Here is a 56,838-nt window from a genome sequence, read left to right as displayed (position 1 = left end):
TATACAATGAGGCCTTCATTTCCTGGGATCTCGGCTATTCCAGCATGATCGCGCTCGTCCTGTTTTTCCTGGTCCTTGTCGTCACCATCGTCCAGTTCAAACGGCAGCGGGAGGATTGATCCATGCGCATCATGGGCCGTAAAATCCCCACCGCGACGATCGGCATCTATCTGACCGTCATCGTCGTCACCATCGTCATGCTTTTGCCCTTCGCATGGATGCTGTCGGCATCGCTGAAGCTCAGCCGTGATGTCTTCGCCTTCCCGATCGAATGGATACCCTCTCAGCCGCGCTGGGAGAACTACATGGAAATCTGGACGAAGATCCCGCTGGCGCTGTTCATCTACAACACGTCGAAGCTGACGATCATCGTCACGCTGCTGCAATTGCTGACATCGAGCTTTGCGGCCTATGCCTTTGCCAAGCTGCATTTTCCCTACAAGAACACGTTGTTTCTCGGCTATATCGCCACCATCGCCATGCCCTGGCAGGTCTATATGGTGCCGCAATTCCTGCTGATGCGAGAATTCGGGCTCAACAACACCCATCTCGCCCTGATTTTCCTGCAAGCCTTCACCGCCTTCGGCGTTTTCCTGATGCGGCAGTTCTACATGTCGATCCCGAACGAGCTATGCGAAGCGGCCCGCATCGACGGCATGAACGAGTACCAGATCTGGGCGAAGATCATGCTGCCGCTTTCCAAACCGGCGCTTTCCACATTGACGATCTTCACCTTCGTCACAACCTGGAACGATTTTCTCGGGCCGATGATCTATCTCACCAAGACCGAGCTGAAGACCATTCAGATCGGTCTTCGCATGTTCATTTCGCAATATTCGGCCGAATACGGGTTGATCATGGCCGCGTCGGTCGTGGCGCTTATCCCGGTTCTCGTCGTTTTCCTGGCATTGCAGCGCTTCTTCGTCGAAGGCGTCGCTTCCACTGGCCTCAAGGGTTGATTTCATGCTCGATTTGACCACGTCCCTTCCAACCCCGATCACCACAGCTGAAATCGATACTGCGCTGACGGCCGCCATCGCGCAGGTCAGGCGCAATCTGCCGCAATTCACCTACGCGGCGCAGAACCATTCGAGCGTGAAGAATTTTTACCCGGCAGTCGCCAACGACCAATGGACCGCCGGTTTCTGGCCGGGCCAGATATGGCTCGCCTTCGAACATACCGGCGACAGGACCTTTCAGCATGCGGCGCAAATACAGGTGCAGAGCTTCCTGCACCGTATCGAAAACCGCATCGAGACCGACCATCACGATATGGGTTTTCTCTATTCGCCCTCCTGCATCGCCGCATGGAAACTGGTGGGAGACGAAGACGGCAGGCGCGCGGCGCTTATGGCGGCCGGTCAGCTGATGGAGCGGTTCCAGCCCGTCGGGCAATTCATTCAGGCCTGGGGCCGCAGGGACAACCCCAACGAATATCGCTACATCATCGACTGCCTTTTGAACCTGCCGCTGCTTTATTGGGCTAGCCGCGAAACGGGCCGGGAAGACTACCGGACCGTCGCACTCGCCCATGCCCGCACCACACTTGCCCATTCCATCCGGCCTGACGATTCCACCTATCATACATTCTACATGGACCCGGAAACCGGCGCGCCGGTGCGCGGCGTCACGAAGCAGGGTTATAGCGACGAGAGCTACTGGGCCCGTGGACAGGCCTGGGGCATCGCCGGCATGGCCATCTCCTATCGTTACGAGCGGCTGCCCGCGTATCGCGACACGTTCGAGCGGCTTCTCGCTTTCTATCTCAAACGCCTGCCCGACGATCTCGTGCCCTATTGGGACCTGATCTTTGCCGATGGCGATGGAGAGCCGCGCGACAGTTCGGCAGCGGCCATCGTCGCCTGCGGCCTCCTGGAAATGGCGGAGCTGGAGACGCCGGAAAAGGCGGGAGAATACCGCGATCTGGCGAGGCGCATGGTGAAAAGCCTTGCCGATATCTATTCGGTTCGCGATCCCGCGATCTCCAACGGGCAGCTTCTGCACGGCACCTATTCCAAGAAGACGCCCCATAACACCTGCCGGGGCGAAGGCGTCGATGAGTGCGTCTCATGGGGCGATTATTATTATCTGGAAGCGCTGATCCGGCTTTCGCGCAACTGGTCTTCCTATTGGTGAGCGCGAGGAACAGATGGCTAGCATTTCCCTGAAAAAACTCAACAAAACCTTCGGCGCACTCAAGGTCGTTCACGATATCGATCTGGATATTGCCGACAAGGAATTCATTATTCTGGTCGGCCCTTCCGGATGTGGAAAATCCACCACGCTCAGGATGATCGCCGGGCTGGAGGAAATTTCCGGCGGCGAGTTGCGCATCGGCGAAGACGTGATGAATGACGTGCCATCCAAGGATCGCGATATCGCCATGGTGTTCCAGAATTATGCGCTTTATCCGCATATGACCGTCTACAAGAACATGGCCTTCGGCCTGGAACTCAGGAAAGCGCCGCGCGAGATCATCGATACCAAGGTCAAGGAAGCGGCGAAAATTCTCGACATCACCCATCTGCTGAACCGCAAGCCCAAGGCGCTGTCCGGCGGCCAGCGCCAGCGTGTCGCTCTCGGCCGGGCGATGGTGCGCAATCCGGAAGTTTTCCTGCTCGACGAACCGCTTTCCAATCTGGACGCCAAGCTGCGCGGCACCATGCGGTCGGAAATTTCCAAGCTGCACAAGCGGCTGGACGCCACCTTCATTTACGTGACCCATGATCAGGTGGAAGCCATGACCATGGCGGATCGCATCGTGGTGATGAAGGACGGCCATATCCAGCAGGTGGATACGCCGCAAAACCTCTACGACCGGCCGATCAACATGTTCGTCGCAGGTTTCATCGGCGCACCACAGATGAATATGCTCCCCGTGACGCTACGCCGTGACGGGGACCGTTTCACCGCCCTGTTCGACGGCACTTCCCTGCCGCTGCCAACCGAAATCGATGCCGGGCGTCTGCGACCTTACGAGGAAAAGGACATCATTCTTGGCATCCGACCGGAAAATTTCCACGAATTCGCCCCCGCGGATATCGATGCCGGCAATGTCGCGCCCTTCAGTGCGACGGTGGAACTGGCGGAGCCGATGGGATCGGAAGTGCATCTCAACCTCGTCTCCGGCGGCAGAAACCTCGTTGCGCGCGTCTCACCACGTTTCAGGGCAAAGATCGGCGATCCCGTCGAACTGGTGGCCGATCTGACAAATGCGCAGCTTTTCGATCCTGTCACCGAACGATCGATCCTTTACTGACGCGGCCGGGAGAAACGCGATGCAATGGCTGGAAGGGTTATGGACGAAGGAAGGAGCCGGGATCGACAAGAACGCCCCGCCGCTGACCGGCCTTGCGCTCTTCCTGGATATCCTCAAACGCGAATGGTGGGAGATGGGGAAGCTCAACATCCTCTTCATCATCGCCAGTCTGCCGGTGGTGACGATGCCGGCGGCGATGTTCGCCATGGCCCGCATCTGTGTGTCCTTCGCGGACGATAAAAATACCTATCTGCTACGTGACTTTCTCGAAGCCCTGCGAAAACTCGCCCTGCGCGGCACCGCGCTTGTGGTGTTAAGCGCATTGCTGGTGAGCGCCGGTACTTATGCGACTGTCAGTTATGCCGGGGCCGCCCGGCTTCAGCTCGCTTACAGCCTGCCTTTTGCGATCAGCCTGGCGGTAACGCTATTCCTCATCCTCCTCAGTGCCTATGCCAGTGTTGTTCTGGCCAGGCAGCAGGACCTGCCGCTTTCGGAAACCCTGCGGCAGGCGGCATTTCTTGCACTCACGAAACCGTTGCCGATGTTGGCGGCGCTCGGGTTCGTCGCAGCGCTCTGGCTCGCACATATCCTTTTTTATCCGGTGTCCGTGTTCATGCCGGCAACCATCAATTTTTCGCTCGGCATGTTCGCCCTGTGTTTCGCGGCGAGAAACGCCGCCGCGAAAACGCGTGTGCGGATGCCCGAACCGGCGGGGAGCGGCACTTAAGGCAGACCAAAATCAAAACGACATCAGTCAGGGAAGGAAACGGGCTATGGAGTTTACGACAACCAGACGTGCATTTGCTCTCGCAACCGCCGGTCTCGGCATTGCGATCGGCATGGGAGGAACCGCGCTTGCTGCGGGTGATGCACCCGTCACGCTTAAATGGGCGTTGTGGGATCTGGATAAGGGCGCTTATTTCAAGCCCTTGATGGAGGCCTACAAGCAGAAGCATCCGAATGTGACGTTCGAGGTGGTGGACCTCGGCTCGCAGGACTATACGCAGATGATATCCACGCAGCTGACCGGCGGCTCCAAGGATATTGATGTCGTCACCATCAAGGATGTGCCCGGCTACGCCAATCTGGTGCGCGCCGGCAACATCACCGATCTCAGCGGTTTCATCAAGGACCAGAAGATCGAGACGGCCCCCTATGGCGGCCTGATCGAGGAACTGACCATCGACGGCAAGATTTATGCTTTGCCATTCCGCTCGGATTTCTGGGTGGTCTATTACAACAAGGATATTTTCGACAAGGCGGGCGTGCCTTACCCCACCAATGACATGAGCTGGGCGCAATTCGATGAAATCGCGGGCAAGCTGAAAGGCGGCATGGGCGCCAACCGCGTTTATGGCGCGCTGCTGCACACCTGGCGTTCGACGGTGCAACTGCCCGGCATTCAGGATGGCAAGCACACGCTGGTGGACGGCAATTATGAATTCCTGAAACCCTGGTATGAGCGGGCACTTGCCCTGCAAAAGAGCGGCGCGATACCGTCCTATGCCTCGCTGAAAACATCCAACACCCACTATTCCGCCCTGTTCTTCAACGGAACGATCGGGATGTTGCCCATGGGCACCTGGTTCGTCGGAACCCAGATCGCCAAGGTAAAATCGGGCGAGTCGAAAAGCGTCAATTGGGGCATCGTGAAATTCCCCCATCCGGATGGGGTCGCGGCAGGCGCGACGGCTGCGCAGATTGCCGGATTGTCGGTGAATGCCAACTCCGGCCACAAGGAAGCAGCGCTGGATTTCATCCACTTCGTCACCGGACCTGAGGGTGCGGCGATCATCGCCTCCACCGGCACTTTCCCTGCGCTCAGAACCGACGATGTGGCTCAGAAGATCGCAGCGCTGCCGGGCTTTCCGCAGGATCAGAACAGCAAGGACGCGCTGCAGGCGGGCAAGGCCTATCTGGAAATGGCGGTCAATCCAAATGCAGCCAAGATCGAGGTCGTTCTGAACCGCGTGCATGACGCGCTGATGACCGACAATATCTCCATCGATGACGGCATCAAGGACATGAATGACGGCGTCAAAGCCATCAAATAATTATCGCGGGGGCCGCGGGCGATAAGCCCGCGGCCCTTTCCTTTGATCATGAATTCCGGACATTCGTAACCGTGCCTCACGAGACCGCCAAAGCCAATCCACTCTTTCACAACCCGCTTCGCAGCAGGGACGATCTCGCAAAGGCGGTGATCGATCTCTTCAACCCGCTGCTTGCCTGTTTTTCGCCCGGCGGCGCGCGTGTACGGCTCGGTGCAACCGGGGCGATTTTCGATTTTCCTGCGGCGGAACTGGAGGGTTTTGCCCGCCCACTGTGGGGCATCGTCCCGCTTGCCGCCGGTGGTTATGACTTTCCGCACTGGGATCTCTATCGGCGTGGACTGGCCAATGGCGCCAACCCGGCTCACCCCGAATATTGGGGCGATACCGCCGACCGTCATCAGCGGCTGGTCGAACTGGCGGCCATAGGATTTGCGCTCACCATGGTTCCCGAGCATATGTGGGAGCCACTCGCCGAAACGGACAAACAGGCTGTCGCCGCCTATCTGCTGGCCGCCCGCGAGCGGGAATTCGTCGACAATAACTGGAAATTCTTCCGCGTCCTGATCGATCTCGGACTGGAAAAGGTGGGTGTGGAATTCGACCGCGCTAAGACCCAGACCTATCTCGATGAGCTCGAGGCTTTCGATATCGGCAATGGCTGGTATCGAGACGGGCCGGTGCGCCGGGTCGATCATTATATTCCCTTCGCCATGCATTTTTACGGTCTGATCTATACCGTGCTGGCGAAAGGGGACGACGCGCGAAAAACACGGTTGCTGGAACGCTCGCACATCTTCGCCCGCGACATGCGCCACTGGTTCGGGCCGGACGGAGCCTCGCTCGCCTTCGGGCGCAGCCAGACCTACCGGTTTGCGGCGGGCGGCTTCTGGGGCGCTCTTGCCTTTTCCGGTCTCAAGGCCCTGCCGTGGCCGGAAATCAAGGGTTATTACATGCGCCATATCCGCTGGTGGTCGAAGCGGCCTATCGCCGATCGCGATGGCGTCCTGTCAGTTGGATACGCCTATCCGAACCTTCTGATGAGCGAGAGCTATAATTCTCCCTGTTCGCCCTATTGGGCGCTTAAATTTTTCCTGCCGCTGGCGCTGCCCGCCGATCACCCCTTCTGGGCCGCGGAAGAGGCCGAACCGCAGGAGTTTGCCGAACCGGTTCCCCTAGCAGAGCCCGGCATGGTGGCCTTTCATACGCCGGGCAACATCGTGGTCCTGTCCTCCGGGCAACAGCACGAGAGGATGCGCGGCGCGCAGGAAAAATACTCGAAATTCGTCTATTCCACCCGTTATGCCTTCAATATCGAAGCGGATGACCGGCATTTTGCCGCCGCGAGTTTCGACGGCATGCTCGGCCTTTCCGACGATGGGGTGCACTTCCGCACCCGCGAGACGATGGAAGAGGCGTTGATTGCCAAAGACTGCCTCTATTCCCGCTGGCGGCCATGGGCGGATGTCGAGATCGAGACCTGGCTCGTGCCGCAAAACCCCTGGCACATAAGGCTGCACCGCATCCGCACCCCACGCCCCTTGCAAACATCAGAAGGCGGATTTGCCATAGAGCGGGCCGATTTCAATAGCGACCGCACCGAGGCGGGTGAAGGTCGCGCTGTCTGTTACGGACAGACTGACACCAGCCTCATCGCCGATCTTTCCGCTGGCATTCGGCGCGAAGGCCTATGCCATCAGGCAATCGCCAATACCAACCTTATCCACGCCAGAACCCTTGTTCCGCAATTGCGCGGCACCGTCGCCTCCGGCGAAACGCTGCTGGTGACGGCGGCCATGGCACTGCCGGTCGGCAAAGAGGCAGAGGCTGCATTGGCTGCCCTTCCCGATATTCCTGATCTCGCAGGGCTGGAAAAGATGTTCAAGCGGGAAGGACGGCGCGTTCCCGCCCATGCTCTCGATGAAACCCGCGCAGGCTGACGGAGATGACCGACGACACACCGGGTGTTTCCCAAAGGCCGGATCGGCTGAACATCCTGACCTGGGAGCGGAAGCAGGAGGATATCGACAGCCCCGACCATCAGGCGCGGCTGCGCGGCCTTGAGCGCTCTGCCAACGCCGTTTTCGGGCAGGGCGTTTACATTGCCGACAAGGCCGAGGTGCATACGGACAGGCTATTGATGGGCGCGCAGTCGTGGGTCGCCGGTTATGCAATCGTGCGCGGCAATGTCGAACTGGGTGAAAATGTCTCGATCAATCCCTATGCCTGTCTTTCCGGCAAGGTGACGATCGGCAACGGCGTGCGTATCGCCTCACATGTCAGCATCGTCGGCTTCAACCATGGTTTCGACGACATTGAAACTCCGATCTATCGCCAACCGCTGACCTCGCTCGGGATAGAGATTGGTGACGACGTCTGGATCGGCGCCAATGCGGTTGTGCTTGATGGAGTGAAGATAGGACGCGGCGCTGTTATCGCCGCAGGCGCGGTGGTGGCGAAAAACATTCCCGCCATGGCCATTGCAGGCGGCGTTCCCGCCCGGGTTCTGCGATACCGCGGAGGAAAAGCGGCCGCACCGAAGCTGCCCGATCATCTGCTGCAAGAACTCGGCAAGGAGATTGCCGGCGACTGGCTTGCCGCCATCCGCTCCTATGGCGAAGATGGCATCTATCGTTCCGCCGATGCATCCGGACATGAGGTCGAAAGCGTCAGGCATCTGTGCGATGCGATCGAGATCGCGGCGGCCTTCGGACAGGAGGATATCGCTTTCGATGCCGGAAAAACCGTGGCCAGCCTTCAGGCCCTGCAGGATCAGGAAACCGGACTGTTTTTCGCCGGTGACCACCGCCCGTTAACGCCGCCCGAGAAGGACCCTGCCGTCCTCTACAATATTCTGGCAGTCGGATATGCGCTTGAATGTTTCGGCGCGACGCCGAAACAGCCGATCGCTTTCGTCGAGCATCTCCGCGCCGACGAACTCATCCTGTTGCTGGAAAAACTGCCGTGGCAAAGCCGGGCATGGCATTGCGGCGCCACCATAGACGCCATCGCCACCGCGCTTTATGTCAACAGGCGCTATTTCACATCCGGCGACAATCTCACCGTTCTCTTCGGCTGGCTGGCCATGAACGTGGAGAAAACCACCGGGCTTTGGGGTGAGCCGACCTCCACACAGGGCCTGCTGCAACCAGTCAACGGCTTTTACCGGCTTACCCGCGGCTCCCATGCCCAGTTCGGCCTGCCCGTTCCCTATCCGGCAGCAGTAATAGACTCCGTCATCGCCAATTATCATGCCTATGGCGGTTTTCATGGCGGGAATTTTAATGCCTGCAACCTGCTCGATACGATCCATCCCCTTCTTCTCTGCCTGAAACAGACGGATCACCGGCAGGACGAAGCAAAGGAGATCGCCCGCGAAATTCTGAGCCGAAATGAGGGGCGCTGGCAAAGAGGCAAGGGCTTTGCCTTCGCAGAGGGGCACCCGGCCGGGCTGCAGGGCACGGAAATGTGGATGTCGGTTCTCTGGCTTTCAGCGAAGCTTCTCGCTGCAGAACAGCTCTTGCCGTTCCGACCTCGCGGCATCCATCGCTTTGAGCCTGCGGAAATCGTCCACGGCACGATTGCCCGCCCTAAATCTCCGGTATAGGTTTCCGATACTCTTTTGAAAGCTTTCAAACCGGACCGGTCGGGTAACAGATGCAACTCAAAGACTGCTATAATTTCCACGATTTTCGCCGCATGGCCAAACAGCGTCTTCCCGGACCGATCTTCAATTACATAGACGGCGCTGCCGATGACGAGGTGACGTATCGGAGAAACACGGCCGCCTTCGAAAAATGCGATCTCGTTCCCGATGTGCTGCGGGGCGTGGCAGATGTGGATATGTCGGTCACCGTCATGGGGCAGAAGCTCTCCATGCCGGTCTATTGTTCCCCGACGGCGCTGCAACGCCTTTTCCATCATCAAGGGGAACGGGCGGTTGCGGCAGCGGCAGGGAAATACGGCACGATGTTCGGCGTCTCTTCGCTCGGCACCACGAGCCTGGAAGAAGCGCGCCGGATCAGCGGCGGCCCGCAGGTCTATCAGTTCTATTTCCACAAGGACCGCGGCCTCAACCGCGATATGATGGCGCGCGCCAAGAGCGCCGGCGTTGAGACGATGATGCTGACCGTGGACAGCATCACCGGCGGCAACCGCGAGCGCGACAAACGCACCGGCTTTGCCATTCCGTTCAAGCTCAATCTTTCCGGCATCGCGCAATTCGCCATCAAGCCGGCCTGGGGCATCAATTACCTTACACATGAGCGCTTCAGCCTGCCGCAGCTCGATGACCACATCAAAATGGACGGCGGCGCTCTTTCCATCAGCCGCTATTTCACCGACATGCTCGACCCTTCGATGAACTGGGACGATGTGGCGCAGATGGTGCGCGAATGGGGCGGGCCGTTCTGCCTTAAAGGCATCATGTCGGTGGATGACGCCAGACGCGCCGTGGAAATCGGCTGCAGCGGCATTGTGCTTTCCAATCACGGCGGGCGCCAGCTCGATGGCTCCCGCAGCGCCTTCGATCAACTGGCCGAGATCGTCGATGCGGTCGGCGACCGGATCGACGTGATGATGGATGGCGGCGTGCAGCGCGGCACCCATGTTCTGAAAGCACTGTCTCTCGGCGCGAAAGCCGTGGGGCTCGGCCGCTATTACCTTTTCCCCCTTGCCGCCGCCGGGCAACCGGGCGTGGAACGGGCGCTTGAGCTGATGCGTATCGAAATCGAGCGCGGCATGAAGCTGATGGGCTGCACCTCCGTCGATCAGCTTACACGCCGAAACCTTCGGTTCCGTTGAGCAGGCAGGACGGTTACAGAAGGACTTGAGCGGAGCGCGGTCACAATCGACCACTGAAACCGCATGCCATTTCAGCCGCGTTTCGTCGCTGCTCCTGAAGCGCCATGCCGATATTCCAGACGAGCGCCAGGCACACAAGTCCACAAAAACAGGCTGAAATCAGCGCCCGATGGCGTTTGGCTCCGGAGAGAAACATCCAGCCGATAATTGCATAGACCGCAAGCGCCGGCACGGCGGCAATCAGAACGGATATGGGGCCGTCGCAATCGACAGCCTCCATGCCGATGGCGCGATATTCGTTCGGAGTCGCCACCAGGCCGAGGACGGCCACGGGAAACATGGCGGCTAAAACCGCATAGCGGAAAAATCGGGGCGTGTCGGGCATGCCTGCTCCATAGCCGGATAATCAACTGCCGCGAACGCGGCCAGGAAATTCCACCGTACGGTCTCAGCGACCATCCATCTTGCCGATGATATCGGTTTAGCCACCATTGTCGGCGACCGGGAGAGCAGATTGCCCGCTTTTGCAGAGAAAGCCAGCCTTTTACGTTGGCAGCAATCTTGGCAAGCGAAGCAGAATGTGATTACGGTTGCATGATGCAACCATAATGGATCAACCGTGTCCCAGCAACCTTTCCCCGTAAGCGATATCCGCTCCACCTCGCGCCGGCTCGTCCGCGAACTCGGCTTCATGGGCGGAGATTTTGCCGGCACCGATCTGCCGCCCTCCGCCGTGCATGCACTGATCGAGATCGAGACATGCCCCAACATCACGGCGCGGGATCTGGGAAAGCTGCTGCGGCTTGAAAAATCGAGTGTCAGCCGCATGCTGCGCAAGCTCGTGCTTTCCGGCGATGTTCGCGAAGAAACGGATGAGGAGGATAGCCGTATCAAGCGGTTGCGTCTGACGGGGAAAGGGCAGGAGAAGGTGGGCGCCATTCACGGCTTTGCGAACCGGCAGGTCTCCGACGCCCTGACGCAGCTTACGTCGGCGGATGCCCACACGATCCTCCAAGGGCTCCGTCTTTACGCCGATGCGCTGGGAGACCGGACCGATACCGTTGCTCCCTCCATAGAGATCCAGGAGGGGTACAGGCCGGGTATCATTGCCCGTATCACGCAGATGCATGCGCTTTATTACGCCCGGACATCCGGTTTCGGCCAGCGTTTCGAATCCGTCGTGGCCGAAGGCCTCGCGGCTTTCTGCAACCGGCTCGAAAGCCCGAAGAATGCGATCTGGGTCGCAATGCGCGGACAGGAGATCATCGGCTCCGTCGCTATCGATGGTGAAGATCTCGGAGCGGATATTGCGCATCTGCGCTGGTTCATCGTTGATGACGGCGTACGCGGTGGCGGTGTGGGACGCAGGCTGCTGGAGACTGCGTTGGCCTTCGTTGATGAAAGAGGGTTTGCCGAGACCCACCTCTGGACATTCAACGGCCTTTTGGCCGCGCGACACCTTTACGAAGCCCATGGTTTCGCATGTGTCGAGGAACATCCGGGCAGCCAATGGGGAAGCGAGGTGCTGGAACAGCGCTTCGTCCGGCCACGGCCCGAATGATCTTTCAACCGCGCGTAAACGGCCGCAATCGAAATCTTCCTGCGGCCGTTTCGACAGCGGGGAACGGCGCCTGTTAAAAGGCGAGTTGAACCTTCATCGACCTGCTTCTGTCACCCGCGGCCTCAAATGCCGCAACCGCTTCTTCCAATGGAAAGGTTCCGGTCAGCAGGGGCTTCAGGTCGACACGGCGCTGGTTGATGAAATCGACGGCAAGTCCGAATTCCTCATGGAACCGGAACGTGCCCTTCATCTCGATTTCCTTGGCAACCACCATATTCTGCGGAATGGACACATCGCCGCCGAGGCCAAGCTGAACCACGGTAGAGCGGGGTTTCAGCGCTTCGAGACCCGAACGGACGGCTCTTTCATTTCCGGACGCCTCGAACTGAACGTCGAAATAACCCTTGTTTGCCGAATAGGCGGAGAGCGCATCCGGGTCGCTCGCCACATTGATGACGCGGTCGGCGCCGATGGCGAGCGCCTTTTGCAGAACCGCATCCATGATGTCGGTCGCGACGATTTCCCGAGCCCCATGAGCACGGGCGGCAATGATCGCCAACGCACCGATCGGCCCACAGCCGGTGACCAGAACACGTTTGTCGGTCAATGCGCCAGCGCGGTTGACACCATGCAGCGTTACCGCGAAGGGTTCGGCCATGGCCGCTTCATGGATGGAGATGCCATCCCGCACCTTGTGGCACTGGTATGCTTCGGCGACGAGGCGCTGGCGGAATGCACCCTGAATATGCGGCATGGGCATGGCGGAGCCATAAAAGCGCATGTTCAGGCACTGGTTCTGCTGACCCTTCAGGCAGAATTCGCAATGGTTGCAGGGCCGGCTCGGCGATACGGCAACACGGTCGCCAACAGCCAGACCGGAAACCCCCTCTCCCAAAGCCTTGATGGTACCGGCCACCTCATGGCCAAGGATCATCGGCTCACGCACGCGCACGGTGCCGAAACCGCCGTGATTGTAATAATGCAGGTCGGAGCCGCAGATGCCGCCCGCCTCGATGGCGACCTCGACCTGTCCCGGGCCGGGCTGTTCGTCCGGCCGTTCCTCGATCCGCAGATCCTTCGCCGCGTGGATGACAACCGCTTTCATAGTCTCTCCTCCCATGAGGGTTCGGCATGGCGGCTAATGCCGCCAGGCCATTCCCCGGATTTCTCAGATATCGACCACGAGGCCCTTGGCTTTCAGCACGGCCTCGAGCTTGCTGACCTCGATCACTGACTTGCCCTGCTTGTAGGCTTCGATGTAGCCCGCCTCGGCATCTTCGCGGGCCTGCGAAAGCTTGGCCGCTTCCTGCGCTTCATCGCGTCTGACGACCACCAGCCCGTCGGCATCACCGACGATAATATCGCCCGGATTGATGATCTCGCCACCAACGATCACCTGATCATTGACCGCGGCAATGGTCTCCTTGACCGTGCCCTTGATGCAGACGCTGAGCGAGAAGACCGGGAAACCGAGGTCTCGTAGCTGCAGCGTGTCGCGCACGCCGGTATCGGTCACCAGGCCGCCAATACCCTTTGCGAGGCAGGCATTGGCGAGGACGTCGCCGAACGAACCGGCTTCTTCATATTCGCCGGCGGAAACGACGATGATGTCGCCCGGCTTGGCATAGTTGATGGCAAGCTGCAGCATGATGTTGTCGCGCGGCGCACATTTAACCGTGAAGGCCGGACCGCAGAGCTTCATGCGATAATCGACCGGCTTCAGCCGGGATGACAATGCGCCGCGACGTCCCTGCGCCTCATGAATCGTGGCGGGAGAGAATTTGGCTAGGGCTTCGACATCCGCCTTGGCCGGACGCTGCGCGATATCTTTAATGTGGATCATGAAAACCTCCCACGTTGAAACCGTCGGCGAGAACGTCTCGCCGACCGATGATGGTGTTGAATGGATGGAATGATGGCCGAGGCTGAGCCGAAGCTCAGGGGATCGGATCGAACTTCAATTCGGAAAGAGGCACGACCTTGTCGGTGCGCGTCATCTTGTATTCGGTGTTCGGGCCAAGCCACTTGTCCCAGATGCGGTTGATCTCGCCATCCGCATCGAGCTTGCGGAGAATCTCGTTGATCTTGGCCGTCAGCGCGGGATTGTCCTTGGCCATGCCAATGCCGATCGGCTGGAAGAGCATCGGCTCTTCGATCATGCGCATCTGCTTGCCCTTGGTCTTGGATTCGTTGACGAACTTGGTCATCGTCATGGTGTTGCCAACGATGCCGCGCGCCTTGCCCTGCTGCACGGCGAGATAGGCGGACGCCGTATCCTGGAACGTCAGCGGCTCGGACTTGTTGAGCTTGACGGAGAGTTCCGACGTCGAGCCCTTGCTGGAAGCGATGCGCTGGCCGACGAAATCGGACTTCTTGGTGCCGGGGTCGTCGACCGGAACGATCAGCATTTCCTTAGCCAGATAATAGGGATCGCTGAACTGGATCTGTTCGGCGCGGCTCTGGGTATAGGCAAGGTTCGCCACCGAGAGATCGACGCGGCCGAGCTTGACTTCTGGAACGCGCGCTTCGACCGACACCGGCTTGATCTCGGCCTTGACGCCCAGTTCCTTGGCGATAGCGCCGCACAGATCGACGTCGAAGCCGGCCATTTCGCGTGTCTTCGGATCCGGCGAGGCGAAAGGCGGGACGTCGGCGAATGTCGCGCAACGCAGCGTCTTGTTCGCAATGATCGTATCGAGTTGATCCGCCTTGGCCGGAATGACCGCAGCCGAGGTCGCCAATACGGCGGTAAGAGTAATGCACTTCCAGTTCATTTCAGTTCTCCCTGTTATTATAGAGGTTGGGTCCTAGTGTCTCAGATCGGCAAGAAACCGCTGGGCACGCGGATGTTGCGGATTTTTGAAAAACTCGTCCGGTTTCGCGGTTTCGAGAATGCGCCCGGCATCGATGAACCAGATGCGGTCGGCCACTTCACGGGCAAAGCCCATTTCATGGGTGACGCAGAGCATGGTCATGCCTTCGGCAGCGAGGCTCTTCATGACGGCGAGCACCTCACCGACCATTTCCGGATCGAGCGCTGAGGTCGGCTCGTCGAACAGCATGACCGGCGGCTCCATGGCGAGCGCCCGCGCAATGGCGACGCGCTGCTGCTGGCCGCCGGAAAGCTGGGCGGGATAGGAACCGGCCTTGTCGGCAAGGCCGACGCGATCGAGAAGCTTCAGCGCCTTTTCATGCGCAACCGCCGGGGAAACACCCTTCACCCGGATCGGTGACATGGAGACATTTTCCACCACCGAAAGATGCGGGAAGAGGTTGAAGCTCTGGAAGACGAAGCCCACCCGGCTGCGCAGCCCATTCAGCTCCTTGGCGCGCATCTGGGCATGGATGTTCCTGCCATCCAGCATGATCGAGCCGCTGCTGATCTCCTCCAGACGGTTGATCGTGCGGATAAGGGTGGACTTGCCGGAACCCGACGGCCCACAGATGACCACGACCTCGCCACGGGTGACGTTTTCGTTGACATCCTTGAGCACCTGATAATCGCCATAGCTTTTGCAGACTTGCGAAAGCGTGATGGTGTAGTCCTGAGTGGCGGAAACTGGCGCGGTCATAGCTGCTCCGTAACGATATTGGCGGGGGCCGGTGCGGTGTCAACGGCAAGCTTGCCGCGCGGGCCGGCGCGCCGGCGGGCGATGCGGCGCTCGAGAAGATTGGCGACTTGGGTGAGCGACCAGCAGATGATGTAATAGACCAGCGCCAGAATGAGGAAGACCTGGAAGGGTTGGGTCAGGAGTTGGTTGTTCACCTGGTTCGCCGCAAAGGTCAGGTCAGGCACATTGATGACGTAGCCGAGGGTCGTGTCCTTGATGGTGGATACGAAGGTCGAGATCAGGCTCGGGATCATGTTGTAGAGCGCCTGCGGCAGGATGATGTAACGCATCGCGCTGAAATAGCCGTGGCCGAGCGCCCGCGCCGCATCCATCTGCCCCGTGCCCAGCGATACGATGCCGGCGCGCACGACTTCGCTCATGAAAGCGCCCTGATAGATGACGAGCGTGGTCAGCATGGTGACAAAGCTCGGCACGTCGGCGCCGGTCCAGAGCGGAACGAGAAAATAGCTCCAGAGAATGAGCATCAGCAGCGGCACGCCGCGGGTGAAATAGCCCACGGCAGTGACCGGCCAGCGCAGGGGCCGCCATTTCGACAGCCGTGCCAGCGCCATCAGGATGCTGACGGGAAAGGCGAGCGCGATGCTGAGCGCCGACAGGATAAGCGTGTTGGCAAGCCCGCCGAGCGGCCCGTTGGGATATTGGCCGATGAGGAGCAGCAGCCAGTAATCCTGGATGATTGCGATCATGTCGTGGATCATGCCCGTGCCCTCCGGAGAGGATCGGCGCGCATGGAGATATAGGCTCCAAGACCCATGATCAGCAGCGAGAAGAACAGATAAAGCACGGTGGCGACCAGATAGACCTCAAATGTCCGGAAACTCAGATTCTCGACTTCCTTGACGGCATGGGTCAGTTCCGGTGCACCGATCAGAACGCCGAGACTGCTGTTCTTGAAGAGGGACGTGCTGTGATTGATCAGCGGCGGCAGCGCATTGCGAACGCCCTGCGGCATGATGACGAAACGCATGGCCGAGACATAGCTATGCCCGAGCGCACGTGCGGCCTCCATCTGGCCGGGATTGATCGAACGAACGCCGGAGCGCAGATCCTCGCTGAAATATGCAGCCTGACAAAGACCGAGACCGATAATGGCGAAGATCGCTTCGGCATTATGGCTCGAAAGCCAGCTGGCCAGTCCGCTCGGCAGCAGCGTGAACACGCCGAAATACCACAGCATCAGCTGCACCAGCGTCGGCACGTTGCGGTGATAGGACACATAGGCCGCCACCAGCGGATCACCGAAGCGGAAAGGCGACAGGCGGATGGCAAGCAGCACGATGGCGAGCGACATGGCAAGCAGCCATGAGCCGGCATAGATGATGAACGTCATCTGGATGCCATGCAAAAACATCGAGACGTAGTCCGCATTGTTCAGAATTGCCCAGAGGTCAAAACCGCTCACGCGACTCTTCCTCCGGCTCCACCCGCCGCAGCCTTATTTTCAGTCGGTCGATTTTCAACCGTTTGGGGCTTGGCCGTCTGCAGACCGCCCATGACCTGAAGCGTCGGGGTAATTTCCATGTGGCCAATATTCATGGCCACGGGCGCTGCGATGGCAAACGCGATTGCATCGGCGATATCGGAGGCCTGCGGCAGCTCGAAACCATCGATAAAACGTTCGCGAATGCTCGGATCATCACCATGAACATGGTTGAAGATGTCGGTTGCGACGCGGCCGGGGCAGATTTCCGTTACCCGCACGCGTTTGCCGAAAGCATCGATGCGCAGCTGGTTGGACAGCATCGCCACGCCTGCCTTACTGGCGTGATAGGTGGAATTGCCACCGAAATTATAATTGCCGGCAATGGAGGAGATGTTGATGACATGGCCGCGATCGCGCGCCACCATGCCCGGCACCACCATGCGGCAGAGATGCAGCACGGCGCGCAGGTTGACGTCGATCAGGAGATCGATGTCACTCTCATCCGCTTCCAGAAATTTCTTCGGGCGGTCGACACCGGCATTGTTCACGAGGACATCGAACGCCACCTCACTGGTGAGCTTCGCGAGCGCCGCCCGGTCTGTCACATCTATGGCATGTGCGAAACAGCCCGTGCGCTTCGCCAGCTGATTGAGAGCGTCCACACTTCTGGCGACCGCATGCACTTCCAGCCCTTCACGGCAAAGTCGCTCGACGACAGCGGCGCCTATTCCGGAAGATGCGCCGGTTACGAGTGCGGTCTTGTAGTCTGAGAATGGCATGTTTGTCCCCTATCGTTGAGCAAACAGTAGTGAAGCTTTCATCGCTTGCCTAAGACCGATTTTTTTTGGAGTAATAAGCAACTTGTATGGATGGCGAATGCGCCACATTCGGCGATGCCGCAACCCGGCCGATGGGGCGTACGTTGCCGATGCCAGCCACCAGCACATTCTAGACCACTGCGGTCGGCAGGTCCCGTCCCGCGAAATGTGCATCCAGATTGGCGAGAACCAGAGCGCCCATCTCAAGCCGCGTCTCATGCGTCGCAGCGCCGATATGCGGAGCGAGAACGACATTGCACATGCCGATCAGCGCCTCGGGAACATGCGGTTCGTTCTCGAAGACATCGAGCGCTGCACCCTTCAGCCCGCCTGCCACAAGAACATCAACCAGCGCCTTTTCATCCACCAGAGACCCTCTGGCGACGTTGACGAGAACACCGTCCGGTCCCAGCGCCTCCAGCACCTCGCGGTTGATCGCGTGTTTTGTCTCCGGCGTTGCCGCCGCCGCGACAATCAGGACGTCGCAGTCCCTCGCGAGCGACATGGCCGTCGAATGATACTCATAGACCACGTCCTGTTTCTGCCGGCTGAAATAGGAAATCTCCGCATCGAAAGCTTCCAGCCGCACCGCAATGGCGCGGCCTATGCGGCCAAGCCCGTAAATGCCGTAACGCCGCCGCGAGGCCTTGTTACCCAGCGGCATTTCGCCCCTTTTCCACTCCCCGGAGCGGACATGATGATCGGCGCGCACAAGCTGGCGCAGCAGCATGACAGAGAGACCGATGGCAAGATCGGCCACATCCTCGGTCAGCACGTCAGGCGTGTTCGTCACCCTGAAACCGCGCGCGCGGGCCTGGTCGAGATCGACCTTGTCGAAGCCGACGCCATTGATGGCAACGATTTCGAGAGCGGGCAGACCGGCAGCGAGTTCAGGAGCAACCCCGATATGGCCGCCGGTGACGACAGCCTTTATCGACGCCGCCTCCGCCTGGAGAAACGCCTGCTTGTCGGATATTTCGTGCCAGCGATGGACCCTGAAGCGCTTTTGCAGTTCGGCTTCGATCTGCGGCTGAAGCGGATAGGTTTGCAGAAGATCGGGCTTCATGCGCGCTCCTTACCCGCGACCGACGAAAGGCATGCCGCTCGCCATCACCGTCATGGTCAGCACGTTCGCCTCGAGCGGCAGCGAGGCCATATGCACCACGGCCTTGGCAACGATGCCGGCATCGATGGTCGGTTCGATGGCGGTGCTGCCATCCGCCTGCAGCACGCCGGTTGCCATGGCGCGCGTCATTTCGGTGCTGGCATTGCCGATATCGATCTGTCCGCAGGCGATGTTGAACCGCCGGCCATCCAGCGCGGCCGATTTTGTAAGTCCGGTGATCGCATGTTTGGTCGCGGTATATGGCGCAGACCGCGGCCGCGGCGTGGTGGCGGAAATCGAGCCATTGTTGATGATGCGGCCACCCTGCGGCGACTGCGTCTTCATCTGGCGAAACGCCGCCTGGGTGCAGAGAAAAGCCCCTGTGAGGTTAGCCCCGACCACGGCATTCCAGGTTTCGAACGGCACATCTTCGATATGCACCGCCGGTGCGGACATGCCGGCATTATTGACCAGAAGATCGAGGCGACCGAAACGCCCGATGATTTCCGCAAACAGCCGCTCGACATCGGCCGGAGCGGAAATATCAGCCGCGACGGCCAGAACACAGTCTTTATGTTCGCTCCATTCGGCGGCGGCAGTGTCGAGAACCTCCCGCCGCCGGCCCGTTATCGCGACCTTGTAACCATCTTCCAGAAGCGCTTTGGCAATCGCCTTGCCGACCCCTGTTCCTCCACCCGTGACGAGCGCGATCTTTCCATCACTCATGCTGCTTTCCCCTCCAGCTCATCTTCCACATGCGCTTGAATGATTTCGGCAAAGGAGGTTTCCGCCCTGAAGCCGAGCGACAGCGCTAGTTGCGGATCGTAATCCTCGGCCCAGCCGTCGACGATCCGGATGATCCGCTCGTCGGGAACGCGTTTGATAAGCGCTACAGCCTTTTGCCCGGCAAAGGCGCGCAGCGCCTCGATTTCATCCGCAACCGTGGCCGACAGCCCCGGCATGATGAGATTGCGGCGAACGCCAAGCCCGGAGAGATCCACCGTCGCGGCGCGCAGCAGGAAGGCGACCGCCGAGCGCGGGCTGGCGAACCAGTGACGCACGGTATCGGCAACTGGCAGCACCGCTTCCTGACCCACCAGCGGTTCGCGCAGGATATTGGAGAAGAAGCCGGAGGCGGCCGCATTCGGTTTGCCGGGGCGGATGCAGATGGTGGGGAGACGGATGCTGACGCCATCAAAGAAACCGCGGCGACTATAGTCCGAAAGCAACAGCTCCACGATCGCCTTCTGCGTGCCATAGCTGGTCAATGGCGCCGTCAGGAACTCGTCGCCGATCACCTTGGGGAATGGCGAACCGAACACGGCAAGCGATGAGCAGAAGACCATGCGCGGCCGATATCCGTCCTTTTCGTGCTCCAGACGAATGGCTTCGAACAGCGAGCGCCCGCCATCGAGATTGATGCGATAACCTTTCTCGAAATCCGCTTCCGCCTCGCCCGAAACCACGGCGGCGAGGTTGAAGATCACATCCGGCCGTTTTGCGATCAGCTTTTCGGCCACGCCGGCATTCGACAGATCACTGCGCTCGATGGTCAGTGCACCGCCGAAGCCTTTCGGCGCGGCCGGTTCGAAAACATCCGTCAGCGTCATTTCGGTAATCTTCGCACCATCAAGCGTTCCGTCGGAAGCGAGACGTTGTGTCAATTTGCGGCCGATCATTCCGGCCGCGCCGATTATCAGAATATGCATTATTTCACCTTTGCTTGGCCGGTGAGACCGGCTCGATTGATTGTCAATCGTCATCACCCTGAAACACGACCTCGCGGCGGCGCATGATCGCCGGCATCGCCATCATGATGACGACCATGCCGGACAAAGCGAGCAGCGTGGCGCTGATCGGATGGGTGACGAATGTTGAGAAACTGCCCTGCGAAATCAGCAGCCCGAGGCGCATGTTCTGTTCCAGAAGCGGACCGAGAACGAAGCCCAAAACCAGAGGCGCCGGCTCGCAGCCGATCTTGCGCAGAAAGAAGCCGACGATGCCGAAGACCGCGCAGAACAGAACGTCCACAACGCTGTAGGAAAGCCCATAGGCCCCGATGGCGCAGAACATCAGAATGGCGGGGCACAAGAAGCGGTATGGAATGCCGAGAAGCCGAACCCAGATGCCGATCAGCGGCAGGTTCAGGACCAGGAGCAGCAGATTGCCCACCCACATGCTGGCGATCAGCCCCCAGAAGAGATCGGGCCGCGACTGCATGACCTCCGGTCCCGGGGTGATGCCCTGGATCATCATCGCCCCGACCATCAGCGCCATCAGGCCGTTGGCGGGAATGCCAAGCGTCAGGAGCGGAATGAAAGAGGTCTGCGCGCCGGCATTATTGGCGCTTTCCGGCCCCGCCAGCCCTTCGATCGCACCCTTGCCGAACCGGGATGGATCCTTGGCGATCTTGCGCTCCAGCGCGTAGCTGGCGAAAGAACTCATGATCGCACCGCCGCCGGGCAATACGCCGAGGAAGGAGCCGAGCGCCGTGCCGCGCAGGACGGCCGGAAATGCCTGTTTGAAATCCTGTCGGGTCGGCATCAGCGATCCGGTCTTTGTCGTTCCTGCATCACGCTCCACACCCTGCTGCAGGTTAAAAAGGATTTCGCTGACACCTAGCAGCCCGATGGCCAGCACGACGAAATCGATGCCGTCGAACAGTTCCGCCATGCCGAAGGTGAAACGCTGCTCACCCGATGTCGGATCGATGCCGACGAGGCTCAGTGCAATGCCGAAGGCGACCATGCCGATCGCCTTGACCGGCGATCCGCTGGACAGGAACACGGCAAACAGAAGCCCGAAGATCACCAGACTGAAATAGTCAGCCGGCCCGAAGGCAAGCGCAATGGCGGAGAGTGGCTTTGCGACCACGACGATCAGAATGGTCGCCACCGTGCCGGCAAAAAACGACCCGAGCGCCGCAGTGGCCAGCGCCACCCCCGCCCTGCCCTGCCGGGCCATGGCATAACCATCGATGCAGGTGACGACGGATGAGGATTCGCCCGGCAGATTGACGAGGATCGCCGTAGTCGAACCGCCATATTGTGCACCATAGAAAATGCCCGCAAGCATGATCAACGCCGCCGTGTCCGGCATCGTATAGGTGATGGGCAAAAGCAGCGCGACGGTCGCGGAAGGGCCGATGCCCGGCAGGATGCCGATCATCGTGCCGAGTGTGACACCCAGCAGGCAATAGAAAAGGTTGACCGGCGTGACAGCAACACCGAAACCGAGGGCGATATTGGCAAGAAGATCGGTCATGGCAGCAGGGGTATCCTCTGTCCGAGGCCGACGACGAAAATGAGGATGCAGGCGAGGATGAGCACCGCGGAAAGCAGCAGCACCTCAACCGGCCGGATTCTGCCATAGGCGATGCAGGCGAGCAGGATCAGCACAAAAGCGGCGGCGATGAAGCCCAATGGCTCGATCAGCAGCGCAAAACCGGCAATGCCGGCCACTGCCAGAAACGGACGCATCTTCGGGGTCACCCAGGCTTCGGACGGTGTCTTTCCCAACAGATCCTGCAAGAGCAGTGCGATACCGAGCGCGAACATCAATGCCGCGATGACCGTTGGCATGTAGCCCGGCCCGGGCTGGAAATTGGTGCCCATGCTCAGCGGCCGCGCGCCGTAATAAAGCCCGGCGGCGGCCACCAGAAAGAAGACCCCGGACAGAATATTCGCCGTCAGTTTCGAGCTATTTTTGTGTTCGGCCATGTTTTTCTCCCCTCCTCATTGAGGAATACGCCGTGCCTCCCGACACGGCGTATCCAAATATCGAATATCCGGCTCAATCCGCCCAGACGCACCCCTTCGAGCGCATCATGTCGTAACGATCCTCGATATCCATCTTGCCCTGACGGTGCAGTTCCATCATGTGGTTCTCGTGGTCGTCGCGCTCCTGGCAGGCCTTGACGAGTTTCGCGATATCCTTCTCACGCACGACGACAACGCCGTCATCGTCGCCGCAGACGATATCGCCGGGGCTGATCAGTTCACCGCCCACCACGACCGGATGGTTGATGGTGCCGAGCGTGTCCTTGGACGTGCCCTTCATGCAAAGCCCGAGCGAGAAAACCGGAAAACCGATTTCGCGCAGCCCCTTGCCGTCACGCACCGCGGCGCTGACCACGAAGCCGACAATGCCCTTGCCGATACAGGCGGCGGCCAGCACATCGCCAAAGCCGCCCTGATTTGGATTGTCACCGCCATCGATGACCAGCACGTCGCCGGGCTTTGCGAGATTAATGGCTTCGAAAATCATCAGATTATCGCCGATATGGCATTTTGCCGTGATTGCCGGGCCGCAGATTTTCAGGCCGGGCTTGATCGGCTTGATGCGATAATCGAGAGCGCCAAGCTTGCCCTGCGCCTCGTGAATGGTTGCGGGGCTGAATTTGCTGATCGCCTCAATATCAGCCCTTGAGGGGCGCTGGAAATTGCGGATGACATGGGCCATTGGCCGGATTCCTTTCAACAGTGGGTCATGCCCGGGCCACGCACAGGCCCAAGCGTCATTTCGGTTAGTGGTGAGAGAAGCGCCGCTTATTTCGTCCAGGGCTTGCTTTTCCAGAGCTCGGCCAGATTGGCGTTGCCCTTCTTGAGTGCCTCGGCAAATTCCGCCTGGGTCAGCGGCAGCATGGTCAGTTCGCGCTTTTTGGCCTCGGCAAGATAATCCGGGTCCTTCAGCGCCTTCTGGAATGCATCGACCAGCTTGGCCTCGACATCCGCCGGCAGGCCTTTCGGTGCACCAAAACCTGCAAGAAGGCTGAACTGAACGTCGTAACCGGCTTCCTTGAAGGTCGGCACATCTGGCGAGAGCGGCGAACGCTCAGTGCCTGATGTCGCCAGAACACGAAGTGCACCCGAACGATTGTCTGCAAAAACCTCGTTCAAGTTCATGAAACCGAGTGTGACGTGGTTACCGAGCATGGCGAGCCGTGCCGGTCCGCCCCCATTAAAGGGGACGAAATTGAGCTTCACGCCCGCCGCTTCCTCGAACAGCAGGGCGGTGATCTGGCTTGGATGACCGATACCCGTCACGCCAACGACGACCGGGTTCGCCTTGGCCGCTTCAACGAATTCCTTGGCTGTCTTGATCGGCGATACCTTGTTGACCGTCAACGCCAGATCGCCGCCGATCTGGTTGGCGAGCGGCGTGAAGGCGTCCTGCTTATAGCTGGCATTGCCCTGCACGATCGGCGAATACATGGAGGGGAAATTCAACGCCCCGATCGTGTATCCGTCAGGTTTCGCATTGGCGATATAGGTCGCGCCGATCAGCCCGCCAGCACCTTCGCGGTTTTCCACCACGACCGATGTGCCGAGATATTTTTCGAGATAGGGCACCAGCGCCCGCGACTGTATATCGGTGCCGCCGCCGGCCGGATAACCGATGACGAGCGTCACCGGCCGCTCCGGATATTCCGCCGCCGCCCCTCCGGCAGCCAGAACTCCCGCAGCCGCCAGCATGCCGAACAGAGATGTCTTCAAACGCATATCTTTTCCTCCCCGATATACTTTCACCGGGGAGGCTAGGAAGAAGCCATCAACAATACAAATACCGAGTTTTCAACTTACCCATACAAATCGTTTATGGGTTGAATGCCGACTCGCGTCTTGCGACGGCCCGCAACAGGTCTCGGAACAGCCTGAACGTCCGCTCGTCCACCTCCCTGTTCCTCAGCAAATGGATGGAGCGATAAATGACGGGATCGGTAATATGAGCGGCCTGAAGCTGACCGGCCTCCTGTTCCTGCTGCACCGAATTCCATGACAGAATCGTCGCGCCAATACCGGCGCTGACGGCGCGTTTGATTGTATCCTGCCCGTCGATCTCCGTGGTCACGTTCAGCGTGATGCCGGCGCGGGCGGCGGCCTCGTCGATCGATACGCGCAGCGGGTTGTCCTTCGGCGGCAGGATAAGGTTGAGCCCCGCCACAGCCTCGAGCGGCATCGACCGACCGATGGGTCGGGAAGACACCGCAAAAAGGCTCTCCTTGATGATAAGATCATCGGCCTTGTCCTCCGCGCCGACCAGCGCGACAGCCATATCCACCTTGCCGAGACGAATGAGGCGCAGAGATTCGTCATTGCGCGCCTCTATCAGCCGCAGCGAAACCTTTGGCATAGAAGCGGCAACCTCACTGATGATGTTCGGTGCAAAGGCCGTGGCCCAGGAAGGAATAAGGCTCAGCCGGATCACCCGCTCATCCAGATAGGCCATGGCCCGGATTTCCGCCTCCGCCTGCCGGACCTTCTCGGTAATCTCCCGGGCATGAATAAGGAGTATTTCACCCTTCTCCGTCGCCTTCACGCCGCGCGCCAGCCTGTGCAGCACGGGGAAACCCACCAACCGCTCCAGTTCCGTGATGTGGTGACTGAGCGCCGGCTGGGCGATCCCCAATTGCCGCGCCGCCGCCGACATGGAGCCGCAATCAGCAATCGCGACCAGATATCGCAGCCTGCGCAAATCCAACATGTCGGCTTAAACCTCCCACCGGTTCGAGATGCGATCATGACACCAAATCGCCGCCGGAGCCTAGGGCAAAAGCACCATCGAGTGGTTCCACCGCTTTTCAAAGGGGCAAGCTGCGCATGATGGGGTAAGACAAGATTCTTATGGCCAGCAACCATGGCTATTCTCCGCCTCTTCCCCATGACACGGTCTTTGCTGCGATGGGGAGCGGGATGGATCCTAAGACAGGTATTTTGCTCAAGCTGGTGGCCATGCTGGCATTCACAGTCATGTCCGCCTGCGTGAAGGGTTTGGGCGGAGCGATCCCGGTCGGCGAAGTCGTCTTCTGCCGGGGATTTTTTGCCCTCATTCCCCTCTGTCTCTGGTTCATCGCCTCATCCGAGCGGATAACCGTGCCGGCCGCCAAGAATATAGGCCGCCTGCTTGCGGGCAGCTCGGCTGGATTGGGCGGCATGTTCTTCGGCTTTCTGGCGCTCGCCTATCTGCCGCTGGTGAATGTCACGGTGCTGAGCTACACGACACCGCTTTTCACCATCATGCTGGCCGCGCTGCTTTTGCGCGAAAAAGTGCGGATATATCGCTGGTCCGCCGTGCTGACGGGCTTCATCGGCGTCTTCATCACGCTCTCACCCAACCCGGTGTTTGACGCCGTGTCAGGCCCTACCCAGATCGACAGCGTTGCGATGATCGGAACGGCGCTGGCGCTGACCGGTGCGCTTTGCGCGGCCTTTTCCTCCATCGCCGTCCGCCACCTGAACAGCATCGAAAAGCCGTCGCGCATCGTGCTCATCTATACGCTGACGGGTGTCGTCGCCGGCTTCGCCACGCTTGGATTTGGATGGAAGATGCCGGATTTCAACCAGTTTCTGCTGCTCGCCGGCGGCGGGCTTGCCGGCGGCATCGGCCAGATCACCATGACGCTCAGCCTGCGCCATGCCCAGGCCTCCCTGCTGGCGCCGTTCGATTACACGACGATGATCTGGGCGATCGCCCTCGGTTATCTGTTCATGGCCGAAGTGCCGACAGGTGCGACTATCATAGGCGCTTTGACGGTCATCGCCGCCGGGCTGTTCGCCATGTGGCGCGAAAACCGGCTGACGAAACAGGCCGTCAGGGAGCCGATAAGGTAAGCTCATCGGTAAGGCGCTTTTTGTGCAGCCGCCTTTCCCGCCACAACGTGAACAAGCCGGCGGCAACCACGATCGAGGCGCCGAGAATGGTCGTCAGGGCCGGAACCTGATCCATGAAGGTATATCCGATCAGCAGCGCCCAGATCATCGTCGTGTAATCGAACGGCGCCAGCAGTGAAGCCTCGGCATAACGCAGGCTCAGCGTCACCAGTATCTGCGCGATCCCGCCAATGAGACCGGTACCGATCAGCAGGGTCCATTGCCACGCGGTCGGCATTGTCCAGCCCATGCCGATACTGGCAAAACCGATGACCGTTGTGAGCAGTGTGAAATAGAAAATGATCGCACCGGTATTTTCCGTCTGCGTCAGATGCCGGATCTGGATCATCGATATCGCAGAGAAAAAAGCCGCTGCCAGACCGAACAGACCACCGAGCATGGCGACACCCGAACCGGAGGCGACATCCGAAACATCGAAGGAAAAATGCGGCGACAGGATAAGCACGATGCCGCACAGCCCGAAGACCACCGCCGTCCAGCGATAAATCCTCACGACCTCCTTCAGAAGAAAGACCGCCAGAATGACGGTAAAAAGCGGCGTGGCATAGCTGATGGCCGTCGCATCAGCGAGCGGAATGTAAGCCAGCGCCAGATAGCTGAAGACCATGCCGCCGGTTCCGGAAAAACTCCTCACCAGATGCCCGCCAATGTGGCTGGTCGCCACCTGTTTCCGAAATCCTCCCTGCACGGCCATCCACAGACAGAGCGGTAGCATGGCCACCGCCGACCTGAAAAAAACGACCTGCCCGATGGGTATTTCACCCCTGAGACCGCTGATGCAGGCGCCCATCAGCACAAGAGCGAGCGCTGCAGAGATTTTGAGGAGAATGCCTTTGCGGGAATCCATGGTTCGTTCCTTCGGACGTCTTCGAACCGTTTCACCACGCGGCGGCGGGATATCAAACCTCAAACCCGTGTCCATAGAAACTTCGTCTGACCCCATCAATCCCGCCTCCATGGTAGCTGTTGCTGATGGACAGGGTGCGGATTCCGCTCCGCTTGCCCGCCGCCGTGGGGACAAAAAAGACGTTGGAAACCAATATGGATCTGGAAAAGATCAAGAAACTGATCGAGTTTGTCGGCTCTTCGCGAGTGTCCGAATTGACCGTGAGCCAGGCGGGAACCACGGTCCGGATCATTCGCGAAAACAATGCCGTTTCACAGCACGCGACATCATCGCAGCCCCGCATCGTTCCGGTGGCGGAAGCGGCACCCGACGAGGCACCCCGCGCCGAAGAACAGGCACCTGAATCCGCCACAGCGGCACCGGCGCCCTCCGGCATCGTCGCGGCACCCTCATTCGGTCTTTTCCATCGCGCTCCGAGCCCGGGCTCGGCAGCTTTCGCTGAAGCCGGAGACGAGGTTAGGGAAGGGCAGGAACTCTTCATCATCGAAGCGATGAAAGTGTTCAACACCGTGAGAGCCGAACGAAGCGGCAGGATCGCCAGATTCATCGCCAATGACGGCGAAGACGTCGAACTTGGACAGCCAGTGCTGGAGTTCGAATGATGGATGCAACACTTCCAAAGGAAGCAGCCGGGCAAAGGGCATTCGACAGCGTCCTCATCGCCAATCGCGGCGAAATCGCACTCCGCGTGCAGCGCGCCTGCCGTGAACTCGGCCTGAAGACCATCATGGTCTATTCGGAAGCGGACAGGGATGCGGATTATCTGAAGGCGGCCGATACCGCCATCTGCATCGGCCCGGCTTCTCCCGGCCAGAGCTATCTCAACGTGCCGGCTATCCTGCTTGCCATGAAGCTGACGGGCGCCGGTGCAGTTCATCCCGGTTATGGTTTTCTCTCCGAAAGGGCATCGTTTTCGGAAGCGGTTGAGGAAGCGGGTGCGGTTTTCATCGGCCCACGTGCCGACGCCATCCGCACCATGGGCGACAAGATCGCGGCAAAACGGGCGATGATGGAGGCCGGCGTGCCCTGCGTTCCCGGCCCCGATTCCGCCCTGCCGGATGACATGGCGGAGGTTTCGAAAATCGCCACTGAGATCGGCTATCCCGTCATCGTCAAGGCAGCCGGCGGCGGCGGTGGACGTGGCATGCGCGTCGTTCATGATGCCTCCACCCTTCACGACGCCGTTCTCGTTACGCGCGAAGAGGCAAGCCGCGCCTTCGGAACGCCGGAACTCTATATCGAAAAATTCCTCGAACATCCTCGCCATGTCGAAATTCAGGTTCTCTGCGATGGTCAGGGCGGCGGCGTCTGGGTTGGCCTGCGCGATTGCTCGATGCAGCGCCGGCACCAGAAAGTCGTCGAGGAAGGTCCGGCCATCGGCATCCCGCCTGATGTTGCGGCCTTTGTCGGCAATCGCTGCGTGGAAGCGTGCCGCCAGATCGGTTATCGCGGCGTCGGCACCTTCGAGTTTCTCTACGAAAACGGTGAATTCTACTTCATCGAGATGAACACCCGTCTGCAGGTCGAACATCCGGTCACGGAAATGACCTCGGGCGTGGATCTGGTGCGCCAGCAGCTTCTCGTCGCTCTCGGTCATCCGCTTGAAATTTCGCAGAAAGACATTGTCTGCGAGGGACATTCGATCGAGTGCCGCATCAATGCCGAGGACGCGTACAACTTCGTTCCCTGCCCAGGCCTCATCACCCATCTTCACCTGCCGGGCGGCCCCGGCGTGCGGGTCGATACCCATGTGACGGCGGGGTATCGCGTTTCGGCGCATTACGATTCCCTGATCGCCAAGCTCATTGTTCATGCGCCGACGCGCGAACAGGCGATCATGCGCATGCGGCGCGCGCTTGGCGAAATGCGCATCGAAGGCGTCTCCACCAACCTGCCGCTGCATCGGGGAATATTGGAAGACCCGGCCTTCTCCGAAGGCGGCACTGACATCCATTACCTCGAACACTGGCTTGCAGCGCGGAGTTCAAAATGAAGCGACAGTCTGTTTCGATATCCCGCTACAGCGAGCCTGGCATCATTGCCGATCTTGCCGCTTACCTTGAGCGCAACAACGTATCCGCCATCGAAATAGAGACGCCGGATGGGTCACTGAAGATCGTCGCCATGGCAGGGGGTCAGGCTCCTGCCGCACCGCGCCCCGCCGAGACGGCCAAGGCGCCGGCAAAGACCGGAGACATCCTTGCCCGCGCACCGATTGCCGGCATCTTCACCCCAGCGCATCCGCAGCGCCCCGACCGCCCGATCCAGACAGGAAAATCGGTAGTGAAGGGCGAAATCGTTGCATTCGTGACAGTCGGACCCGTGATCGTTCCGGTGATCGCCGACAAAGCCGGCACCGTCACCGAAGTGGTGGCAGAAGCCCGTGCGCTTGTCGGATATGGCTCCACCCTTCTCAGGACCGAAGCATGATGGTGACGTCAATGAGCAACCTCCCGCTGAAAACGCCCCACCTTTCCCCCGCTCATCTGGGCCTGCCGAAAATCTCGATGATCGGCAACAAGACCTTTCTGATCGAAGCGCCCGGCGAGCTGGACCTGCCTGCACAGCGGCGCATCTGGGCGCTGACACGCGCGCTGAAGGACCGCCCCGATGTGCTGGAACTGATACCCGGCATGACCAACCTCCTGATCGTGCTGCGCGGCACGCCCGATGATGCCGGGTGTTTGCAGGATGAACTTCTCGATATCTGGCAAAGAACCGCGGAACTCGATCTTCTCGGCAAGACCATCGAGGTGCCGACGACCTATGGCGGCGAGCACGCCATCGATCTTGCCGCGATCTGCGATTATTCAGGCCTATCGGACAAGGAAGTCGTGCGCCTGCACTTCGAGCAGACCTATACGGTTTTCGCCGTCGGCAGCGCGCCGGGCTTTGGTTATCTCGGCGGTCTCGATCCACGCATTTTCATGCCACGCAAAAAAGTTCCGTCGCTGCGCATGCTGAAAGGCATGGTGACGATCGGCGGTATGCAGTCTGGCATCTCGGTCCTGACCGGGCCTAATGGCTGGAATTCGCTGGGTTTCACCGAAATCACCATGTTCGACGCCACGGCCGAGCAGCCGGCGGTGCTTGCGCCCGGCGACCGGGTTCGTTTCCTTCCTGAAAGGATCGAACTATGATCCATATTCTTGCCTGCGGACCGCTGAACACCGTCCAGGATCTTGGCCGCGCGGGTTACCGCAATATCGGCATCACCGCCACGGGCGCGATGGATCCCATCGCGCTCAGGGTCGGCAATATCCTCGTCGGCAACGGCGAAGACGCCGCCGGGATTGAAATCCAGACCTTCCCTTTCCGCATCGAGTTCGAAGAGGCCCTGACCTTCGCCGTGACCGGCGCAGATTGCGCGGCACGGCTTGATGGTGCGGACCTGCCACCCTACTGGTGCACTCGGGCTGAAAAAGGTCAAATACTCGAGCTTTCGACACCGCAGAAGAATGCTCGCGCCTATCTCTGCCTTCAGGGCGGCATCGATGTTCCGGTGGTGATGGGATCGCGCAGCACCTCGCTTCGCGGTTCCTTCGGCGGCCACGAAGGACGCCATCTCGCGACCGGCGACAGGCTTGCCGTTCTGCCATCCGAGGCCTCGCCGCTGCCCTCAAACGGTCTTGGCGTCATGCCGCTTGCCGATGCGATGCCGGACATGTTTCCGGTGTCCGACAATGGCGAATTGCTGCTGAGAGCCATTCCGGCCGCCGAACACGATCTTTTCGGCGAAGGCGCCGAACGTTTCTGGTCGGAGGCCTGGAAAATCACCTCACAGAGCGACCGCACCGGTTACCGGCTTGCCGGAACGCCGATGACACTTTCGGCCCCGGTGGAGCTGCGTTCTTACGGCGTCATTCCCGGTGTGGTTCAGGTGCCGCCAAGCGGCGAGCCGATCATCCAGATGAGCGACGCCAATACGGCCGGCGGTTATCCCAAGATGGCCGGCATCATCGACAGCGATCTGTGGCGGCTCGGACAGGCGCGCATCGGCAGCCGCATCCGCTTCGTGCAGGCGACGGTGCGTGAGGCGCTGGAAGTCGAACAGGCGATCGACGCCTATTTCGCGGATATCCGCAAGACCCTGCCGCTGGTCACCGCCGCACTCGGCACGCTCGCAAAACGATAATCCTGAAAAACAAGGAGAGGGACCATGAAGATCGATGTTAATTCCGATATGGGCGAAGGTTTCGGCGTCTATAAGGTCTGCGACGACGAGAAACTTATGGAAGTCGTCTCTTCGGCAAATATCGCCTGCGGATTCCATGCGGGCGATCCGGAAATGATGGCGCGCATGGTGCGTCTGGCCAAACAGAACGGCGTCGGCGTCGGCGCTCATCCGGGCCTTGCCGACCGTCTCGGCTTTGGCCGCCGCGAAATTCCCGTCGACGCGGAAGAAATGGAACAGCAGGTTCTCTACCAGCTCGGCGCGCTATCGGCGATTGCGAGGGCGCAGGATGTCGCGCTTTCTCACATCAGCTTCCATGCTGCCATGGGCAACATGATCAACCGCGACGCGGCCCTTGCCGAACGGATCATGAAAAAGATCAAAGCGGTCGATCCCAATCTCATCGTCTTTTCGATGCCGGACATGCTGATCGAAAAGGCCGCGCTGGATTGCGGGCTGAAGGTGCTCAATCTTTTCCTCGCCGACCGGGCCTATGATGTGAAGGGGCAGCTCGTGCCGCGCAAGCTGCCCAATTCCGTCATCAAGGAAGAGACGAAAGTGCGCGCGCGCGTGCGCCAGTTTCTGGAAAAAGGCACCGTCACGACAATCGAGGGCGAGATCATCCCCGTTCGCGCCAGATCGATCCTCGTTCACAGCGATACACCCGGTTCGCTGGAGCTTGCTCGCACGGTGCGCAGCGAAGTGGAAGCCTGCGGGGGCAGCGTCGTTCCGGCCCGCGAAGTAGTCGTCTGAGGGCGGCCCGCTTTCCTCTTATCATTGACAATCAAACAATTACGGCACCGTGCATCATTTCTGGAGCACGGTGCCATTACATTTTCAGGTATTTTTCGTCGGCCGAACCGGTGAACCGATCCGGCAGAGGAAGTATCAATTCAGCTGGATCACGTGATTGCTGTCGTTTGTCCAGCTCAGTTTCACCCGGTCGCCGGCCACGCTGACGGCATTGGTGAACCCTTCCGTCTGGGTCTGCCTGTAGGCGATCATCGGCTCGCCACTATCCAGCCGCAGGTAGTAGTGCAGCATAAAACCGCGATAGACGACCTGCTCCACTTTTGCCGTCGTGGAATTGCTGGCGTTTTCACCCGCGTCGGCCGCAAGCGGCGAAACCGAGATCGCCTCCGGGCGAACCGTGACAACAACCTTGTCGCCCTGGACCGTACCCATGTCATCCACATCCAGCCGCACCCCGGCACCGGTCACAAGCCGTGCGGCGCGGCCGTTGCGTTCCACCACACTCGCCTCGAAGAAGTTCGAGGCGCCGATGAAACCAGCGACGAAGCGCGTCAGCGGCTTCTGGTAGATTTCACCTGCCGGCGCGATCTGCTCGAGATTGCCGTCCCGCATCACGGCGATCTGGTCCGCCATGGTCAGGGCCTCGTCCTGATCATGCGTCACCATGATGGTGGTGAGGCCAAGCCGCTGCTGCAGGCTGCGGATTTCAACCTGCATGCTTTCCCGAAGGCCCTTGTCGAGTGCGCCAAGCGGCTCGTCCAGCAGCAGCATCGAAGGCTCGATCACCAGAGCGCGCGCCAGTGCGACACGCTGCTGCTGGCCGCCGGAAAGCTGCGCCGGCAGCCGGTCGCCGAAGGCGTGCAGCTGAACGAGATCGAGCGCCTGCTTCACACGCCCTTCCCGATCGGCCTTGGAAACGCCCCGCATCTCGAGACCGAAGGCGACGTTTTCGGCAACGGTCATATGGGGAAACAGGGCGTAGTTCTGAAACAGCATACCGACATTGCGGCGATGAACCGGGGTGCGCGTGGTCGGCTTGCCGCCGACCACGATTTCACCCGAGGTGGGATCGACGAGCCCCGCAATCATGCGAAGGCAGGTCGTTTTCCCGCATCCGCTCGGACCGAGAAGCGCCAGGATTTCCCCTGCCTTGACGGTAAGCGAAACATCATCGACGGCAACGACCTGACCGCTGTAATGCTTGGTCAGTCTTTCCAGGCGGACTTCTACGGATTTCATCTGCGTTCCTCAGCCGTTAAAGGTCTGGTTGTATTTTTCGAGCCACTGCGCGCGGCGCGGAATGATGTATTTCCAGTCCGGCGTGAAGAGGTTCAGCGATTCCATCTTCGCTTCCGGATAGGCAAGGAATTTCGCCGTATCCGCGCCGAACTCGATGCCCTTGACGGAGGGGGCGCTGAGCGTGGCTTCAGACAGCATCTTCTGCACGCCGGGGTCGAGGATGCGGTTGATATAGGCGAGAGCGAGATCGCGGTGCGGCCCGCCCTTGACCAGCGCGATGGAGTTGATGCCGGTGAAAGCGCCTTCCTTCGGGAAGGTCATGTCCAGCGGCACGCTCTTTTTGGTGTGTGGATAAACGGCCTTGGAATATTCGATGCCGCCGAAATCCGCCTGGCCCTGCGCAACCATCATGGTCTGCGCTTCCGCATCATAGATGGAAAGGACGTTCGGCTTCAGGTCGGCAAGTTTCGCCCAGCCTGCATCGGTGGCATATTGCGCTTCTTTCAGCGGTTTGCCGGTCGCAAGTGCGGCCGCCACCATCAGCATCAGAACGCTCTGGGTATTCTTCGGCGTATTCAGAAGCATCCGGCGGGCATATTTCTTGTCGAACATCTGTTCGTAACTTTCGAACGGCTTGCCCGTTGTCGGATTGTAGAACAGGCCGGCAATCGAAATTGCAAAACCGACGCCGAAATTGTCTTCGAAAAGATAACGGGAATAGACGTTCTTGAGGTTGGGGATTTCGTCGATCGGCAATTGCTCGATCAGGCCCTCCTCCTTGGCCTGGGGAACGCCGACATCGTCCATCGACATCACGCTATATTGCGGATTTTCGCGGGTGGCGCGCAGCGTGGCGATATTGGCAAGCGTTGCGCCTTCAGTCGTCAGGACCCGGCACTTATATTCCTTTTCGAAGGCCGGGATCACTTCCTTCTTGATCAGCCCGCCCTGTGCCGAATTATAGACGCCGACATACATGGTGCGGTCCTGCGCGGAAGCCGCGGTATAAAAATAGGGTGTGGCGAGCGCGCCTGCGGTGACTGTGAGGAAACTGCGCCGTTTCATGATGATGGTCTTGTCTGTCATTTCCGGTACCCCTCTTGTTGTTGATTTACATTGCCATTGCCCGGCGCAGACCAACCAGCCTGTCGAGGACGAGCACGACGGTAACCGCCAGAACGATGATGATGGTGGACATGGTCGCGACCGAAGGATCAAAGACCGTACCGATCTGGCGATAGAGAACGATGGGCACGGGCAGGTTCGCGGAATCGGCCAGCCACATCGAAACGGGATAATTGTCAAAAGAAACCATGAAGCAGAAGATCGAGCCGGAGGCGACACCGGGCGCGATCTGCGGAAAGATCACCCGCGTGAAGGTTTTCCAGCGGGTGGCGCCAAGCGTGCGCGCCGCTTCCTCGAGGCTGACATTGACGAGCTGGAGGCTGGTCAGCACCGTGCGGATCACATAGGGCGACGTCACCACGGTATGGGCGATGAGAAGCTTCAGCTTGGTATCCATCCAGCCGTAGCCGGAAAAGAGCTGCAGCAGCGCAAGGCCGGTCACCAGCACGGGAAAGATCAGCGGCGAAAGCAGTAGCCCCTTCATCAGCGAGCGGCCGATGAATTTACCCCGGGAGAGCGCGAAGGCTGCGGGAACGCCAAGTGCCAGCGACAGAATGGTGGTCGCCACCGCAAGCGCCGCACTGAAGGTGAGGCCGGCGGTGAATTCCTCGTTCTGCATTACCGCCGCATACCAGCGGAAGGTGAAACCCTGCGGCGGGAAGGTGACGAAATAGCTGTCGGAAAACGAGATGGCGACGACAAGGACGATCGGAGCCAGAATGAAGACCATCATGGCAGCGGTGATCGCATAAAGGACGATGGCGGGTGTGCCGGTCAGCTTGTTGTTCATGATGCACTTGCCTTGATACGACGCCCGCCGAGCAACCTCATCGAGACGGCGTTGATCAGAATGACGATGAAGACGAGGATGGTGGCGATGGTGGCGCCGAACGGCCAGTCATAGACCGCGAGAACCTGCTGTTCGACCATGTTGCCGAGCATTTGCGAGCCGGGACCGCCGATCAAAGCGGGAATGACATAGGATGCGGAGGCGAGCGAGAACACCAGCGTGAAACCCGCCACGAGGCCGGGAAGGCTGAGCGGGAAAGTGATCCGCAGGAAAACTTTCCACGCGGGCGCACCGAGCGTGCGGGCGGCCTGCTGCAGATTCGGATCAATCTTGCCAAGCGCGGACGACAGCGGCAGCACCATCATCGGGAAGAAGATGTGCAGAGAGCCGATGATGACGGCGGCGTCCGAAAAAAGCAGCGTCAACGGGCTATCTATGATGCCCAGATTCATCAGGATGTAGTTCAAGAGACCGGTCGGACCATTGCCCAGAATGAGCTGCCAGCCGTAAGCGCGAACCACGACGCTGACGGCCAGCGGTGCGATGACGATCAGCGTGATGATGCGGGTCGTGACGATATTGCCGCGCACGAGAACGGTCGCGACCGGATAGGCGAGTATAGCCGCGAGAGCCGAAGTGATCAGGCTGATGCGGATCGTCGCCCAGAGCACTTTCTGGTAAAGATCGACCTCGAAAAACCTCACATAGTGGGCAAGCGTGAAGGGGGCACCGATCAACCCCTGCGAGTTCTGCGTCATGACGCTGAAGGTCATCAACCGAATTGCCGGCCAGAAGAAAAAGATCGTGAGAAAGATCAGAAGCGGCAGGATGAGTATGCCGGGCGAAAACAGCCGGCGCTCGATGGCTTTCCAGCCGGAAACTCCACGGCGTGGCGGGGCATGTGGTTCCATGATCGCAATATCCGACATCTATACTCCCGTCGCGTTGAATACGGCACGAGGCATCGCGTTGAGCCGAACGAAATCGTCCAGGCCCTATGACTAGAATTTGCTGGGTGTGCTCCCTGTCGAGGTATCCGGTCTTTTGCCGGCCCCTGTCGCATGTTTCTGCATTTTCGCGCCGGTTACCTCTTTGGGTAATATTGTCCGATGCGTCGTTCCCTTGTTGTTGTCAGGAGCTTAGGGGCTAAGCCGACGCGCTGCATAATAGTTTATTGCTCTTAGGTCATCGCATACGAGTATGGACCTGCGCCCTCTCAGAGCGATGCATCAAAATCCCGTATGACCTCACATCGAAGTCGTATTGGGGAAACGGCGGAAATTTCCCGTAACCTCTTTGTCATGCACTGGCACCACGAAGATGCCTGCCTTCACCGTTACAATCGGAAATGATCCATGCCCGCTATCGCCCAACGCCTCAACAACGTCACCGTTTCAGCCTCGCTTGCCATGACCCAGAAAGCCCGCGACCTCGCGGCTCAGGGCATCAAGGTCATCAGCCTGTCGTCCGGCGAGCCGGATTTCCCGACCCCTGCCCACGCGGTTGAAGCGGCGCACGCGGCCGCCCTTGCCGGCGATACGAAATATCCGCCCGCCGACGGAACGCCTGCCCTGCGTGCCGCCATCCAGCGGAAGTTCAAGCGGGATAACAATCTCGACTACGATCCAAGCCAGATTCTGGTGGCGGGCGGCGGCAAGCAGATCATCTTCAACGCCATCATGGCCACCTGCGACCCAGGCGACGAAGTCGTCATCCCCGCGCCGTCCTGGATCAGCTATGCCGATATCGTCAAGTTCTCGGGCGCCGTGCCGGTACCGGTGGTTTGCCCCGAAAATAACGGTTTCCGCCTGCGGGCCGAAGATCTCGAAGCCGCCATCACCCCGAAAACCAAATGGCTGCTTTTCAACTTCCCAAACAACCCCACCGGCGCCGCCTGCTCGCGAGCGGAAATGAAAGAGATCGCCGAAGTCATGCTGCGGCATCCGCATGTCTGGATCATGACTGACGATATGTATGAGCATCTGATCTATGACGACTTCGAATTCTGCACCATCGCCGAAGTCGAACCGCGGCTCTATGATCGGGTTCTGACCGTCAACGGCGCATCGAAAGCCTATGCCATGACCGGCTGGCGTCTCGGCTTCTGCGGCGGCCCGAAGGACCTCATCAAGGCCATCAGCAACGTCAACACCCAGAACAGCGGTGGTGTCGCAACCATCGTGCAGGCTGCCGCCGTCGCGGTTCTCGACGGCCCGCAGGATCTGCTGAAGGAACGCGCCGATATCTACAAGACGCGCCGCGATTTCGTGCTCGACAAGCTCGCCGAAATTGACGGCATCCGCTGCCACAAGCCGGAAGGCGCCTTCTATATCTTCCCGAACATTGGGGCGCTGATCGGCAAGACGACAAAGGGCGGCAAGAAGATCGAGAACGACACCGATTTCGTCATGGCGCTTCTCGCCGAACATCACGTTGCGACTGTGCAGGGTGCGGCCTATGGCTTGAGCCCCTTCTTCCGGCTTTCTTATGCCACCAGCATGGAGAACCTGGCCGAAGGCTGCGCCCGCATCGCCGAATTCTGCAATGGAATGAAATAGGGAGAGCAGCATGTTGGGAGGAAGTGGCCGTGTCATCATGGTTTCCGGCGCATCGCGAGGCCTTGGCCTTGCGATCGCCAAGAGGCTTCACGAAGCCGGTTTCACCGTCGCGGCGGGAGCGCGAAATCCGGCCGCTGTTGCGGTAAAGGACCGGCTTTCGGCTGATCGATACGATGCGGAAGAGGCGGGCTCGGCCGAGGCCTGGGTTGAAGCCGTCGCAACAAGATATGGCCGGATCGACGGTCTGGTAAATTGCGCCGGCATCAACCCGAAGGTCCGGGTCATGGATGCGGGCGAAGAAAGCCTCGACCAGATGTGGCGCATCAACGTCAAGGGACCCCTGAGGGTAACACGCGCCGCCATTCCCCATCTCGTCAAGTCCGGAAAGGGCAGGGTCATAAATGTCGCCTCGCTGGCGGGACGCCGCGTTGGCTCCAATGTCGGTTATGCAATGACGAAATTCGCCGTCGTCGCCCTCACCCACGGAATCCGCCAGGAGTTGTGGGACAGCGGCGTGCGCGCCACCGCCCTCTGCCCCGGTTATATCGCAACCGACATGACAGCAGGCGAAACGGAAGTCAGCCGCGAGGATATGACCCAGCCGGACGATCTCGCCGAAATGGTGGAAACCCTGCTTCGCCTGCCGAACAACCTTTCGGTGGCCGAACTACTGGTGAATTGTCGCAAGGAATCAATGCTTTAATCTTTTCTGCGCGGTGCAGAATGACTGTGCCGCGCGTAGTTTTAAAACCGGCCTGATCCTTTTATTTCAGGGTCTCCGCCAGTTGCAGCAATATCTCCTTGACGGCCAGCGCAGGCTCGGAGAGCGGCGTATTGTCCGATACGCAGAAGGACAGCGTTTCCTCGATCATCGGGCTGGCGATCTGCCTGACGACGATTTCTTCATTGGATTCCGCCACGATACGGTCAGCGATGGCCTTGGGCGTTATGGTCGCGCCAAGCCCGGCATCCACGCCACGCGCGATGGTCCTTACCGATTCCAGCTCCGCCATGACGATCAGATCCTTGCGGCTGCGGGTGAAAGCGAGATTGATGGCGCGGCGTACGAAATTATAGGTCGGCGGTAGAAGGAAAGGGAGAAACGCCAGATCAGCAACCGTGATCGGCGCATCGCCCGGTTCCACGCCGAAGCTGCGATGCACGACCAGCACGAATTCCTCACGCAATAGCGGCGTGAACTTGACGCCCCGGATCGGCCCGGTTCCGTGAATGAGGCCCATTTCCAAACGGCCATTCATGATCATCTGGCTATAGGGCTGGCTGACGCTTTCCGTGATGTGCAGCAGAATGCCGGGATGAAGCCGCTTGGTTTCTTCCATCAGACGCAGCGAGAGCGTCGCGGCGCTGCTGAAGGGCGCAAGTCCCACCGATACCTTGCCGGAAAGCACCGCGCCCGCTTCCAGAGCCTCCGCCTGCGCCTGCTCCATCTGCCGCAAAATGACCTGCGCATGCCTGTAGACGACCTTGCCGGCATCGGTCATGACCACGCCCTGCTGGCTTCGGGTCAGCAGTTTCTGGCGGAAATGCTCCTCGATGCTTGCCAGTTGCTGGCTAAGCGCCGGCTGGGCGATATGCAGCACATCGGCCGCCCTGGTTATGCTACCCATGTCGACAATCGTGATAAACGATTTCAGGCGCCTGATATCCATCTGCTGTTGATCATCCCATTACTGCTTGCAGGAATAAGATGCTCAATTTGCAGACAAAGTCCATCTTCCATTTCCCCGCCGGCCCCAACAGCGCCGATGGCGAAGGCGTCCAATCAGGCCGCCCTGAGAGAACCCCGATGGACACCCGTTCCCTGACCGAGTTCGAACTGGCCGAGCAGCCGGTTCAGCGCATCGACCTCTGTTGCCAGGGTGTGGCTTGCGGCAGTCATCTCCTCGACCATTGCCGCATTTTTCTGCGTGTCCTGATCCATCTGGTTGACGGCAACGTTGATCTGTTGGAGGCCGGACGACTGTTCCTGCGCGGATTCCACGATCGCGGCGACGTGCTGGTTGATCTCCTGCACTTCGGCAACGATGACATCGAGCGCCTTGCCGGTGTCGCCGACAAGATGCACGCCGTCTTCGACCTGCTGGTTCGACTTTGTGATCAGCGACTTGATTTCCTTCGCCGCGGCGGCGGAGCGTTGGGCAAGCTCACGCACTTCCTGCGCCCCCACGGCAAACCCCTTGCCCGCCTCGCCGGCACGCGCCGCTTCCACCCCGGCATTCAACGCCAGCAAATTCGTCTGGAACGCGATCTCATCGATCACGCCGATGATGCTGGAAATCTCGTTTGACGATTTCTCTATCCGCTCCATCGCCAGCACGGCCTGCCGTACGACCTCACCCGACCGTTCCGCGCCGATGCGCGTGCGGGAAACGAGCCGGCCCGCCTCATGTGCACGGTTCGCGGCGTCCTTTACCGTTATCGTGATCTCCTCAAGGGCGGCGGCGGTTTCTTCAACGGCCGCCGCCTGCTGCTCCGTTCGCCGCGCCAGATCATCGGACGCCGCCTTGATTTCATTGGCGCCGGCATCGATGCCAGAGGCATTTTCCGATACCCGCAGAAGCGCGTCCTGCAATTTCCCGGCCGAGCCGTTGAAGTCGCTCCGCACCGCATCGAGCTGCTCGACAAAGGGATCGTCTATTCGACAGGACACATCGCCGTCGGCGAGCTTTGCCAGCGCATAGGCCAGGCTGTCGACGGCAAAGCGGATGCTGCTCGCCTCATCGGCGGCCCTGCGTTCCCGGACCGTGCGCTCTTCTTCGCCAAGCGCGCGGTTGCTCTCCGCCTGCTGTTCCAGCGAGGCCTTTTGTCGATTGTTTTCGCGCAGAACGTCAAGCGAGCGGGCAAGATCGCCGATCTCGTCCCTTGTCTCGATATCCTTTAGTGTCAGCTGAAGATTTCCCTGCGCAATCTGGGCGGTCTCATCGATGATGTTGGCGATGCGCCCGATGAACCGCCGCGCGATGAACCATCCCGCCAGCGCCAGCAGCACGGTGGCCGTCACGATCGTCACAGCGGCGTCACGCATCATGGCATGCAGCTGCGCAAGCACTGTTTCTTCCGGCACCGAGATGATTGCGTACCATTTCATGTCCTGGGTAAGCATGACGGGCAAGGCGATGGCGAAGGACTTCGTTCCGTCCTGTGTGGTAATCTCCCGCTCCGCACCGGGATTTGCAATCAGCTGATCCCAGCCAGCGGTCTGCGCACCGCCATCCGCAAGGCTTTTTCCCATGATCGCCGCATCCGGATGGCTGATGATCTTGCCGCCGCCGCTGACGAGACTGACGAAACCCGTTCCCATGGGCCGCACGGTCGAAAGCGCCTTGCCTGTTTCATCAAGCGACAGGTCGAGGCCAGCAACGCCCAGAGGTTTGCCATCGACCATAACCGGCTTGGCGATCGAGGTGATCAGAACCTCCTTGCCGTCGATTGCATAAGAATAGGGTTCGATGACGACCGTTTTCTTCAGGGTAAAGGGCAATTGATAATAATCGCCCGGGCCTGCGGTGGCATAGTCGGTCAAAGCGGTATTGCTTATTTTGCCGCCGCTGCGCACCCAATAGGGTATGTACCGGCCGGTCGCGTCATGGCCTTCCCTGTTAGCGAAATCCGCGTCCTTACCGTCAAACGCATTGGGCTCCCATCCGGTCCAGAGGCCGAGGATATCGGGGTTATTGGCCAGCATCTGGTGAATGATCTGATCGGCCTTGCCCCGGTCGGCATCACCTGACTGTTTCATCGATTCCAGAACCGAGGCGAGGCTGTTGACGATGTGAATGGTACCGCCGATATTCTTTTCGGTCACTAGCGCTTCGGCATGGGCGATCTGCCGCATACGCTCGAGATTGTTGGCCCTGGTATCCTCCATGGACCGATAAAACAGCACGGCCGAAGCCGCGATCGTCGCAAAGACACCACATGCGGCGACCGCAAAAATATTCCGGCCCGTTGTCGATTTAAAAAGCATGTCCCATCCCTCAAAACTATGCTGCGACGGTAGCGGGAGTTACGGGTGCGTGCGCAACTGTTGGCGACCGGGCTGGAGAGTGAGCTTAAGAAGTTAAGTTTAAGATTTACTTTCAATTCTATTTTTCACGCGCAATTAAAAAACATCAATACTTTATCAAGTTGCAATATTTAAGTATATACAAACTATTACGCGATATTTTATCCCCTGCACAGATACTTCACTGCGCAGGGGCTCTGCTTGATGCAGCGCGGGATTGCGCTCTGCCGAAGCCGGAGACTATTGTGGTAACCTCAAAGCGCTCCAGAAGCCACGCAACTGTGCGGTCAATTCCGCATAGAGACGATAGCGCCGCCCATAGTGCGAGACTTGCGCAGCATCCGGCTGATAAGCATTCGCAACCCGTGTCATCGCCGCAACCGCCTCCTCATAATCAGGATAAAGCCTAATCGCCACGGCCGCGCCAATGGCCGCGCCGAGTGCGCCCGTCTCGCGCGCCTCCGCGACACGCAGCGGAATTTCCAGAACATCAGCCATGATCTGCGGCCAATGCTGGCTGCGGGAACCGCCGCCGGACATCACGGCGGTTTCCACCGGCAATCCCGCTTCGCGCAGGACACCGATATGGCGGCGATGTTCGAAACACACGCCTTCGAACAGGGCACGCAACATATGGCCCTCGCCATGCCATCCGGCGAGGCCATAAAAGCCGCCCCGAAATTCCGCCCCCAGCCGCGATCCGAAAATGAACGGATGAAAAAACGGATCGTCGGCGCGCGGCGTGACGGAGCCGACCAGTTCGTTGCAGCGCTCGAAGGCACGGTCGCCGTGGTCGCCGCGAACACGATGCACGTACCATTCGAGATTGGCGGCGGAAGTGGCGCTGGATTCGATATTGACATAGCGGTCACGGCCAAAGGTCGTGACCATGAAGACATCGGGGCTGATGACCGGCTTGTCTGCGAAAACCTGGTTGATGCTCCAGGTGCCAGCGATGATGGAAGCTTCCCCGGCATTAATGACGCCCGACCCCATGGCGCTGGAGACCACATCGAAGAAACCGCCAATGACGGGTGTGCCTTCGGGCAGCCCCGTGATGTCAGCAGCCTCGCTTGTCACGTGGCCGACGATGTCGGCCGATTCCACGAGACGGGGGAAAAACGCGAACGCGTCCTCAAGATCGTAAAGTGACAGAAGCTCGCGGTCGAGCCGCGCTTCCGGCAAGGCCAGCAGCCCCGCGCCGCTGAGGTCGGAAATATCATTGGCAAGGCAACCCGTCAGGCGGAAATTGACGAAATCCTTGCAGAACAGGACCGTGCCGATCTGCCCGTATAGATTGGGCGCATGCCGTTTGACCCAGGCAAGCAGGCTGGGTGTTTGCGCAGGCCATGGCCGCTGCAGGCAACGAGCCTGCAACTGCGCTCCGCTTTTCCGGTCAAGCTCGGCCGCCACATCGGCGGCGCGGCTGTCGAGCGACTGGATGCCGATCAGGGGCTGCTGGTTCTTGTCCAGGAGGTAAAGACCATTGCCGTGGCCGGCGCAGCCCACCGCCAGGATGCTGGAGGGATCGACAGAGGATTTTACCAGAAGCTGGCGGATCGCCTCGCAGCCGTTCCGCCATAATTCCTCGAGATCACGCTCGACATAGCCGGGCTGGGGGAATGTCGAATGTCCATCTATGGCGTGTTGCGCGATCTGCCGGCCCGCCGTGTCGAACAGCACGGCCTTGATGACCGTGTTGCCGACATCGAGACCCAATATGTAATTTTTGTCAGCCACGATTATAGATATCCCATGCTTCCTCACCACCTGCACCCTGATGGATGATGGCCATCAACGCCGCAACGACGGCCTTGGGATTGTCGTGCTGATAGATATTGCGCCCATAGACCATGCCGTTCGCGCCTTCGGCCACCAGAGCCGCCGATTTTGCCAGTACATTGCGCAAGTCCTCACGCCCCCCGCCCCGCACCAGCACCGGGCACCGCGCGGCTTCGATCACCTTGTGAAAATCGCGCGGATCGCTGGTCGGATCGGCCTTGATGATATCGGCTCCCATTTCCGAGGCAAGACGCACCAGCGTGACGATCTTTTCCGCATCGCCATCCACCTGATAACCGCCCCTGATATCATTGGGCAGCATCACCAGCGGCTCGATCATCAGCGGCATGCCGAAACGATGGCAATCTGCCCGCACGCGGCTGATGTTTTCGACGCACTGACGAAACAGGTCCGGCTCGTCCGGCAGCATGAACAGGTTCACGACGACGCAGGCGGCATCCATTTCCAGCGCACCGATGATCGGATCGTGATGGTTCTGTAGCTGCGACCACATCGTTCTGTGGCGCGTGGAATTATAGGGATTGCCCATGTCGATACGCATGACGAGGGCCGGCTTGTCGCGCTCCGGCCGCTGCTGCAGCAGATCGGCCTGCCCATAGGCCATCTGGATGGCATCGGGACCGGCCTCGACCAGCCTGCCCACGGTCTGCGCCATATCCTCCAGCCCGACAAGGAAGCTCGGCTCGTTGCAAACCCCGTGATCGATGGCCACATCGAGGCAGCCGCCATTGCGAAACAGCCGGTTCATGCGCGCCTTTTTCGAAATCCGCATCATCATGCATTCTCCTTGCATCTGTGTTGAAGCATTGCCGGCGTGACGCCGTAAAAAGTCTCCAGCTCATGGGTAAGCCGCTGCCGTTCCGCTGCCGCCTGGGTGGTCGGCCAGCCCAGCTCGCGTGCCGCGACGTTCAAGATCGCGTCGATCAGATCGGCATCGATGACGCCGGTGATGGCGAGCGTCGTACGCCGCAACACGAGATCGGTCAGGTGTCGCACGTGTTCACAGCGGATCAGCCAGATCACCTCCGCGGTCGTTATCGGCGATTTTTCTGAAAGCGGCGCATCATCCGCACGGTCCCGACAAAAGCCCATCAGATCGAAGGCGCGGGAGCCGTAAGCCAGAGCCAGATGCTCCGCCCGGTCTCCGGCGATCGAGAACTCCTCCGACAGCAAGGCCGGTAGGCTGCCTGCGCCGGTGGGAAAATTCCTGCCGCCGCCGATCGGGCGATCCATGGTGCCGGTCAGTCGTCTGCGTCCAAGAAAGGCCAGAACCTCGTCGGTCACCTGCTCACCAAAGGCTCTGAAGGTGGTCCACTTGCCGCCGATCATGCAGAGCTGTGGCGGATCGCCCGCAACGCGGTGGATGAAATGGCTGCGGGATATTTTTCCGGTAAAGGCGGCATCGCTGCGCGGCAGCGGGCGTATGCCGCTGAAACTGAAGACGATGTCGGAATGGTCGATGTCAATCTGCGGAAAGACCTGCCGGATCGCGTCCAGAATATAGTCCCGCTCCTCGGGCTCGCAGCGCACCCGCTCGGGACGATCCACCTTGATGTCGGTCGAGCCAGCGAGAACCCGGCCGAGATAGGGAAAGAGGATACAAACGCGATTATCGGCATTCTCGAAAAAGATCATATGGCCGTTCAGGGCGTTGAGAAGCGCGTCGTTGGCGATGATCAGATGTGATCCCTTGGTTCCGGAGACGGTCGGTTTTGCTTTCTCCGCCACTGGCCCGGCGGTCAGCGTGCCAATCGTCTCGTCGATCCATGCGCCGGTCGCATTGACGATGATCCTTGGGCGGATGGGTAGGGTTTCATCCGCGCCCTGCACCCGAAGACGGTACTCATCGCCAAGACGGACAAGTTCGGCATAGTTGAGCGCAATGCTTTGCGGCGCATCGGTACGGGTGTCGATCAGAAGCTCCAGCGCAAGCCGTTCGGGCTGGCTTATCCACGCATCGTAGTAAGTGGCGGAGTATCTGATTTCCGGCGTCAGATCCGGCCAATGCTGCAAAGTCCCGGGGGCGCCTCGAAACGCGTGACGGGGCAGAATACGGTTTTTTCGGGTGACAAAATCATAGAGCATGAGACCCGCCTTGATGGCGAGAGCGCCCCGGCTTGCGGGTTTTCCGCCTGAGCCGGCAAAGGTTGCTGCCGCGTTGAAAAGGCCGCTGAAAGTCGAGAAAATCGGGATCGTGGTCGGCAGCGGACGAACCATATGCGGGGCGAGTCTCAGAAGTGCGTCCCGCTCCCGCAAAGACTCTGCCACGAGGCTGAATTCACCGTTTTCGAGATAACGCAGGCCGCCATGGATCATGCGCGAGGGTGCGGCGCTGCAGCCTGAGGAGAAATCGTTGCGCTCGACCAGCAGCACCCGCAGCCCCTGCAAGGCGAGATCGCGATAGGCGGCAATTCCGTTGATGCCGCCGCCGATAACGACGGCATCAAAATCACCATCGTGCCGGATGCGGCGCAGAGCGTCCTCGCGAAAACTGGGCATAGAAATACCGTTCGCTGGCTGATGACCAGCGTCCCAATGTTGTTGACCGTTTAAAGCGACATGAGAGACGGGACGAAAATGATGCGCTGTTCGCCTGAAGTCCCGTCTCAGCTTACATAATCAGGTATCGAGCCCCACAAGATGCTCCGCGACGCCGGCGCTGATAAGCGCCAGTTCACTCTCCGTGAGGCGAAGACGCGCCGCGGCGGCGTTTTCAACCGCCTGAGCCGGATCACGCGCGCCACACAGCGAAAATGTTATGCCGGGCTGCGCAATCGTCCAGGCAATCACCACCTGCGCGACCGAAGCCTCAAGGGTGGCCGCCACCGGTTCCAGCACCCCCATCAACCGCGCGATTTTCTGGCGGTTCGCCTGGCTGAAGCGCGGATTTCCGTGACGCTGGTCGTCTTCCGCAAAAACCCGCTCCGGCCCGACCTTGCCCGAGAGAAGACCGAGCGCCAAGGACGAATAGCTGAGAACCGAGACGGCGTTCTCCAGGCAAAGCGGCAGCAGCGTCGTCTCGATACCGCGCTTCACCATGGAATATTCTTCCTGAATGGCATCCAGCGCGCCGGTTGCGATATAGGCTTCGAGATCGTCCGGCGAAACGTTGCTTGCCCCGATGGAACGGATCTTTCCCTCCTCCTTCAGCCGCACCAAAGCCCCGACCGTCTCGGCAATCGGCGTCGTGGCGTCCTGCCAATGGGTGACGTAATGGTCGATATAGTCGGTTCCGAGCCGTTTCAGGCTCTCTTCGACCTCATGCCGGATGGACGCGGCGCCGAGATAACGGTGAACCGGCTTGCCATCCTGATGGAAGAAATAGGCACCGTCATTCACATGCCAGACAAGCCCGCATTTGGTGACCAGCACCACCTTGTCACGCCTCCCGGCAATTGCCTTGCCGACGATGGTTTCCGCAAGCCCCATGCCATAGGCCGGTGCGGTATCGATGAGGGAAATTCCCGCATCGATGGAGGCCTGTATGGCGGCGATGGATTGCCGCTCGTCGGTGCCACCCCACATCCAGCCACCGATGGCCCAGGTGCCAAGCCCCACGGCGGATGCGCTGATGGCGCTGCCGCCGATCGTCCGGGCCAATATTGCATTGTCTGTCACGAGGTTTCCCCTCCTTCATGATCCAGTAAATAGCCGGCTATTGCCTCGTCCACGACGAGCGAGGTCAGATAACGGCCGGCAAGCGTGGCAGCCACCGGTCCAGCCTTGATGGCGCCTGCCGCCACGCCGATGATATTCGGACACCGGGCAAGCTGCCCGGGGTCCAGCGCCACCACGCGCGAGTTGAGATCGATCCGCGCCAGCTGCCCGTCCGCCATGGTGAGGTGGGCAAGAAATTCCCCGGCAATGCCCGCATCCACCAGCGCCTGCCCGCCACGGGCGGCATCCGGCAGAAGATCGTAGTAGCCGGAGCCCGGCGCCTCCACCGAACCGATGCCGACCAGCGCCACCTGCGCCTGCCGCGCCAGATCGAAGACCTCGCGGATCGATGCGACGTTCATCAGCAAATCGCGCTGTTCCTCATCCTCGGCAAACAGCGGCGCATGCACGAGCGAGGCGCTGCCGCCGAGCTTCTCCGCCAGCTGCGTGGCGAGATGATTGACATCCGTATAGTGCTTGCCCTGCACGCCGCCCGTCAAAGGCACCACCCGCACATCGAAACGACGCTCCGCCTGCAGATTGTCGACAACCGCGCTCACCGCCTTGCCGCCCGTAATCGCGATCACGTCACCGTCACGGATCGTCTCCAGCAAGTGGTTGGCGGCCACCCGACCCACCATCTGCAAGGCGGTTTCCGGATTATCGGATACCGTCGGTGTGACCACAGACTGCCTGAGGCCGAAACGACGGGTGATCTCGCTTTCGAGATCCACCAACCGCTGATAGGGGCTGGCAATGGTGATCTTCACCATGCCCGCCTTGCGGCCGGCCGCAATCATGCGGTTCACCTTGGTATGGGAAAGATTGAGCCGCTCGGCGATCTCCGACTGCTTCACCCCCTCGATGAAATGCAGCACCAGGACGGAATACATCTGTCTCTGTTGATCGAAATCGTCCTTGATATCCAGCATGATCGTCTTTCTCCAGTTACCCATGGGCGTTCAATGGGCGCTCAGCGGCGACGCCTGACCAGATAGTGGTCGAACAGAACCGCAGTCAGCAATATGCTTCCCCTGATGATGTCCTGCCAGTAGACAGACACATTGAGCAAGGCAAGCGAACTGGAAACGACCGAGAGAAGGATCGCCCCAAGGATTGCACCGAGAATGGTGCCCGAGCCGCCCGAAAGGCTCGCGCCGCCGATGACCGCCGCCGCAATCACGTTAAGTTCCATGCCGACGCCGAAGCTCGGCTGGGCAGAACCGAAGCGGGCCATGTAGATAACGCCTGCAACACCACACAGCATCGAACAAAGCGTGGTGGTGGCAAACACGACCCGGCCGACGCGGATGCCGGAATAGGCTGCGGCCTTGGGATTGCTGCCGGTATAGAACACCTTGCGGAAGGCGGTCGTGCGCCGCAGCAGCAGATCGAAAGAGACAACCACCACCGCAAATATGATCAGCACCAGCGGAATGCCGCCAATCACACCCTGGCCGATGAACTTGAATTCGGGCGGCAGGGAATAGAGCCCGAGCGGCCGCCCGCCCGTTGCCAGCAGGCAAACACCGCGCGCAATCACCATGACGCCCAGCGATACGATGAAATGATGCAGGCCGATGACCGTGGTCAGGAATCCCATGGCCATGCCGACCAATGTCGTCAGGCAGATCGCCAGCCCCGCCGCCACCCAGGGATCGACGCCATTAAGGAAAAGCCAGCCGGCCGCCACCATCGCCAGTGCGGTGACGGAGCCGACCGAAAGATCGATGCCGCCCGAGATCAGCAGGATCGTCATGCCAACCACGACGATGCTTTCAATGGCGAAGACCATGGCCATGGCCCGCAGATTGTCCACGGTCAGGAAATAGGGAGATATGAAGGACATCACTGCAAAAAGCGCAAGGATGATGACGATCAGCCCGGTTTCCCGCGCCTTGAGCGCCGGCTCCCACCAGGCGGTGCGGCGAACCGCCGTTTCGGCAAGGCTTGAAGGTGTTTCCGATGTTGCCATTTTCCCGCTCCCTCAGGCCCTTTCCGGGCTATGCACAATATTGATCGATGCAAGCTGCATGATCTTTTCCTCCGTCATGTCTTCGCCCTCGACCTCACCCGTGATCCGCCCCTCGCGCACCACCAGCACACGATCGCTGACGCCGATGAGTTCCGGCAGTTCCGAGGAAATGACGACCACGCCGCCCCCCTCACGCGCCAGTTCCCGGATCTGGCGGTGGATTTCCGCCTTCGCGCCCACATCCACCCCGCGTGTCGGCTCATCCAGAAAGATGACCTCCGGCTCTACCGACAGCATCTTCGCCAGCGCTACCTTCTGCTGGTTGCCGCCGCTCAAGGTCGACACCGCATCGCCAACACTGTTCGCCCGCAATTTCAGCCGGCGTCCCAGCTCATCGGCCCGCTTCATCTCCTTGCGCCGTTCGATGAAGCCCATGCCGTTCGATACCCTGCCGATATCGAGCGCGGAGACATTCGAGGCGATGGACATATTGAGGAACAGCCCGTCCCCCTTGCGGTCCTCGGACAGATAGACCAGCCCCTCGCGGATGCTGTCACGGTAGTCTTTCAGCCTCAGCGGCCGGCCACGCAGCGTAACCTCGCCTCTCGGTTTCCCCTCCAGCCGGCAGACCGCCCGGGCGATCTCGCTTCTTCCCGCACCGATCAGCCCTGCCAACCCCAGGATTTCGCCCCGACGCAGATCGAAATTGACATCGAAAACACGCTTTCCTTCATTCAAGCCCCGAACCGAAAGAATGATGTCATCGGATTTCTCGTCGTCCGAAAGCTTTGGCGGGTAGAGCTTGTCGAGCACCCGTCCGACCATGCTGTTGACGACCTCCTCGGGGGAAATGTCGGCAATATTCTCCGTCCTGATATGGCAGCCGTCGCGCATGACGGTGATGCGGTCGCAATGGTCGAAAATCTCCGCCATGCGATGCGAGATATAGATGATGGCAATGCCCCGTTCCGCCAGCCGGTGCATGATCCTGAATAGCGTCTGGGCTTCGGTCTCGGTCAAAGCCGCCGTCGGTTCGTCAAGGATCAGGATGCGGCAATCCAGCGTCAGCGCCTTGGCGATCTCGACGATCTGCTGTTGCGAAATCGAAAGGTCGCCGGCGCGGCGGGTGGGATCGATATCGCCGATTTCCCGCAGCACGATTGCCGCCTGCCTTTCGAGGTCGCGATAGTTCATGAACCAGGAACGGCTTTGGCCGGTCTGCGACATGAACATGTTTTCGGCGACCGAAATCTCCGGGCAGAGCGCGATCTCCTGATGCACGAAACCGATGCCAAGCCGGTTCGCCGCATTGGGCGAGGATATCTTGACCGGTTTGCCATCCAGCAGAATTTCCCCGCCATCCGGCTGCAGAATGCCGTCGATGATATGCATCAGCGTCGACTTGCCGGCGCCGTTTTCACCCGCCAGTGCGTGGATTTCGCCACGCCGCAGCTCAAATGCCGCATTGCGCAGCGCCCGCACGGGGCCGAACGCCTTTTGAATATTCGTCATGCTGAGGATGACCTCACCCATAACGCCCTCCCGAACCTGCTTCCCCATATGGCCGGCGAGGCGCAAACCTCGCCGGGTCCAGAGCGACGCGTCAGCGCCCCTTCATATAGTCGTTGAGATCGAAGGAAGCGGCGTTCGCCTTGGTGATGACGGCGAAACCATTGTCCATCGAAGGAACCTGCATCGGGTTGAAGCCGGAAACCCTGTAGTCGTTGAACGGGTCGATCAGGTCCGAATGGGCGCCGAGAAAGGTATTCATGAAACCCATGAAACCCTGAACGCCCTGATTGGGATTGATGGACATGTAGATATTGCCCTGCTTGATATGTTCCAGCGTTGCAGGCGTGATATCCGCATGCAGGATCAGGACCTTCTTTTTTGCCTCGAGAACAGCGGTGATCGCGCCTTCAGCCGAACCGGCCTCGGGTATCCATAATGCGCCGAGATTTGGATTGGCCTGCAGCAGGGCGCCAACTGCCTGATAGGCGACATTCGCATCCTGGTTGGTCGCCTGGCGGCCGACCAGCTTCATTCCTGGATAGGTGCGCCCCATATAGTCGATGAGGGCGGTGACGCGCAGATCGTGATTGCTCTGTCCCGGATTTTCCAGAACGGCATATTCGCCTTTTTCACCAAGCTTCTTGACGATTTCGTCAGCCGCGAATTTCGCCTCGGCGACATTATCAGAGGTGATGTAGGCAGTGCGCTTCGACTTCGGAGAATCCGCCGCAAAAGTCGTCACTGAAACGCCGGAGCCAATCGCCTTGTTGATGGGTTCGATAAATGGATCGGCCTGCATCGGGTGCAGCAGGATGCCTTTCGGCTTCTTCACGAGTTCCTGCTCGAAGGACGCGATCTGCTTGGTGATGTCATATTCCGGCGTACCGGTAAAAACGGCCTCGCAGCCGAGCGCCTTTGCTGCCTGCTTGAAGCCCTCAAAGACCGGCACCCAATAGGGGTGGCTGGAAACCATGACGTTCATCACATAGGTCTCGCCCGGCTCGCAGGCGAATTTGCCCGCAGCGACGGCCTGAGAACCGGCACCAGCGGAAATCGCCACGGCTAAAACACCCGCGGCAGCGGTCGATTTCAGAAAAGCCAACATATTCCCCTCCCAAGGACAATGACTTAGTCCGCAATAAATTTTATATGATGTAATTTATTGCATGTCACTTGAGATAGCCGGAAACCGAGGTCACGTCAACGTGGTTTGAATTTTATTTTGTATCGTGAAATTTATTGCGAGACACGATTGCGGCCAAGATTGAAACCAGCGCAAACGATTCCCGCCTTGTCGATTTCCTGATGTCGACCAGGTCCCGAAGAATTCTTAAGCTTGAGAAAGGAGGTTGCGGTAAGCGCAGGCCAGAAACGAAAAAAGGGTTTCTGATTGCTCAGAAACCCTTTTCATGAATTCGGATGGTGGGCGTGACAGGGATTGAACCTGTGACCCCTACGATGTCAACGTAGTGCTCTCCCGCTGAGCTACACGCCCTCCGTGGCGGCGGATAGACCACAAAACCGGTTGATGCGTCAACTGCTTTTTTTCGGTTTTGTGAAGGTTTTTTGAGAGGCCTTACGCCACAAGGAGTTTGTTGACCTCATCCACCAGATCGCGCAGATGGAACGGCTTGGAAAGCACCTTGGCGTCCTTCGGAGCCTTCGAATCGGCGTTCAGTGCAACGGCTGCAAAGCCGGTGATGAACATGACTTTGAGGTCCGGGTCGAGTTCGGTCGCGCGCCGCGCAAGCTCGATGCCGTCCATTTCGGGCATGACGATATCGGTCAGCAGGAGCGAAAAGGGCTCTTCGCGAAGCCGGTCATAGGCGCTGGCGCCGTTGTCGAAGGAAGAAACCTTGTAACCGGCTTTTTCCAGCGCCTTGACGAGAAAGCGGCGCATATCGTTGTCGTCTTCAGCGAGAAGAATTTTCTGATTCATCATAAGTGACCGTAACTACTCAATGTTTGAAATACCCTAGCCCGATTATAGGATTTTCACGGTAAATATCCTGTGAACACGTGAATCGGTATAGCGCTGCTTAGGCGATAGTATGGACTTGCCGCACCGTAACTGGCAACATGAACATCCCGATTGTTTGCGACATGGTAAATGGCACTGAATGGACTGGGTAACGGGTGAATATGAGCTTTTTGAGGTAACGGAACCTGCCGTTCAAACCCTGCCATTTGTCTATAATTCCCCCCATAGCGGCCGCTGCTACCCCATTTCCTTCCTGGAATCGGCACGGCTCGATTCGCACGAGATCCGCCGCTCCGAAGATCACTTCGTCGACGAGCTGTTCGCGGCAGCACCGGAGATCGGCGCACCGCTTCTGAAGGCGAATTTCCCGCGCGCCTATCTGGACGTCAATCGCGAACCCTACGAACTCGATCCTCGCATGTTCGAAGGCACGTTGCCGCCTTACGCCAATATTGGCTCCATGCGGGTCGCCGGCGGTCTGGGAACGGTGCCGCGCATCGTCGCCGAGAATATGGATATCTATGCCCATCGCCTGCCGGTCGACGAGGCGCTTTCGCGGATCGAGACGATCTACAAGCCCTATCATGCCTGCCTGCGCCGCCTGCTGTCACGCACCCACGCCAATTTCGGAATGGCGGTGCTGATCGATTGCCATTCCATGCCGGGCAATATCCGTGTCGCCGGTTCAAATCTCAGGCCAGATGTGATCATCGGCGATCGCTACGGCACCAGCGCATCCCAGGAAGTCTCCCGCGCCGCCCTGCATTTTCTCGAGGAACTGGGTTTTGTCGCGGTCTGTAACAAACCCTATGCCGGCGGCTTCATCACCGAACATTATGGCCGGCCGATCCGCTCGCTGCATGCGCTGCAGATAGAGGTCAATCGCGCACTTTATGTCGATGAAAAGACGCTTCTTAAAAAAGCCGATTTTCCGGCCATTCAGGCATCGCTTGAAATCTTCATGCGCCAGCTCGGCGTCTTCGTTTCCGAATACGCGATAGAAACGTCGCTCGCTGCCGAGTAGCAGCTCGAATCACCCACAAATTCAATCTTTATCCCGGATCACCTGGCGGCTTGCCGGGCAAAAAAAACCGCGCCTTGGCGCGGTCAAGTCTAGGGAGGAAACACCCAAGGAGGGTATTTACAGTCAAAGACTGCAGGGTCACGCTACGCAGTATCTGCACAATTGTCAATCATTTTATTTTATGCATATTTTTTAGGCTTCTGCTGAAAATATGGAAACACCGGTCCCGTCATCCGTATCAGTGGACGACGGATGTGATTCCGGTCTATGCATTGCGCCACAGAATTCAGACCCAATATTCAGGCGATGAGGTTTCGCATGCTGCCCGACCGGGATTTCTTCTTCAAACTTGCCGATGCCGCCAGCGCCGAGACGCTTCCCCGCTTCCGCACGGGCATTGCCGTCACCAATAAGCAGGATGGTGGCTACGACCCGGTGACGGAAGGCGATCAGGCAGCAGAAACCGCCATTCGCACCCTGATTGAAGCACATTTTCCGCAGCATGGTATTCTCGGCGAAGAACACGGCAATGTCGGCCTCGACCGCGAGCATATCTGGGTCATCGACCCGATCGACGGCACCCGCGCCTTCATTTCCGGCGTGCCCGTGTGGGGCACGCTGATCGGCTTCCAGTCGGCCGGCCGCGCCACGATGGGCATCATGGACCAGCCCTTCACCAAAGAGCGTTATTTCGCCGATGGCGAGGCGGCGTGGTATTTCGGGCCGGATGGCGAGCGGAAAATCCGCACGCGCAATTGCGCTTCGCTATCGGACGCCGTTTTGTTCACCACGACTCCCCACATCTTTACTGCGGAAGAAAAGCCCCTTTACGAAGAAGTGCAGGATCAGGTCCGCCTTTTCCGCTACGGCGTGGATTGTTACGCCTATTGCCTGCTGGCGGCCGGCCATGTCGATCTGGTGATCGAATCCGGGCTGAAGCCCTATGATGTCGGCGCTTTGATCCCTGTGATCGAACAGGCCGGCGGCATCATGACCACCTGGGATGGCGGGCGCCCGGAAAATGGTGGCCGCATTCTCGCAGCCGGCTCAAAAGCGGTGCACGAACAGGCGCTCGCCATTCTCTCCAAACTCTAGGCAGCCCGCTTGGGCGGCCATCACTCCGGCGCGAAAAACGCGTCGATGGCCGCCAGCGCCTGTTTGCGGAAAACATCGCGCTCATGCAGCAATTCGTGGCGCGCGCCGGTTATCGGAAGAAGCTGCGCCGCCCGGAAATTGCGTGAGAGTTCTTCCTGCGCCTTATAGGGCGTGATCGTATCCAGCATCGGCGCCAGAATAAGCGTCGGTACGGTAATGTTCGTCAGGTGATCCTGGCGGATCACGCGGCCCATGGTCTTCAGCGCTTCATAGACCCAGCGCGCCGTCGGCGCACCGATGAACAATTCCGAAAACTGCCGGTGCAGGGTCAGATTTCTGGCAAAACGCCTGACGTCCGAGGTCAGCGGATTGCCGTCGAAATCCCGCTCGCGCTGGTCTCTGCCGAGCTGAACCCTGCCAAGACCGACAAGACTCAAGACCGTCGCAACAATCCGGATCACGGGTGAGGGAACCGATTGCTGGCTATCCAGCTCGATGAAGGGCGAACAAAGGGCCAGACGGTCAATGCGGTTCGACAGGCCGGGAGCAGCTGCAAGTGCTGCAAGCGCGCCGGTGGAATGCGCGATCATGAAGAATGGCAGCCGCGTATCCGGCAGCACCACCTGCTCGAGAAAAAGGCTGATGTCATGCTGGTAGTCGGAGAACCGCCGCACATGCCCGGCACCCGGCTTCTTCAGCAACCTCTCGGAACCGCCCTGCCCGCGTGTATCAAAGGTCGCAACCCAGAAACCCATGGCGGTAAGATCGCCAACCGTTTCGAAATATTTCTCGATACATTCATTCCTGCCATGCAGCAGAACCACGGTTCCGCGGGCAATATGGCGGCTGGTGCGGAAGATCGCATATCGAAGCTGTTTGCCGCCATGGCCGGTAAAATATCCGACGGTATGGTTGCCGGGAACCGGGTTGTCTTCACTGGCGCGCAATGTGGCTTCGATCATCGGTCTTTTCCGGCTTTTGTGCCTTTTCGGGATAGGTCGGCGGCGCGGGAAGGTCAAAGAAAAAATTGCCGGAACCGTCGGTTAAAGCAGTCGCGGTTCCGGCGAATAAGACAGAAGAAGAAGGGACGTTATTGCTTCTGTCCACGGAGAATGTCTCCGATGACCGATGTTTTATGGCTCTCAAACTGAACGATGCCGGAACCTGACGTTCAGCCATGGTTCATGTTGCTTTCACCTTTTCACGCCCCTTGACGCGGCGGCAAGCCATTCCCATCTCATTCATGCGGTCGCCAGAACGGGACCGCGCCATATGTCCGGCCGTAGCCAGAACGGGACGCCGGACTTAACCGCAAACAGTCGCTTCTTAAGGAGGACACCATGCGTCACGTTGATTTTTCCCCCCTCTATCGTTCCACCGTCGGCTTCGATCGTCTTTTTTCGATGCTTGACGGCCTCGGCCAGCCCGAACAGGCCCAGTCCTATCCGCCCTACAATATCGAGCGGACCGGTGAAAACACCTATCGCATCACCATGGCCGTTGCCGGTTTCGATGAGAACGAACTCAGCATCGAATCCCGCGCCAATGCGCTGACGGTGAAGGCCGAGAAGGCCACGGACGAAAAAACGACCGAGGGAGAATTCCTGTATCGCGGCATCGCCACGCGCGCTTTCGAACGCCGCTTCCAGCTTGCCGACCACGTCGAAGTCCAGACCGCTTCCTTGAAGAACGGGCTGCTTCACATCGACCTCGTCCGCAATATTCCGGAAGCAATGAAGCCGCGCCGCATCGCGATCTCGTCCGACAGCGCCGATGCGCCGAAGACGATCGAAGCCCAGATTTCCCCGGCTCAGGTCAACTAGCTTTTCTGACATGCAAAAAGAACGGCCCCTTAGGGGGGCCGTTTTTGTTTGCGGAAATCCTGTCAGCGAGCGG

General features: G+C 59.5%; 57 protein-coding genes and 1 tRNA gene (2 of these 58 running past the window's edge). 22 read left to right on the top strand and 36 right to left on the bottom strand.

Going from position 1 to position 56,838, the window contains the following annotated elements; genetic code table 11:
- From ASB65_RS04030 to ASB65_RS03990, 9 genes are all read left to right on the top strand, one after another.
- Positions 1-119, top strand: the 3' portion of a protein-coding gene (locus ASB65_RS04030; RefSeq protein WP_153464057.1) for a carbohydrate ABC transporter permease. 811 nt of this gene lie to the left of the window's left edge; 119 of the gene's 930 nt are visible here — the last part of the coding sequence; its start codon lies off the left edge, out of view; its stop codon occupies positions 117-119.
- Positions 120-122: 3 nt separating this feature from the next.
- The gene (locus ASB65_RS04025) at positions 123-959 is read left to right on the top strand and encodes a carbohydrate ABC transporter permease (RefSeq protein WP_060723095.1); all 837 of its coding nucleotides are present in this window, start codon (positions 123-125) and stop codon (positions 957-959) included.
- Between the two features lie 4 nt (positions 960-963).
- The gene (locus ASB65_RS04020; protein ID WP_060723094.1) at positions 964-2,136 is read left to right on the top strand and encodes a glycoside hydrolase family 88 protein; all 1,173 of its coding nucleotides are present in this window, start codon (positions 964-966) and stop codon (positions 2,134-2,136) included.
- 13 nt (positions 2,137-2,149) lie between these two features.
- Positions 2,150-3,259 carry an ABC transporter ATP-binding protein gene (locus ASB65_RS04015; RefSeq protein ID WP_060723093.1) on the top strand — a complete coding sequence of 370 codons (1,110 nt, stop codon included), beginning with the start codon at positions 2,150-2,152 and terminating at the stop codon, positions 3,257-3,259.
- A 19-nt stretch (positions 3,260-3,278) separates the two neighbouring features.
- Positions 3,279-3,986 (top strand): DUF624 domain-containing protein, encoded by a 708-nt coding sequence (locus tag ASB65_RS04010; protein WP_060723092.1) that lies wholly within the window; start codon positions 3,279-3,281, stop codon positions 3,984-3,986.
- Positions 3,987-4,032: 46 nt separating this feature from the next.
- Positions 4,033-5,313: an ABC transporter substrate-binding protein gene (locus ASB65_RS04005; protein ID WP_060723091.1), complete on the top strand. Its 1,281-nt coding sequence runs from the start codon at positions 4,033-4,035 to the stop codon at positions 5,311-5,313.
- 71 nt (positions 5,314-5,384) lie between these two features.
- Positions 5,385-7,250 carry a DUF2264 domain-containing protein gene (locus tag ASB65_RS04000; RefSeq protein ID WP_060723090.1) on the top strand — a complete coding sequence of 622 codons (1,866 nt, stop codon included), beginning with the start codon at positions 5,385-5,387 and terminating at the stop codon, positions 7,248-7,250.
- Between the two features lie 5 nt (positions 7,251-7,255).
- Complete coding sequence (locus ASB65_RS03995; protein ID WP_060723089.1) at positions 7,256-8,917, top strand: acyltransferase; 1,662 nt, start codon at positions 7,256-7,258, stop codon at positions 8,915-8,917.
- Positions 8,918-8,967: 50 nt separating this feature from the next.
- Positions 8,968-10,113, top strand: coding sequence for an alpha-hydroxy acid oxidase (locus tag ASB65_RS03990; protein ID WP_003519654.1), 1,146 nt, complete (start codon positions 8,968-8,970; stop codon positions 10,111-10,113).
- Between the two features lie 40 nt (positions 10,114-10,153).
- Here the strand turns inward: ASB65_RS03990 and ASB65_RS03985 are convergent, their stop codons facing one another.
- A complete protein-coding gene (locus ASB65_RS03985; RefSeq protein WP_060723088.1) occupies positions 10,154-10,498 on the bottom strand; it encodes a hypothetical protein in 345 nt (114 codons plus the stop codon).
- Positions 10,499-10,732: 234 nt separating this feature from the next.
- Here ASB65_RS03985 and ASB65_RS03980 point away from each other — a divergent pair, with 234 nt between their 5' ends.
- The gene (locus ASB65_RS03980; RefSeq protein ID WP_060723087.1) at positions 10,733-11,674 is read left to right on the top strand and encodes a helix-turn-helix domain-containing GNAT family N-acetyltransferase; all 942 of its coding nucleotides are present in this window, start codon (positions 10,733-10,735) and stop codon (positions 11,672-11,674) included.
- A gap of 73 nt (positions 11,675-11,747) precedes the next feature.
- Here ASB65_RS03980 and ASB65_RS03975 read toward each other — a convergent pair whose 3' ends face one another.
- The 15 genes from ASB65_RS03975 to ASB65_RS03905 all read right to left on the bottom strand — a co-directional run bounded on the left by ASB65_RS03975 (position 11,748) and on the right by ASB65_RS03905 (position 25,135).
- Entirely contained in the window at positions 11,748-12,779 is a 1,032-nt protein-coding gene (locus ASB65_RS03975; RefSeq protein WP_003505995.1) for an L-idonate 5-dehydrogenase, read from the bottom strand.
- Positions 12,780-12,842: 63 nt separating this feature from the next.
- Positions 12,843-13,517, bottom strand: coding sequence for a 4-carboxy-4-hydroxy-2-oxoadipate aldolase/oxaloacetate decarboxylase (locus ASB65_RS03970; protein ID WP_003505993.1), 675 nt, complete (start codon positions 13,515-13,517; stop codon positions 12,843-12,845).
- Between the two features lie 94 nt (positions 13,518-13,611).
- Positions 13,612-14,448, bottom strand: a complete 837-nt coding sequence (locus tag ASB65_RS03965; protein ID WP_003505991.1) for an ABC transporter substrate-binding protein — start codon at positions 14,446-14,448, stop codon at positions 13,612-13,614.
- A 33-nt stretch (positions 14,449-14,481) separates the two neighbouring features.
- The gene (locus tag ASB65_RS03960; RefSeq protein ID WP_060723086.1) at positions 14,482-15,246 is read right to left on the bottom strand and encodes an amino acid ABC transporter ATP-binding protein; all 765 of its coding nucleotides are present in this window, start codon (positions 15,244-15,246) and stop codon (positions 14,482-14,484) included.
- Complete coding sequence (locus tag ASB65_RS03955) at positions 15,243-16,004, bottom strand: amino acid ABC transporter permease (protein ID WP_060723085.1); 762 nt, start codon at positions 16,002-16,004, stop codon at positions 15,243-15,245. Before ASB65_RS03955 ends, ASB65_RS03960 begins: the two co-directional genes overlap by 4 nt.
- Positions 16,001-16,708 (bottom strand): amino acid ABC transporter permease, encoded by a 708-nt coding sequence (locus ASB65_RS03950; protein WP_003505985.1) that lies wholly within the window; start codon positions 16,706-16,708, stop codon positions 16,001-16,003. The genes ASB65_RS03955 and ASB65_RS03950 overlap by 4 nt, the downstream gene beginning before the upstream one ends.
- Entirely contained in the window at positions 16,705-17,508 is an 804-nt protein-coding gene (locus ASB65_RS03945; RefSeq protein WP_003505984.1) for an SDR family oxidoreductase, read from the bottom strand. Before ASB65_RS03945 ends, ASB65_RS03950 begins: the two co-directional genes overlap by 4 nt.
- A gap of 169 nt (positions 17,509-17,677) precedes the next feature.
- Positions 17,678-18,613, bottom strand: a complete 936-nt coding sequence (locus tag ASB65_RS03940) for a 2-hydroxyacid dehydrogenase (protein WP_060723084.1) — start codon at positions 18,611-18,613, stop codon at positions 17,678-17,680.
- 9 nt (positions 18,614-18,622) lie between these two features.
- The gene (locus ASB65_RS03935) at positions 18,623-19,378 is read right to left on the bottom strand and encodes an SDR family oxidoreductase (RefSeq protein WP_020810699.1); all 756 of its coding nucleotides are present in this window, start codon (positions 19,376-19,378) and stop codon (positions 18,623-18,625) included.
- A complete protein-coding gene (gene denD / locus ASB65_RS03930; RefSeq protein WP_060723083.1) occupies positions 19,375-20,361 on the bottom strand; it encodes a D-erythronate dehydrogenase in 987 nt (328 codons plus the stop codon). Before denD ends, ASB65_RS03935 begins: the two co-directional genes overlap by 4 nt.
- A gap of 43 nt (positions 20,362-20,404) precedes the next feature.
- Positions 20,405-21,916 (bottom strand): tripartite tricarboxylate transporter permease, encoded by a 1,512-nt coding sequence (locus tag ASB65_RS03925; protein WP_060723082.1) that lies wholly within the window; start codon positions 21,914-21,916, stop codon positions 20,405-20,407.
- Positions 21,913-22,371 (bottom strand): tripartite tricarboxylate transporter TctB family protein, encoded by a 459-nt coding sequence (locus ASB65_RS03920; protein WP_060723081.1) that lies wholly within the window; start codon positions 22,369-22,371, stop codon positions 21,913-21,915. The genes ASB65_RS03925 and ASB65_RS03920 overlap by 4 nt, the downstream gene beginning before the upstream one ends.
- Before the next feature lie 73 nt (positions 22,372-22,444).
- Entirely contained in the window at positions 22,445-23,113 is a 669-nt protein-coding gene (locus ASB65_RS03915; protein WP_003505971.1) for a 4-carboxy-4-hydroxy-2-oxoadipate aldolase/oxaloacetate decarboxylase, read from the bottom strand.
- 86 nt (positions 23,114-23,199) lie between these two features.
- Positions 23,200-24,153 carry a tripartite tricarboxylate transporter substrate binding protein gene (locus ASB65_RS03910; RefSeq protein ID WP_003505969.1) on the bottom strand — a complete coding sequence of 318 codons (954 nt, stop codon included), beginning with the start codon at positions 24,151-24,153 and terminating at the stop codon, positions 23,200-23,202.
- A gap of 94 nt (positions 24,154-24,247) precedes the next feature.
- Positions 24,248-25,135, bottom strand: a complete 888-nt coding sequence (locus tag ASB65_RS03905; RefSeq protein ID WP_060723080.1) for a LysR family transcriptional regulator — start codon at positions 25,133-25,135, stop codon at positions 24,248-24,250.
- Between the two features lie 209 nt (positions 25,136-25,344).
- Here ASB65_RS03905 and ASB65_RS03900 point away from each other — a divergent pair, with 209 nt between their 5' ends.
- Positions 25,345-26,262 (top strand): DMT family transporter, encoded by a 918-nt coding sequence (locus ASB65_RS03900; RefSeq protein WP_060723079.1) that lies wholly within the window; start codon positions 25,345-25,347, stop codon positions 26,260-26,262.
- Here ASB65_RS03900 and ASB65_RS03895 read toward each other — a convergent pair.
- Complete coding sequence (locus tag ASB65_RS03895; RefSeq protein WP_060723078.1) at positions 26,243-27,169, bottom strand: DMT family transporter; 927 nt, start codon at positions 27,167-27,169, stop codon at positions 26,243-26,245. The genes ASB65_RS03900 and ASB65_RS03895 overlap by 20 nt on opposite strands.
- Positions 27,170-27,363: 194 nt before the next feature.
- Here ASB65_RS03895 and ASB65_RS03890 point away from each other — a divergent pair, with 194 nt between their 5' ends.
- Genes ASB65_RS03890 through ASB65_RS03865 form a run of 6 tightly spaced genes read left to right on the top strand, consistent with a single transcriptional unit; the run spans position 27,364 to position 32,156 of the window.
- Positions 27,364-27,831, top strand: a complete 468-nt coding sequence (locus ASB65_RS03890; protein ID WP_060723077.1) for an acetyl-CoA carboxylase biotin carboxyl carrier protein — start codon at positions 27,364-27,366, stop codon at positions 27,829-27,831.
- Complete coding sequence (accC, locus tag ASB65_RS03885) at positions 27,828-29,222, top strand: acetyl-CoA carboxylase biotin carboxylase subunit (protein ID WP_060723076.1); 1,395 nt, start codon at positions 27,828-27,830, stop codon at positions 29,220-29,222. The genes ASB65_RS03890 and accC overlap by 4 nt, the downstream gene beginning before the upstream one ends.
- On the top strand, positions 29,219-29,659 hold the full coding sequence (locus ASB65_RS03880) for an acetyl-CoA carboxylase biotin carboxyl carrier protein (protein WP_060723075.1): 441 nt from the start codon (positions 29,219-29,221) through the stop codon (positions 29,657-29,659). The genes accC and ASB65_RS03880 overlap by 4 nt, the downstream gene beginning before the upstream one ends.
- Complete coding sequence (pxpB, locus tag ASB65_RS03875) at positions 29,656-30,369, top strand: 5-oxoprolinase subunit PxpB (RefSeq protein WP_003505954.1); 714 nt, start codon at positions 29,656-29,658, stop codon at positions 30,367-30,369. Before ASB65_RS03880 ends, pxpB begins: the two co-directional genes overlap by 4 nt.
- Positions 30,366-31,364: a biotin-dependent carboxyltransferase family protein gene (locus ASB65_RS03870; RefSeq protein ID WP_060723074.1), complete on the top strand. Its 999-nt coding sequence runs from the start codon at positions 30,366-30,368 to the stop codon at positions 31,362-31,364. The genes pxpB and ASB65_RS03870 overlap by 4 nt, the downstream gene beginning before the upstream one ends.
- 24 nt (positions 31,365-31,388) lie before the next feature.
- Positions 31,389-32,156 carry a 5-oxoprolinase subunit PxpA gene (locus ASB65_RS03865; protein WP_020810712.1) on the top strand — a complete coding sequence of 256 codons (768 nt, stop codon included), beginning with the start codon at positions 31,389-31,391 and terminating at the stop codon, positions 32,154-32,156.
- 135 nt (positions 32,157-32,291) lie between these two features.
- On the opposite strand, the gene ASB65_RS03860 is transcribed toward ASB65_RS03865, so the two are convergent.
- Genes ASB65_RS03860 through ASB65_RS03845 form a run of 4 tightly spaced genes read right to left on the bottom strand, consistent with a single transcriptional unit; the run spans position 32,292 to position 36,239 of the window.
- Positions 32,292-33,395, bottom strand: coding sequence for an ABC transporter ATP-binding protein (locus tag ASB65_RS03860; RefSeq protein ID WP_020810713.1), 1,104 nt, complete (start codon positions 33,393-33,395; stop codon positions 32,292-32,294).
- A gap of 9 nt (positions 33,396-33,404) precedes the next feature.
- A complete protein-coding gene (locus tag ASB65_RS03855) occupies positions 33,405-34,481 on the bottom strand; it encodes an ABC transporter substrate-binding protein (RefSeq protein WP_060723073.1) in 1,077 nt (358 codons plus the stop codon).
- Positions 34,482-34,506: 25 nt separating this feature from the next.
- Entirely contained in the window at positions 34,507-35,310 is an 804-nt protein-coding gene (locus ASB65_RS03850) for an ABC transporter permease (RefSeq protein WP_003505942.1), read from the bottom strand.
- Positions 35,307-36,239, bottom strand: a complete 933-nt coding sequence (locus tag ASB65_RS03845; protein WP_020810717.1) for an ABC transporter permease — start codon at positions 36,237-36,239, stop codon at positions 35,307-35,309. Before ASB65_RS03845 ends, ASB65_RS03850 begins: the two co-directional genes overlap by 4 nt.
- A gap of 426 nt (positions 36,240-36,665) precedes the next feature.
- Here ASB65_RS03845 and ASB65_RS03840 point away from each other — a divergent pair, with 426 nt between their 5' ends.
- Both ASB65_RS03840 and ASB65_RS03835 read left to right on the top strand, forming a co-directional pair.
- A complete protein-coding gene (locus ASB65_RS03840) occupies positions 36,666-37,868 on the top strand; it encodes a pyridoxal phosphate-dependent aminotransferase (RefSeq protein ID WP_003505938.1) in 1,203 nt (400 codons plus the stop codon).
- Between the two features lie 10 nt (positions 37,869-37,878).
- A complete protein-coding gene (locus tag ASB65_RS03835) occupies positions 37,879-38,571 on the top strand; it encodes an SDR family NAD(P)-dependent oxidoreductase (protein ID WP_060723072.1) in 693 nt (230 codons plus the stop codon).
- A gap of 61 nt (positions 38,572-38,632) precedes the next feature.
- Here ASB65_RS03835 and ASB65_RS03830 read toward each other — a convergent pair whose 3' ends face one another.
- The 12 genes from ASB65_RS03830 to cpdR form a co-directional block, all read right to left on the bottom strand.
- Positions 38,633-39,538, bottom strand: coding sequence for a LysR substrate-binding domain-containing protein (locus ASB65_RS03830; protein ID WP_003505935.1), 906 nt, complete (start codon positions 39,536-39,538; stop codon positions 38,633-38,635).
- 113 nt (positions 39,539-39,651) lie between these two features.
- Positions 39,652-41,856, bottom strand: a complete 2,205-nt coding sequence (locus tag ASB65_RS03825; protein ID WP_060723071.1) for a methyl-accepting chemotaxis protein — start codon at positions 41,854-41,856, stop codon at positions 39,652-39,654.
- A gap of 279 nt (positions 41,857-42,135) precedes the next feature.
- Positions 42,136-43,635, bottom strand: a complete 1,500-nt coding sequence (locus tag ASB65_RS03820; protein WP_060723070.1) for an FGGY-family carbohydrate kinase — start codon at positions 43,633-43,635, stop codon at positions 42,136-42,138.
- Complete coding sequence (locus tag ASB65_RS03815) at positions 43,628-44,470, bottom strand: class I fructose-bisphosphate aldolase (protein ID WP_003505929.1); 843 nt, start codon at positions 44,468-44,470, stop codon at positions 43,628-43,630. Before ASB65_RS03815 ends, ASB65_RS03820 begins: the two co-directional genes overlap by 8 nt.
- A 2-nt stretch (positions 44,471-44,472) precedes the next feature.
- Positions 44,473-46,197: a glycerol-3-phosphate dehydrogenase/oxidase gene (locus ASB65_RS03810; RefSeq protein ID WP_060723069.1), complete on the bottom strand. Its 1,725-nt coding sequence runs from the start codon at positions 46,195-46,197 to the stop codon at positions 44,473-44,475.
- A 120-nt stretch (positions 46,198-46,317) separates the two neighbouring features.
- Positions 46,318-47,316 (bottom strand): aldo/keto reductase, encoded by a 999-nt coding sequence (locus ASB65_RS03805; RefSeq protein ID WP_060723068.1) that lies wholly within the window; start codon positions 47,314-47,316, stop codon positions 46,318-46,320.
- A complete protein-coding gene (locus ASB65_RS03800; RefSeq protein WP_003505921.1) occupies positions 47,313-48,287 on the bottom strand; it encodes a sugar-binding transcriptional regulator in 975 nt (324 codons plus the stop codon). Before ASB65_RS03800 ends, ASB65_RS03805 begins: the two co-directional genes overlap by 4 nt.
- Positions 48,288-48,328: 41 nt before the next feature.
- On the bottom strand, positions 48,329-49,330 hold the full coding sequence (locus tag ASB65_RS03795) for an ABC transporter permease (RefSeq protein ID WP_003505919.1): 1,002 nt from the start codon (positions 49,328-49,330) through the stop codon (positions 48,329-48,331).
- 12 nt (positions 49,331-49,342) lie between these two features.
- On the bottom strand, positions 49,343-50,863 hold the full coding sequence (locus ASB65_RS03790; RefSeq protein ID WP_060723067.1) for a sugar ABC transporter ATP-binding protein: 1,521 nt from the start codon (positions 50,861-50,863) through the stop codon (positions 49,343-49,345).
- A gap of 70 nt (positions 50,864-50,933) precedes the next feature.
- On the bottom strand, positions 50,934-51,947 hold the full coding sequence (locus ASB65_RS03785; RefSeq protein ID WP_060723066.1) for a substrate-binding domain-containing protein: 1,014 nt from the start codon (positions 51,945-51,947) through the stop codon (positions 50,934-50,936).
- Between the two features lie 315 nt (positions 51,948-52,262).
- Positions 52,263-52,337, bottom strand: a tRNA-Val gene (locus tag ASB65_RS03780).
- Between the two features lie 81 nt (positions 52,338-52,418).
- On the bottom strand, positions 52,419-52,781 hold the full coding sequence (gene cpdR / locus ASB65_RS03775) for a cell cycle two-component system response regulator CpdR (RefSeq protein ID WP_003497910.1): 363 nt from the start codon (positions 52,779-52,781) through the stop codon (positions 52,419-52,421).
- Between the two features lie 181 nt (positions 52,782-52,962).
- Here cpdR and ASB65_RS03770 point away from each other — a divergent pair, with 181 nt between their 5' ends.
- Both ASB65_RS03770 and hisN read left to right on the top strand, forming a co-directional pair.
- Positions 52,963-53,847 (top strand): N-formylglutamate amidohydrolase, encoded by an 885-nt coding sequence (locus ASB65_RS03770; protein ID WP_003505913.1) that lies wholly within the window; start codon positions 52,963-52,965, stop codon positions 53,845-53,847.
- A gap of 318 nt (positions 53,848-54,165) precedes the next feature.
- A complete protein-coding gene (gene hisN / locus ASB65_RS03765) occupies positions 54,166-54,942 on the top strand; it encodes a histidinol-phosphatase (RefSeq protein ID WP_003505911.1) in 777 nt (258 codons plus the stop codon).
- 20 nt (positions 54,943-54,962) lie between these two features.
- Here hisN and ASB65_RS03760 read toward each other — a convergent pair whose 3' ends face one another.
- Together ASB65_RS03760 and ASB65_RS03755 are read right to left on the bottom strand one after the other, a co-directional pair.
- The gene (locus ASB65_RS03760; protein WP_060723065.1) at positions 54,963-55,904 is read right to left on the bottom strand and encodes an alpha/beta fold hydrolase; all 942 of its coding nucleotides are present in this window, start codon (positions 55,902-55,904) and stop codon (positions 54,963-54,965) included.
- On the bottom strand, positions 55,876-56,121 hold the full coding sequence (locus ASB65_RS03755) for a hypothetical protein (RefSeq protein WP_020810333.1): 246 nt from the start codon (positions 56,119-56,121) through the stop codon (positions 55,876-55,878). The genes ASB65_RS03760 and ASB65_RS03755 overlap by 29 nt, the downstream gene beginning before the upstream one ends.
- A gap of 161 nt (positions 56,122-56,282) precedes the next feature.
- Here ASB65_RS03755 and hspL point away from each other — a divergent pair, with 161 nt between their 5' ends.
- Positions 56,283-56,765 carry a heat shock protein HspL gene (gene hspL, locus ASB65_RS03750; protein ID WP_003505905.1) on the top strand — a complete coding sequence of 161 codons (483 nt, stop codon included), beginning with the start codon at positions 56,283-56,285 and terminating at the stop codon, positions 56,763-56,765.
- A gap of 62 nt (positions 56,766-56,827) precedes the next feature.
- Here hspL and ASB65_RS03745 read toward each other — a convergent pair whose 3' ends face one another.
- On the bottom strand, positions 56,828-56,838 hold the 3' end of the coding sequence (locus ASB65_RS03745) for a bile acid:sodium symporter family protein (RefSeq protein ID WP_060723064.1). The gene runs 1,009 nt beyond the window's last position; 11 of the gene's 1,020 nt are visible here — the last part of the coding sequence; its start codon lies off the right edge, out of view; its stop codon occupies positions 56,828-56,830.

Origin of the sequence: Agrobacterium tumefaciens str. B6, from assembly GCF_001541315.1 — a bacterium.
In the GTDB taxonomy this organism is placed as follows: Bacteria; Pseudomonadota; Alphaproteobacteria; order Rhizobiales; family Rhizobiaceae; genus Agrobacterium; species Agrobacterium radiobacter.
Note: the sequence above shows the minus strand (reverse complement) of the source record. Positions and strands in the feature narration are given on the sequence as shown.

Bases quoted from the DNA above. Each gene is read 5' to 3' on its own strand.
- ASB65_RS04025 (WP_060723095.1), top strand. From the start codon at position 123: ATGCGCATCATGGGCCGTAAAATCCCCACCGCGACGATCGGCATCTAT.
- ASB65_RS04020 (WP_060723094.1), top strand. From the start codon at position 964: ATGCTCGATTTGACCACGTCCCTTCCAACCCCGATCACCACAGCTGAA.
- ASB65_RS04015 (WP_060723093.1), top strand. From the start codon at position 2,150: ATGGCTAGCATTTCCCTGAAAAAACTCAACAAAACCTTCGGCGCACTC.
- ASB65_RS04010 (WP_060723092.1), top strand. From the start codon at position 3,279: ATGCAATGGCTGGAAGGGTTATGGACGAAGGAAGGAGCCGGGATCGAC.
- ASB65_RS04005 (WP_060723091.1), top strand. From the start codon at position 4,033: ATGGAGTTTACGACAACCAGACGTGCATTTGCTCTCGCAACCGCCGGT.
- ASB65_RS03995 (WP_060723089.1), top strand. From the start codon at position 7,256: ATGACCGACGACACACCGGGTGTTTCCCAAAGGCCGGATCGGCTGAAC.
- ASB65_RS03990 (WP_003519654.1), top strand. From the start codon at position 8,968: ATGCAACTCAAAGACTGCTATAATTTCCACGATTTTCGCCGCATGGCC.
- ASB65_RS03985 (WP_060723088.1), bottom strand. From the start codon at position 10,498: ATGCCCGACACGCCCCGATTTTTCCGCTATGCGGTTTTAGCCGCCATG.
- ASB65_RS03975 (WP_003505995.1), bottom strand. From the start codon at position 12,779: ATGAAAGCGGTTGTCATCCACGCGGCGAAGGATCTGCGGATCGAGGAA.
- ASB65_RS03970 (WP_003505993.1), bottom strand. From the start codon at position 13,517: ATGATCCACATTAAAGATATCGCGCAGCGTCCGGCCAAGGCGGATGTC.
- ASB65_RS03965 (WP_003505991.1), bottom strand. From the start codon at position 14,448: ATGAACTGGAAGTGCATTACTCTTACCGCCGTATTGGCGACCTCGGCT.
- ASB65_RS03960 (WP_060723086.1), bottom strand. From the start codon at position 15,246: ATGACCGCGCCAGTTTCCGCCACTCAGGACTACACCATCACGCTTTCG.
- ASB65_RS03955 (WP_060723085.1), bottom strand. From the start codon at position 16,004: ATGATCCACGACATGATCGCAATCATCCAGGATTACTGGCTGCTGCTC.
- ASB65_RS03945 (WP_003505984.1), bottom strand. From the start codon at position 17,508: ATGCCATTCTCAGACTACAAGACCGCACTCGTAACCGGCGCATCTTCC.
- ASB65_RS03940 (WP_060723084.1), bottom strand. From the start codon at position 18,613: ATGAAGCCCGATCTTCTGCAAACCTATCCGCTTCAGCCGCAGATCGAA.
- ASB65_RS03935 (WP_020810699.1), bottom strand. From the start codon at position 19,378: ATGAGTGATGGAAAGATCGCGCTCGTCACGGGTGGAGGAACAGGGGTC.
- denD (WP_060723083.1), bottom strand. From the start codon at position 20,361: ATGCATATTCTGATAATCGGCGCGGCCGGAATGATCGGCCGCAAATTG.
- ASB65_RS03925 (WP_060723082.1), bottom strand. From the start codon at position 21,916: ATGACCGATCTTCTTGCCAATATCGCCCTCGGTTTCGGTGTTGCTGTC.
- ASB65_RS03920 (WP_060723081.1), bottom strand. From the start codon at position 22,371: ATGGCCGAACACAAAAATAGCTCGAAACTGACGGCGAATATTCTGTCC.
- ASB65_RS03915 (WP_003505971.1), bottom strand. From the start codon at position 23,113: ATGGCCCATGTCATCCGCAATTTCCAGCGCCCCTCAAGGGCTGATATT.
- ASB65_RS03910 (WP_003505969.1), bottom strand. From the start codon at position 24,153: ATGCGTTTGAAGACATCTCTGTTCGGCATGCTGGCGGCTGCGGGAGTT.
- ASB65_RS03905 (WP_060723080.1), bottom strand. From the start codon at position 25,135: ATGTTGGATTTGCGCAGGCTGCGATATCTGGTCGCGATTGCTGATTGC.
- ASB65_RS03900 (WP_060723079.1), top strand. From the start codon at position 25,345: ATGGATCCTAAGACAGGTATTTTGCTCAAGCTGGTGGCCATGCTGGCA.
- ASB65_RS03895 (WP_060723078.1), bottom strand. From the start codon at position 27,169: ATGGATTCCCGCAAAGGCATTCTCCTCAAAATCTCTGCAGCGCTCGCT.
- ASB65_RS03890 (WP_060723077.1), top strand. From the start codon at position 27,364: ATGGATCTGGAAAAGATCAAGAAACTGATCGAGTTTGTCGGCTCTTCG.
- accC (WP_060723076.1), top strand. From the start codon at position 27,828: ATGATGGATGCAACACTTCCAAAGGAAGCAGCCGGGCAAAGGGCATTC.
- ASB65_RS03880 (WP_060723075.1), top strand. From the start codon at position 29,219: ATGAAGCGACAGTCTGTTTCGATATCCCGCTACAGCGAGCCTGGCATC.
- pxpB (WP_003505954.1), top strand. From the start codon at position 29,656: ATGATGGTGACGTCAATGAGCAACCTCCCGCTGAAAACGCCCCACCTT.
- ASB65_RS03870 (WP_060723074.1), top strand. From the start codon at position 30,366: ATGATCCATATTCTTGCCTGCGGACCGCTGAACACCGTCCAGGATCTT.
- ASB65_RS03865 (WP_020810712.1), top strand. From the start codon at position 31,389: ATGAAGATCGATGTTAATTCCGATATGGGCGAAGGTTTCGGCGTCTAT.
- ASB65_RS03860 (WP_020810713.1), bottom strand. From the start codon at position 33,395: ATGAAATCCGTAGAAGTCCGCCTGGAAAGACTGACCAAGCATTACAGC.
- ASB65_RS03855 (WP_060723073.1), bottom strand. From the start codon at position 34,481: ATGACAGACAAGACCATCATCATGAAACGGCGCAGTTTCCTCACAGTC.
- ASB65_RS03850 (WP_003505942.1), bottom strand. From the start codon at position 35,310: ATGAACAACAAGCTGACCGGCACACCCGCCATCGTCCTTTATGCGATC.
- ASB65_RS03845 (WP_020810717.1), bottom strand. From the start codon at position 36,239: ATGTCGGATATTGCGATCATGGAACCACATGCCCCGCCACGCCGTGGA.
- ASB65_RS03840 (WP_003505938.1), top strand. From the start codon at position 36,666: ATGCCCGCTATCGCCCAACGCCTCAACAACGTCACCGTTTCAGCCTCG.
- ASB65_RS03835 (WP_060723072.1), top strand. From the start codon at position 37,879: ATGTTGGGAGGAAGTGGCCGTGTCATCATGGTTTCCGGCGCATCGCGA.
- ASB65_RS03830 (WP_003505935.1), bottom strand. From the start codon at position 39,538: ATGGATATCAGGCGCCTGAAATCGTTTATCACGATTGTCGACATGGGT.
- ASB65_RS03825 (WP_060723071.1), bottom strand. From the start codon at position 41,856: ATGCTTTTTAAATCGACAACGGGCCGGAATATTTTTGCGGTCGCCGCA.
- ASB65_RS03815 (WP_003505929.1), bottom strand. From the start codon at position 44,470: ATGCGGATTTCGAAAAAGGCGCGCATGAACCGGCTGTTTCGCAATGGC.
- ASB65_RS03810 (WP_060723069.1), bottom strand. From the start codon at position 46,197: ATGCCCAGTTTTCGCGAGGACGCTCTGCGCCGCATCCGGCACGATGGT.
- ASB65_RS03800 (WP_003505921.1), bottom strand. From the start codon at position 48,287: ATGCTGGATATCAAGGACGATTTCGATCAACAGAGACAGATGTATTCC.
- ASB65_RS03795 (WP_003505919.1), bottom strand. From the start codon at position 49,330: ATGGCAACATCGGAAACACCTTCAAGCCTTGCCGAAACGGCGGTTCGC.
- ASB65_RS03790 (WP_060723067.1), bottom strand. From the start codon at position 50,863: ATGGGTGAGGTCATCCTCAGCATGACGAATATTCAAAAGGCGTTCGGC.
- ASB65_RS03785 (WP_060723066.1), bottom strand. From the start codon at position 51,947: ATGTTGGCTTTTCTGAAATCGACCGCTGCCGCGGGTGTTTTAGCCGTG.
- cpdR (WP_003497910.1), bottom strand. From the start codon at position 52,781: ATGAATCAGAAAATTCTTCTCGCTGAAGACGACAACGATATGCGCCGC.
- ASB65_RS03770 (WP_003505913.1), top strand. From the start codon at position 52,963: ATGGACTGGGTAACGGGTGAATATGAGCTTTTTGAGGTAACGGAACCT.
- hisN (WP_003505911.1), top strand. From the start codon at position 54,166: ATGCTGCCCGACCGGGATTTCTTCTTCAAACTTGCCGATGCCGCCAGC.
- ASB65_RS03760 (WP_060723065.1), bottom strand. From the start codon at position 55,904: ATGATCGAAGCCACATTGCGCGCCAGTGAAGACAACCCGGTTCCCGGC.
- ASB65_RS03755 (WP_020810333.1), bottom strand. From the start codon at position 56,121: ATGGCTGAACGTCAGGTTCCGGCATCGTTCAGTTTGAGAGCCATAAAA.
- hspL (WP_003505905.1), top strand. From the start codon at position 56,283: ATGCGTCACGTTGATTTTTCCCCCCTCTATCGTTCCACCGTCGGCTTC.